Source organism: Rhizobium sp. BK661 (assembly GCF_024808825.1).
In the GTDB taxonomy this organism is placed as follows: Bacteria; Pseudomonadota; Alphaproteobacteria; order Rhizobiales; family Rhizobiaceae; genus Rhizobium.
The window spans coordinates 1-57,671 of record NZ_JANTYT010000026.1 but is presented as its reverse complement, the minus strand read 5'-3'; the positions used below and the strand labels follow the sequence as shown (position 1 = coordinate 57,671).

General features: G+C 58.8%; 51 protein-coding genes and 1 tRNA gene (1 of these 52 running past the window's edge). 27 read left to right on the top strand and 25 right to left on the bottom strand.

Features of this window, described 5'->3' with window-relative positions:
* A protein-coding gene (locus tag FHX16_RS28390; protein ID WP_183861342.1) for a VOC family protein crosses the window boundary here: on the top strand, positions 1-327 show its 3' portion. It extends 315 nt beyond the left edge of the window; 327 of the gene's 642 nt are visible here — the last part of the coding sequence; its start codon lies off the left edge, out of view; its stop codon occupies positions 325-327.
* Here the strand turns inward: FHX16_RS28390 and FHX16_RS28385 are convergent.
* The gene (locus FHX16_RS28385; protein ID WP_183861344.1) at positions 324-1,235 is read right to left on the bottom strand and encodes a DMT family transporter; all 912 of its coding nucleotides are present in this window, start codon (positions 1,233-1,235) and stop codon (positions 324-326) included. The two genes, FHX16_RS28390 and FHX16_RS28385, sit on opposite strands and share 4 nt — an antisense overlap.
* Positions 1,236-1,590: 355 nt before the next feature.
* Here FHX16_RS28385 and FHX16_RS28380 point away from each other — a divergent pair, with 355 nt between their 5' ends.
* The 3 genes from FHX16_RS28380 to FHX16_RS28370 are packed head-to-tail and all read left to right on the top strand — an operon-like array spanning position 1,591 to position 4,777.
* Positions 1,591-3,000 carry a circularly permuted type 2 ATP-grasp protein gene (locus FHX16_RS28380; RefSeq protein WP_183754000.1) on the top strand — a complete coding sequence of 470 codons (1,410 nt, stop codon included), beginning with the start codon at positions 1,591-1,593 and terminating at the stop codon, positions 2,998-3,000.
* Complete coding sequence (locus FHX16_RS28375; protein ID WP_183753997.1) at positions 3,000-3,941, top strand: alpha-E domain-containing protein; 942 nt, start codon at positions 3,000-3,002, stop codon at positions 3,939-3,941. Before FHX16_RS28380 ends, FHX16_RS28375 begins: the two co-directional genes overlap by 1 nt.
* Before the next feature lie 11 nt (positions 3,942-3,952).
* Positions 3,953-4,777: a transglutaminase family protein gene (locus FHX16_RS28370; RefSeq protein ID WP_183861346.1), complete on the top strand. Its 825-nt coding sequence runs from the start codon at positions 3,953-3,955 to the stop codon at positions 4,775-4,777.
* 66 nt (positions 4,778-4,843) lie between these two features.
* Here the strand turns inward: FHX16_RS28370 and FHX16_RS28365 are convergent, their stop codons facing one another.
* The 5 genes from FHX16_RS28365 to chvE form a co-directional block, all read right to left on the bottom strand.
* On the bottom strand, positions 4,844-6,277 hold the full coding sequence (locus tag FHX16_RS28365; protein ID WP_183753991.1) for an aldehyde dehydrogenase family protein: 1,434 nt from the start codon (positions 6,275-6,277) through the stop codon (positions 4,844-4,846).
* Between the two features lie 74 nt (positions 6,278-6,351).
* Positions 6,352-7,347, bottom strand: coding sequence for an AraD1 family protein (gene araD1, locus FHX16_RS28360; protein ID WP_183861436.1), 996 nt, complete (start codon positions 7,345-7,347; stop codon positions 6,352-6,354).
* Between the two features lie 112 nt (positions 7,348-7,459).
* Positions 7,460-8,668: a multiple monosaccharide ABC transporter permease gene (gene mmsB, locus FHX16_RS28355; protein ID WP_114713454.1), complete on the bottom strand. Its 1,209-nt coding sequence runs from the start codon at positions 8,666-8,668 to the stop codon at positions 7,460-7,462.
* Complete coding sequence (gene mmsA, locus FHX16_RS28350; RefSeq protein WP_183753989.1) at positions 8,665-10,203, bottom strand: multiple monosaccharide ABC transporter ATP-binding protein; 1,539 nt, start codon at positions 10,201-10,203, stop codon at positions 8,665-8,667. Before mmsA ends, mmsB begins: the two co-directional genes overlap by 4 nt.
* Positions 10,204-10,302: 99 nt before the next feature.
* Positions 10,303-11,367, bottom strand: a complete 1,065-nt coding sequence (gene chvE / locus FHX16_RS28345) for a multiple monosaccharide ABC transporter substrate-binding protein (protein WP_016554829.1) — start codon at positions 11,365-11,367, stop codon at positions 10,303-10,305.
* Positions 11,368-11,640: 273 nt separating this feature from the next.
* Between chvE and FHX16_RS28340 the strand changes: the two genes are divergently transcribed.
* Complete coding sequence (locus FHX16_RS28340; protein WP_183861348.1) at positions 11,641-12,648, top strand: LysR family transcriptional regulator; 1,008 nt, start codon at positions 11,641-11,643, stop codon at positions 12,646-12,648.
* Positions 12,649-12,702: 54 nt separating this feature from the next.
* On the top strand, positions 12,703-13,176 hold the full coding sequence (locus tag FHX16_RS28335) for a hypothetical protein (protein ID WP_183861350.1): 474 nt from the start codon (positions 12,703-12,705) through the stop codon (positions 13,174-13,176).
* Here FHX16_RS28335 and FHX16_RS28330 read toward each other — a convergent pair whose 3' ends face one another.
* Positions 13,177-13,440 carry a hypothetical protein gene (locus tag FHX16_RS28330; protein WP_183753983.1) on the bottom strand — a complete coding sequence of 88 codons (264 nt, stop codon included), beginning with the start codon at positions 13,438-13,440 and terminating at the stop codon, positions 13,177-13,179. It abuts the gene before it with no gap.
* Positions 13,441-13,594: 154 nt separating this feature from the next.
* Between FHX16_RS28330 and iolG the strand changes: the two genes are divergently transcribed.
* Positions 13,595-14,587, top strand: coding sequence for an inositol 2-dehydrogenase (iolG, locus tag FHX16_RS28325; protein WP_183753981.1), 993 nt, complete (start codon positions 13,595-13,597; stop codon positions 14,585-14,587).
* A gap of 92 nt (positions 14,588-14,679) precedes the next feature.
* On the opposite strand, the gene FHX16_RS28320 is transcribed toward iolG, so the two are convergent.
* Complete coding sequence (locus tag FHX16_RS28320) at positions 14,680-15,903, bottom strand: ROK family transcriptional regulator (protein ID WP_183861352.1); 1,224 nt, start codon at positions 15,901-15,903, stop codon at positions 14,680-14,682.
* 228 nt (positions 15,904-16,131) lie between these two features.
* On the opposite strand from FHX16_RS28320, the gene xylF reads away from it, so the two are divergent.
* The 7 genes from xylF to FHX16_RS28285 all read left to right on the top strand — a co-directional run bounded on the left by xylF (position 16,132) and on the right by FHX16_RS28285 (position 22,950).
* On the top strand, positions 16,132-17,172 hold the full coding sequence (xylF, locus tag FHX16_RS28315; protein ID WP_016554835.1) for a D-xylose ABC transporter substrate-binding protein: 1,041 nt from the start codon (positions 16,132-16,134) through the stop codon (positions 17,170-17,172).
* A 254-nt stretch (positions 17,173-17,426) separates the two neighbouring features.
* Complete coding sequence (locus tag FHX16_RS28310) at positions 17,427-18,737, top strand: sugar ABC transporter permease (protein ID WP_183861354.1); 1,311 nt, start codon at positions 17,427-17,429, stop codon at positions 18,735-18,737.
* A gap of 14 nt (positions 18,738-18,751) precedes the next feature.
* On the top strand, positions 18,752-19,534 hold the full coding sequence (locus FHX16_RS28305) for an ATP-binding cassette domain-containing protein (RefSeq protein ID WP_183861356.1): 783 nt from the start codon (positions 18,752-18,754) through the stop codon (positions 19,532-19,534).
* A gap of 118 nt (positions 19,535-19,652) precedes the next feature.
* A tRNA-Arg gene (locus tag FHX16_RS28300) sits at positions 19,653-19,729 on the top strand.
* A gap of 349 nt (positions 19,730-20,078) precedes the next feature.
* A complete protein-coding gene (locus tag FHX16_RS28295) occupies positions 20,079-21,428 on the top strand; it encodes a DUF6538 domain-containing protein (protein ID WP_259131644.1) in 1,350 nt (449 codons plus the stop codon).
* An 85-nt stretch (positions 21,429-21,513) separates the two neighbouring features.
* Positions 21,514-21,696 (top strand): hypothetical protein, encoded by a 183-nt coding sequence (locus tag FHX16_RS28290; protein WP_259131642.1) that lies wholly within the window; start codon positions 21,514-21,516, stop codon positions 21,694-21,696.
* Positions 21,697-22,161: 465 nt separating this feature from the next.
* Positions 22,162-22,950 carry a hypothetical protein gene (locus FHX16_RS28285; protein WP_259131640.1) on the top strand — a complete coding sequence of 263 codons (789 nt, stop codon included), beginning with the start codon at positions 22,162-22,164 and terminating at the stop codon, positions 22,948-22,950.
* 161 nt (positions 22,951-23,111) lie between these two features.
* Here the strand turns inward: FHX16_RS28285 and FHX16_RS28280 are convergent, their stop codons facing one another.
* The 4 genes from FHX16_RS28280 to FHX16_RS28265 form a co-directional block, all read right to left on the bottom strand.
* Positions 23,112-23,684, bottom strand: a complete 573-nt coding sequence (locus FHX16_RS28280) for a recombinase family protein (RefSeq protein ID WP_259131638.1) — start codon at positions 23,682-23,684, stop codon at positions 23,112-23,114.
* Positions 23,685-23,917: 233 nt separating this feature from the next.
* A complete protein-coding gene (locus tag FHX16_RS28275; RefSeq protein ID WP_259131637.1) occupies positions 23,918-24,916 on the bottom strand; it encodes a DUF3427 domain-containing protein in 999 nt (332 codons plus the stop codon).
* A 154-nt stretch (positions 24,917-25,070) separates the two neighbouring features.
* Positions 25,071-26,105 (bottom strand): SIR2 family protein, encoded by a 1,035-nt coding sequence (locus FHX16_RS28270; protein WP_259131635.1) that lies wholly within the window; start codon positions 26,103-26,105, stop codon positions 25,071-25,073.
* A gap of 517 nt (positions 26,106-26,622) precedes the next feature.
* A complete protein-coding gene (locus FHX16_RS28265; RefSeq protein ID WP_259131651.1) occupies positions 26,623-27,816 on the bottom strand; it encodes a succinylglutamate desuccinylase/aspartoacylase family protein in 1,194 nt (397 codons plus the stop codon).
* A gap of 328 nt (positions 27,817-28,144) precedes the next feature.
* Here FHX16_RS28265 and FHX16_RS28260 point away from each other — a divergent pair, with 328 nt between their 5' ends.
* Entirely contained in the window at positions 28,145-28,438 is a 294-nt protein-coding gene (locus FHX16_RS28260) for a hypothetical protein (protein ID WP_183753975.1), read from the top strand.
* Between the two features lie 57 nt (positions 28,439-28,495).
* Here the strand turns inward: FHX16_RS28260 and FHX16_RS28255 are convergent, their stop codons facing one another.
* From FHX16_RS28255 to FHX16_RS28230, 6 genes are all read right to left on the bottom strand, one after another.
* Complete coding sequence (locus tag FHX16_RS28255; RefSeq protein WP_259131633.1) at positions 28,496-29,815, bottom strand: glucoamylase family protein; 1,320 nt, start codon at positions 29,813-29,815, stop codon at positions 28,496-28,498.
* Positions 29,816-29,973: 158 nt separating this feature from the next.
* A complete protein-coding gene (locus FHX16_RS28250) occupies positions 29,974-32,421 on the bottom strand; it encodes a phosphoketolase (protein WP_259131631.1) in 2,448 nt (815 codons plus the stop codon).
* Between the two features lie 59 nt (positions 32,422-32,480).
* Positions 32,481-34,160 (bottom strand): ABC transporter ATP-binding protein/permease, encoded by a 1,680-nt coding sequence (locus FHX16_RS28245; protein ID WP_259131628.1) that lies wholly within the window; start codon positions 34,158-34,160, stop codon positions 32,481-32,483.
* Positions 34,161-34,191: 31 nt separating this feature from the next.
* Entirely contained in the window at positions 34,192-34,440 is a 249-nt protein-coding gene (locus FHX16_RS28240) for a DUF982 domain-containing protein (protein WP_259131626.1), read from the bottom strand.
* 94 nt (positions 34,441-34,534) lie between these two features.
* Positions 34,535-34,879 (bottom strand): hypothetical protein, encoded by a 345-nt coding sequence (locus FHX16_RS28235; RefSeq protein WP_183753967.1) that lies wholly within the window; start codon positions 34,877-34,879, stop codon positions 34,535-34,537.
* Positions 34,880-35,171: 292 nt separating this feature from the next.
* Positions 35,172-36,365 carry an MFS transporter gene (locus tag FHX16_RS28230; protein WP_259131623.1) on the bottom strand — a complete coding sequence of 398 codons (1,194 nt, stop codon included), beginning with the start codon at positions 36,363-36,365 and terminating at the stop codon, positions 35,172-35,174.
* 432 nt (positions 36,366-36,797) lie between these two features.
* Between FHX16_RS28230 and FHX16_RS28225 the strand changes: the two genes are divergently transcribed.
* The 12 genes from FHX16_RS28225 (at position 36,798) to FHX16_RS28170 (ending at position 49,935) form a co-directional block, all read left to right on the top strand.
* Positions 36,798-37,940, top strand: a complete 1,143-nt coding sequence (locus FHX16_RS28225) for an alpha/beta hydrolase (RefSeq protein ID WP_259131621.1) — start codon at positions 36,798-36,800, stop codon at positions 37,938-37,940.
* Between the two features lie 195 nt (positions 37,941-38,135).
* Positions 38,136-39,749, top strand: a complete 1,614-nt coding sequence (locus FHX16_RS28220; protein ID WP_183861368.1) for an arylsulfatase — start codon at positions 38,136-38,138, stop codon at positions 39,747-39,749.
* Positions 39,750-39,807: 58 nt separating this feature from the next.
* Positions 39,808-40,785: a MoxR family ATPase gene (locus FHX16_RS28215; RefSeq protein ID WP_183861371.1), complete on the top strand. Its 978-nt coding sequence runs from the start codon at positions 39,808-39,810 to the stop codon at positions 40,783-40,785.
* Positions 40,786-40,795: 10 nt separating this feature from the next.
* Positions 40,796-41,746 carry a DUF58 domain-containing protein gene (locus tag FHX16_RS28210; protein ID WP_183861373.1) on the top strand — a complete coding sequence of 317 codons (951 nt, stop codon included), beginning with the start codon at positions 40,796-40,798 and terminating at the stop codon, positions 41,744-41,746.
* Complete coding sequence (locus FHX16_RS28205; protein ID WP_183861375.1) at positions 41,743-42,273, top strand: DUF4381 domain-containing protein; 531 nt, start codon at positions 41,743-41,745, stop codon at positions 42,271-42,273. Before FHX16_RS28210 ends, FHX16_RS28205 begins: the two co-directional genes overlap by 4 nt.
* Positions 42,260-43,246, top strand: coding sequence for a VWA domain-containing protein (locus FHX16_RS28200; RefSeq protein ID WP_183861377.1), 987 nt, complete (start codon positions 42,260-42,262; stop codon positions 43,244-43,246). The genes FHX16_RS28205 and FHX16_RS28200 overlap by 14 nt, the downstream gene beginning before the upstream one ends.
* Positions 43,243-44,802, top strand: coding sequence for a VWA domain-containing protein (locus FHX16_RS28195; RefSeq protein WP_183861379.1), 1,560 nt, complete (start codon positions 43,243-43,245; stop codon positions 44,800-44,802). Before FHX16_RS28200 ends, FHX16_RS28195 begins: the two co-directional genes overlap by 4 nt.
* The gene (locus FHX16_RS28190) at positions 44,799-46,109 is read left to right on the top strand and encodes a BatD family protein (protein ID WP_183861381.1); all 1,311 of its coding nucleotides are present in this window, start codon (positions 44,799-44,801) and stop codon (positions 46,107-46,109) included. Before FHX16_RS28195 ends, FHX16_RS28190 begins: the two co-directional genes overlap by 4 nt.
* A 115-nt stretch (positions 46,110-46,224) precedes the next feature.
* Positions 46,225-47,199: a formylglycine-generating enzyme family protein gene (locus tag FHX16_RS28185; RefSeq protein WP_183861383.1), complete on the top strand. Its 975-nt coding sequence runs from the start codon at positions 46,225-46,227 to the stop codon at positions 47,197-47,199.
* A gap of 13 nt (positions 47,200-47,212) precedes the next feature.
* On the top strand, positions 47,213-48,190 hold the full coding sequence (locus FHX16_RS28180) for an HAD family phosphatase (protein WP_183861385.1): 978 nt from the start codon (positions 47,213-47,215) through the stop codon (positions 48,188-48,190).
* A gap of 69 nt (positions 48,191-48,259) precedes the next feature.
* Positions 48,260-48,790, top strand: a complete 531-nt coding sequence (locus tag FHX16_RS28175) for a DUF1269 domain-containing protein (RefSeq protein WP_183753944.1) — start codon at positions 48,260-48,262, stop codon at positions 48,788-48,790.
* 122 nt (positions 48,791-48,912) lie between these two features.
* On the top strand, positions 48,913-49,935 hold the full coding sequence (locus FHX16_RS28170) for a DUF4105 domain-containing protein (protein ID WP_183861387.1): 1,023 nt from the start codon (positions 48,913-48,915) through the stop codon (positions 49,933-49,935).
* Between the two features lie 115 nt (positions 49,936-50,050).
* On the opposite strand, the gene FHX16_RS28165 is transcribed toward FHX16_RS28170, so the two are convergent.
* The 7 genes from FHX16_RS28165 to FHX16_RS28135 all read right to left on the bottom strand — a co-directional run bounded on the left by FHX16_RS28165 (position 50,051) and on the right by FHX16_RS28135 (position 57,308).
* Entirely contained in the window at positions 50,051-51,784 is a 1,734-nt protein-coding gene (locus FHX16_RS28165) for a hypothetical protein (RefSeq protein WP_183861441.1), read from the bottom strand.
* A gap of 129 nt (positions 51,785-51,913) precedes the next feature.
* Positions 51,914-52,213 (bottom strand): hypothetical protein, encoded by a 300-nt coding sequence (locus tag FHX16_RS28160; protein ID WP_183753940.1) that lies wholly within the window; start codon positions 52,211-52,213, stop codon positions 51,914-51,916.
* A gap of 165 nt (positions 52,214-52,378) precedes the next feature.
* On the bottom strand, positions 52,379-53,587 hold the full coding sequence (locus tag FHX16_RS28155) for an adenylate/guanylate cyclase domain-containing protein (RefSeq protein WP_259131614.1): 1,209 nt from the start codon (positions 53,585-53,587) through the stop codon (positions 52,379-52,381).
* A 125-nt stretch (positions 53,588-53,712) separates the two neighbouring features.
* Positions 53,713-54,579, bottom strand: a complete 867-nt coding sequence (locus tag FHX16_RS28150; protein ID WP_259131612.1) for an HlyD family secretion protein — start codon at positions 54,577-54,579, stop codon at positions 53,713-53,715.
* A complete protein-coding gene (locus tag FHX16_RS28145; protein WP_183861392.1) occupies positions 54,576-54,785 on the bottom strand; it encodes a DUF1656 domain-containing protein in 210 nt (69 codons plus the stop codon). Before FHX16_RS28145 ends, FHX16_RS28150 begins: the two co-directional genes overlap by 4 nt.
* Positions 54,782-56,863 carry an FUSC family protein gene (locus FHX16_RS28140; protein WP_183861394.1) on the bottom strand — a complete coding sequence of 694 codons (2,082 nt, stop codon included), beginning with the start codon at positions 56,861-56,863 and terminating at the stop codon, positions 54,782-54,784. Before FHX16_RS28140 ends, FHX16_RS28145 begins: the two co-directional genes overlap by 4 nt.
* Positions 56,853-57,308, bottom strand: coding sequence for a MarR family winged helix-turn-helix transcriptional regulator (locus FHX16_RS28135; protein WP_183861443.1), 456 nt, complete (start codon positions 57,306-57,308; stop codon positions 56,853-56,855). The genes FHX16_RS28140 and FHX16_RS28135 overlap by 11 nt, the downstream gene beginning before the upstream one ends.
* Between the last annotated feature and the right edge of the window lie 363 nt (positions 57,309-57,671).

Genomic DNA, 57,671 nt, shown 5'->3' with positions numbered 1-57,671 from the left:
TGCCAGTTCTATGTTCGGAAACTGGGTTTTGAAGTGGCGTTCCAATACGGAGAGCCGCCATTTTATGCCCAGGTGTTTCGCGACGGCGCACGCCTGAACCTGCGAAAGGTCGGCGCGCCTGTCTTCGACACCGGCTTCAGAGCGCGAGAAGTCGACGCCCTCTCTGCAACGTTGACCGTCGATGATCCGAAGCAGTTGTTCTTGGAATATCAGGCTGCCGGCGCCCCATTCCATCAGCCTCTGCGGGCCGAGCCATGGGGCGCCCGCACCTTCATCGTGCAGGACCCCGATGGAAACCTTATCGCCTTTTCAGGCGAGGCTACCTAGGCCCGCTGCAGCTCGGTCGTATCTTGTGGAGCGACCTTCGCTGGTCGGTTAGTCAAATAGACGCCCGTCACGACGACGATGGTGCCGAGGATCAGCGGAAGCGTCAGCGGCTCACCGAAGGCAATGAAGGCCTCGAGCGCCACCGTCGGCGGCATCAGATAGATGAGCGATGCCGCCCGCGACACCTGACCGCGGCGGATGAGATAGAGTAGCAGCCCAACGCCGCCCATCGACAGCCCGAAGACCGACCAGGTGAGCGCCGCGATGGCCTGTGCCGATCCGTCGAAATGCATGCGCTCGAATGTAAGCATCAGCGGCAACGTGACGATCAGCGCACCGACATATTGCAGCGTGGCGATCGGCAGGAGGTTGCCGGTCTGCAAATGCTTCTTCTGATAAAGCGTCCCGTAGGTGACGGAGCCCATGGCCATAAGGTTGATTGCCAACGGCACGGCGGCATGCGCCAGATCGGCCGTCGCCGGATCGAGGAGCTTCGGCGATATCGCAATCGCGATGCCGAGGAAACCAAGCACTAGCCCTGCCTTCTGGATTCCCTGCAACCGCTCGCCGACGAGCAGCGGTGCAGCCATCGCCGTCAACAGCGGCTGCAGCGCCGCGATAATGCCCGATATGCCGGCCGGCACGCCGTTGGCAATCGCCCACCAGAGGCCAGCCAGATAGAAGCCGTGCAGGAAAAGGCCCGAGTAGACCGCCCTAAAGGCGACCGCCCTGCCCGGCCATGCAGCACGCATGACAAGGCAAAGCCCCAGGAATGCCAGCCCCGACAGCGCATAGCGTACGGCAAGAAAGGTGAAGGGCTCCGAATGGATAGCAGCATATTTCGCCACGACCCAGCCGGTCGACCAGAGCAGGACAAAGATGGCGGGAGCGAAGCGATCGAGCGACATGACGTGACCCTGGGGCAATGGATTGCGACGCTGATAGCCGGCCGATGGCCCTTCGTCAAAAGCGAAGCGTTGATGCTTACCTGAAGTTTCGTTGATCGTCGGGCAGTCAGCCGCTGAGCGGGCGCGGGCCGAAAATGAATCGAACGCCGATCTGAAAATAGCCAGATGCTTACATTTTGAGCGACTGCCGGGCACCAATGGCGGCGGGACCTAGGTGCGACTTCCGTAAATGCCCAGTTTTTCGACTCTTTTTATCGCTTCCGAGGATTTTACGAATCTCACCTTCAAACTGTGCATGGTTCTTGCATTGCCATTTGCGTTGTATTCAAATGAAGAAAAAAGGGGAGCCACACCTTTGGCATTTGATGAAATGATCACCGGGGGCGAAAGTCCGCGAGAGCCATATGAAAAATACTTTGAGTGGTACAGTAACCAAGATCGGGCGCATCTGATCGCCAAGAGCCGGGACGCGGAGAACATCTTCCGAAAGACCGGCATTACCTTCGCTGTCTACGGACACGCAGACTCCTCCGAAAAGCTCATTCCGTTCGACATCATCCCCCGTATCATTTCCGGTCGCGAATGGCGCAAACTCGCCCAGGGCATCGAGCAGCGCGTGATCGCCCTCAACGCCTTCCTCGATGACATCTACCACAAGCAGGAAATCATCCGCGCCGGCCGTATTCCGCGCGGACTGATCGAGAGGAACGATGCCTTCCTGCCCGAGATGATCGGCTTCCGGCCGCCGGGCGGCGTTTACACCCACATCGTCGGCACCGATATCGTGCGCACCGGCGAGGATGAATTCTATGTGCTGGAAGACAATGCCCGCACCCCGTCCGGCGTCAGCTACATGCTGGAAAACCGGGAAACGATGATGCAGATGTTTCCGGACCTGTTTCATGCCAACAAGGTCCGGCCGGTCGAGGACTATCCCTATCTGCTGCGCCAGAGCCTGGCATCGCTTGCGCCTCCTGGCTGCAAGGGCAAGCCGCGCGTCGCTGTCCTGACGCCCGGCATCTACAACTCCGCCTATTACGAGCACTCGTTCCTGGCTGACACAATGGGAGTCGAGCTTGTCGAAGGCTCGGATCTGCGTGTCATCGACGGGAAGGTCAAGATGCGCACGACGCGCGGCTACGAGGCGATCGACGTGCTCTACCGCCGGGTCGACGACGACTTCCTCGACCCCCTCACCTTCCGGCCGGATTCAGCGCTCGGCATTCCCGGCATCATGGACGTCTATCGTTCCGGCAACATCACCATCGCCAATGCGCCGGGCACCGGCATATCGGACGACAAGGCGATCTACTCCTATATGCCGGAGATCGTTGAGTTCTATACCGGACGCAAGCCGATCCTCGAAAACGTCCCGACCTGGCGCTGCTCCGAACCGCAAAGCCTTAAGTACGTGCTCGAGCACCTCGAGGAACTGGTGGTCAAGGAAGTCCATGGTTCCGGCGGCTACGGCATGCTGGTCGGCCCAACGGCGACCAAAAAGGAACGCGCCGATTTTGCCGAGAAGCTGAAGGCCAAGCCCGCCAACTATATCGCGCAGCCGACGCTTTCGCTCTCGACCGTGCCCATTCTCGTCAACAAGGGAATTGCGCCGCGCCACGTGGACCTGCGCCCCTATGTTCTCGTCTCCGACAAAGTGCAGATCATCCCCGGCGGATTGACACGCGTGGCCCTGAAAGAGGGTTCGCTGGTTGTCAATTCCAGCCAGGGCGGCGGCACGAAAGATACCTGGGTATTGGAGGACTGATGCTCGGAAGAACTGCAAACGGACTCTACTGGATGTTCCGTTACATCGAGCGCGCCGAAAACATCGCGCGCCTTATCGATGCCGGCCTGCGCATGTCGCTGACCAGAAGCGGAACCGGTGACGACGACTGGGACGGCGTCCTGCAAAGTGCTGGCGTCCGGGAAACCTTTGACGAGGGCCACAGCAAGCTGACGAGCGCCGATGCCATCGACTACTTGCTGCGCGACCGCACCAATCCGTCGAGCGTCATGTCCTGCGTCGACTACGGGCGAAACAACGCCCGCATGGTGCGCACGGCACTGACCAGGGAAACCTGGGAAGCGACGAACGAGTTCTGGATCGAACTCAAGTCCCTCCTTTCGAAGCGGCTGAAGCCGGCGGAGCTGCCGGAAGCGATCGATGCCATCAAGCATCGCGCCGGGTTAATCCGCGGCGCCTTCCATGGCTCCATGCTCAGAAACGAGCTTTACAATTTCGCCCGTATCGGCACCTTCATCGAGCGCGCCGACAATACCAGCCGCATTCTCGACGTGAAGTACTACGTACTCCTGCCGTCAGTCTCCGCTGTCGGCACGTCGATCGACAACATCCAGTGGGAGTCCATCCTGCGCTCGGTCTCCGCCCACCGCTCCTACAGCTGGGCTTATGACGGCGAATATCGCGCGATGAACATTGCCGACTTCCTGATCCTCAACGGCCAGATGCCCCGCTCACTCGCCTATTGCTACGAAAAGATCGTCAGCGAGCTCGGCTATCTCGCCAAGGACTACGGCGAACGGCTGCCGGCGCACGACACGGCCGATTCCATCCGCACGACGCTGCAGACGCGTGCCATCAAGGAGATCATGGATCAGGGCTTGCATGAGTTTCTGGAAGATTTCGTCACACGCAACAACCAGCTCGGCATGGAAATTTCCGACGGTTACCGGTTCTATGCATAGGCGGGCACGACATGAAGCTTAAGATCAGCCACGTCACGGAATACCATTATGAGGAACCGTCGGTCTTCTCGCTGCAGCGGCTGCGGCTAACACCGCCGACGGTGACAGGACAAACGATCCTCAACTGGTCGCTGCATGTCGAGGGTGCCAAGCCGGAGGTCGAGTATGACGATCAGTTCGGCAACCACATCAACCTTGTCTCGCTCGAAGGCGAGCAGCAGGCGACACGGATCGTCGCCGAGGGCGAGGTCGAAACGGAAGATCGAAACGGTGTCCTTGGCCCTCACAGCGGCTTCTGCCCGCTGTGGCTTTTCCTGCGCGAGACGCCAAGGACGAAGCCCGGGAAACTCATCAAGGATCTGACCAAGAGCGTGAGCGGCGACAACGAGCTGGCACGCATGCACGCGCTGATGTCCGGCATCCACGAAATGGTGGCATACCGACCCGGCACCAGCGATACCGAAACGACAGCGGAGCAAGCGCTGGAGAAAAAGAGTGGTGTCTGCCAGGATCACGCCCATATCTTCGTCGCAGCCGCGCGGAGCCTTGGGGTGCCGGCTCGCTACGTCTCCGGCTATCTGATGATGGAAGAGAAGGTGGAGCAGGCTGCAACCCACGCATGGGGCGAGGCGCATGTGGCCGGCCTCGGCTGGGTAGGCTTCGATCCCGCCAACAACATCTGCCCCGATGCACGCTATGTGCGCGTCGCCTCCGGTCTCTGCTACCGCGATGCCGCCCCCGTTTCGGGCATGCGCATCGGCACGCCGGGGGAGAAACTCTCGGTCGTCGTCAAGGTAGAGGATCGGGGACAGATGCAGAGCCAGAGCCAGAGCTGATCGGCTCACATCGGCAGGGTAAAGAATGCGAGCCGCCGATGGCGGCTCGCATCGTCCTTGCAATCACTAGGCCAGCGTATAAGCGGTCTTGACCGACGTATAGAATTCGGCCGCGTACTTGCCCTGCTCGCGCGGGCCATAGGACGATCCCTTGCGGCCGCCGAACGGGACGTGGAAATCCACACCCGCCGTCGGCAGGTTGACCATAACCATGCCGGCTTCGGAATTGCGCTTGAAATGCGTTGCATGCTTCAGGCTTGTCGTGGCGATACCGGCTGACAGGCCAAACGGCGTGTCGTTCGCCGTTGCCAGTGCCTCTTCGTAGTCCTTGACGCGGATCAACGAGACGACGGGTCCGAAGATCTCCTCACGGCTGATGCGCATCTGGTTGGTCGCTTCCGTAAATAGCGTCGGCTGCAGGTAGAAGCCAGGCGTCTCGCGGGTGATGAGCTCGCCGCCGAAGGCAAGCTTGGCGCCTTCCTTCCTGCCGATCTCGATATAATCGGTATCGGTCTTCAGCTGCTTTTCATCGACGACAGGGCCGATATGCGTGCCCGTCTTCATTGCGTTGTCGACGACCAGCGTCTTCAGCTTTTCCGTCAGCGCCGCGACGAACTTGTCGTGGATGCCTTCGGTGACGATCAGGCGCGAGGACGCCGTGCAGCGCTGGCCGGTGGAGAAGAAGCCCGAGTTGGCGGCAGCTTCGACGGCGACGGTGAGGTCCGCGTCATCGAGAACCACCATCGGGTTCTTGCCGCCCATTTCCAGCTGGAACTTGCGATTATGCTCGATCGAGGCGCTCGCGACGCGTCGGCCGGTGCCGGTGGAACCTGTAAAGGTAATGCCGGTGACGTCGGGGCTGTCGAGCATCGCCTGGCCGACCACCGAGCCCTTGCCCATGACGAGGTTCAAGACGCCCTTCGGCAGGCCGGCGCGATGCAGGATGTCGACGATCGCCCAGGAGCAGCCCGGAACAAGTTCGGCCGGCTTGAAGACGATGGTGTTGCCGTAGCACAGCGCCGGTGCGATCTTCCAGGCTGGGATCGCGATCGGGAAATTCCAGGGCGTGATGATACCGATGACGCCGAGCGGATCACGGGTGATCTCGACGCCGATGTTTGGCCGAACCGACGGGATAACCTCGCCTGCAAGCCGCAGCGCCTCGCCTGCAAAGAATTCAAAGATCTGTGAGGCGCGGATGGTCTCGCCGATCGCTTCCGGAAGCGTCTTGCCCTCTTCGCGCGCAAGCAACGCCCCAAGCTCGTCCTTGCGAGCCATGATCTCGTCGCCAGCCTTCTTCAGGATGACGTGGCGTTCCCAGATGCCGGAACGCGACCAGGCAGGAAAGGCTGCCTTGGCGGCCGCGATGGCATTTCTGGTGTCTTCAGCCGTGCCGTCGGCATAGAGGCCAACAACCTCGTTGGTGTCAGACGGATTGATGTTCTTGGTCGCGTCCGAGCCGACCCATTCGCCGGCGATGAGATTTTGATAGATGGTCATGGCCCGATGAGGCCTCCTTTACCGTTTTTTGAAAAACGGTCCGGCCGCCGAAGCGGCGGCCGGGCCTTGCGAAATCAGAGCTGCTTGACAGCAATCTCTTCTTCGGCAGCAATCTTCAGAGGGTTGCGCAGCGGCAGGCCGAACTCGGCGACTTCGATTTCGAAGACATCGCCCTCTTCCGCCTTGATGCCTTCAGCGAAGGACAGCGTCGCGGTGCCGAACATGTGGACGTGAACGTCGCCGGGCACACGGAACAGGCCGTACTTGAAGTGGTGGTATTCGAGGTTCGCGAAGGTGTGCGACATGTTCGCCTCGCCCGACAGGAAGGGCTTCTCGAAGATCACCTTGTCACCGCGCTTGATGCGCGAGGTGCCGCGGATGTCGTCCGGCGCGGCGCCGATGCGGATTTCCGGGCCGAAGCTTGCCGGGCGCAGTTTGGAGTGCGCGAGGTAGAGATAGTTGATCCGCTCGGTGACGTGGTCGGAGAACTCGTTCGACAGCGCAAAACCGATCCGGAAAGGCGTGCCGTCTTCAGCGATGACATAAATGCCGGCCATCTCAGGTTCTTCGCCACCGTCGAGCGCGAAGGACGGGGAAACGAGCGGAGTGCCAGGAGCAGCCGAACCGTAGCCGTTGCCCTTGTAGAACCACTCAGGCTGCACGCCCTTCTCGCCGGCTTTCGGCTTGCCGTTCTCAAGACCCATCTTGAACATCTTCATCGAGTCGGTGAGCGTTTCCTCAGCCGCCTCGGAGGTCTTCTTGTGCATGGAGTCGCGCGTTGCGGCCGAGCCCAGATGCGTCAGACCGGTGCCCGTCAGATGCAGATGCGCAGCGTCAGGATGCGTCATCGGCGGCAGGAACTTGCCTTCGGCATAAGCCTTTTCGAGATCGACGGCATCACCGAGACCATGCGCCTCGATCACCGCTGCGAGCGACTTGCCGCCGTTTGCGGCTTCCATGGCCAGCGCATAGACGCTGCCGGCGTTCTTGACGGCTTTCGCGGTACCGCCCGGCTCGCGCACGGCGACGATGATCTCTCCGTTCGAACCCTTGATCTGCGAAATGAGCACGGTCTTCATCCTTTTTTCGATTGCGCGGAAAATGCTCCGCCAATCCGGCTCCCTGAAGGCGCCGGATTGGTAAGTTCACATGACTGCGAATGCCTGGGCAGCGCCGAAGCGCTTAGCCCTTGTTCTTGTTGTAAACGTCGAAGAAGACGGCAGCGAGAAGCACCAATCCCTTGACCATCTGCTGGAAGTCGATGCCGAGGCCGACGATCGACATGCCGTTGTTCATGACGCCCATGATGAACGCGCCGATGACGGCACCGGTGATCTTGCCAACGCCGCCGGATGCCGAAGCACCGCCGATGAAGCAGGCTGCGATAACATCCAGCTCGAAGCCGACGCCCGCCTTCGGCGTTGCCGAGTTCAGGCGGGCCGCGATGATCATGCCGGCGAGACCGGCCAGAACGCCCATGTTGACGAAGGTGAAGAAGCTCAGGCGCTCGGTGTTGATACCCGAAAGCTTGGTGGCCTTTTCATTGCCGCCCATGGCGTAGATGCGGCGACCGATCGTGGTGCGGCGCGTCACGAAGGCGTAGGCCGCGATCAGCACGAGCATGACGACGAGAACGTTCGGCAGGCCCTTGTAGCTGGACAACTGATAGCCGAGGAACAGGATCGCCAGCGAAAGAATGAGGTTCTGACCGATGAAGAAGCTCATCGGCTCCACATCGATGCCATGGCTCTCGTTGACCTTGCGGCGACGCCAGGCGAGATAAAAGAGGACGACAGTTCCGAGAACGGTCAGGACTAGCGACGTCGAATGGAGCGGAATTCCGCCGATATCGATCATGTCGCCCGGCAGGAAGCCCGTCGAGATGACCTGGAAATCCTTCGGGAACGGGCCGATGTTCTTGCCGCCGAGAACGAACAGCGTGAGGCCGCGGAAGACGAGCATGCCGGCGAGCGTTACGATGAAGGCCGGAATCCGGTGATACGCAATCCAGTAGCCCTGCGCGGCGCCGATGGCGCCACCGATGATCAGGCAGAGAATGCCCGCAAGCACGAAGTTCATCTGCCAGTTGACGGTCATGATAGCCGCCACCGCGCCGACGAAGGCGACGATGGAGCCGACCGACAAATCGATATGCCCCGCCACGATGACAAGCAGCATGCCGAGCGCCATGATGACGATAAACGAGTTCTGCAGAACAAGGTTCGTCAGGTTGACCGGCTTGAACAGGATGCCGCCCGTATAGAACTGGAAGAACACCATGATCGCGACAAGCGCGATGAGCATGCCGTACTCACGGATGTTACCGCGGATGTAGTCCGCAACGGAAACGACGTTGCTCTCTTCGGTGGCGGAAGGGTTGACCGGGGTCATTGTTTCTTCTCCCCTGAGCGCATGATAGCGCGCATGATGGTTTCTTGGCTCGCCTCTCCCTTTGGCAGTTCCGCAACGATACGCCCTTCATTCATGACGTAGATGCGGTCGCACGTGCCAAGGAGCTCCGGCATTTCCGATGAGATCATCAGAACGCCTTTGCCATCGGCGGCGAGCTGGTTGATGATAGTATAGATTTCGTATTTTGCACCGACATCGATACCGCGAGTGGGCTCGTCGAGGATCAAAACGTCGGGATCGGAAAACAGCCACTTCGACAGCACGACCTTTTGCTGGTTGCCACCCGAAAGATTGACCGCCTCCTGGAAGATGCTGGAGCTGCGGATGCGAAGCTTCGAGCGATAATCCGACGCGATCTTGGATTCCTTGATGGTGTCGATGACCGTGCCGCTCGACACGCCAGCCAGATTGGCAAGCGTCGTGTTGTGCACGATGTTTTCGCCGAGCACGAGACCGAGATGCTTGCGATCCTCGGTTACGTAGGCGAGACCGGCATCGATCGCCCTGCGAACGGTGCTGACATCGACGGACTTGCCGTGCATGAAGACGTCGCCGTGGATCTTGTGACCGTAGGACTTGCCGAACAGGCTCATGGCGAATTCAGTGCGTCCGGCGCCCATCAATCCCGCGATGCCGACCACCTCGCCCTTGCGGACGGTGACGTTGATGTTGTGAAGGACCTGGCGGTCACGGTGGTGCTGGTGGTAAGCGTTCCAGTTCTTCACCTCGAGGATCGTCTCGCCGATCGGCACGGAGCGCGGCGGATAACGATCGGCGAGCTCGCGGCCCACCATGTTCTTGATGATGATGTCTTCGCTGATCTCTTCGGTCTGACAGTCGAGTGTCTTGACCGTCATGCCGTCGCGCAGAACCGTGATCTGGTCGGCGACCTTGCGCACTTCGTTGAGCTTGTGCGTGATGATGATCGACGTCAGGCCCTGGTTGCGGAATTCGATGAGGAGCTCGAGCAGCGCATCGGAATCCTTTTCGTTGAGCGACGCTGTCGGCTCATCAAGGATGAGCAGCTTCACGCTCTTCGAAAGCGCCTTGGCGATTTCGACAAGCTGCTGCTTGCCGACGCCGATGTCGGTAACAAGCGTTTCCGGCGACTCCTTGAGGCCGACCTTGCTCAGCAGCTCTTTCGTGCGCTTGAAGGCTTCCTGCCACTTGATGATGCCGTTCTGGGCGACTTCGTTGCCGAGGAAGATGTTTTCGGCGATCGACAGGAGCGGCACGAGCGCCAGCTCCTGGTGAATGATGACGATGCCGATTTCCTCGGAGTCCTTGAGCGCCTTGAAATGACGGACGTCGCCTTCATAAACGATGTCACCGTCGTAGGTTCCGGCCGGGTACACGCCGGAGAGAACTTTCATCAGGGTCGACTTTCCGGCCCCGTTTTCACCCACCAATGCGTGGATTTCACCTTGCCGAACCTTGAGGTTCACATTCTCAAGCGCCTTCACGCCCGGGAACGTCTTGGTGATGTTCCGCATTTCGAGGATTGTATTGTCCATGGTCAAAATCCAGCGCCAGCAGCCGAGAGGGGCGCGGCGATCATAAAATTGAAGACCGGAACCCGCAAGCAGCAGGTTCCGGCCAACGTGGTACAATTATTACTTCAGCTGGTCAGCCTTGTAGTAACCGCCTTCGACGAGGATCTTCTCGTAGTTGGTCTTGTCAACTGCGACCGGGGTCAGCAGGTAGGACGGAACGACCTTGACGCCGTTGTCGTAGGTCTTGGTGTCGTTGACTTCAGGCTCCTTGCCTTCCATCAGAGCGTTGACCATGCCGACGGTAACCTTTGCGAGGTCACGGGTGTCCTTGAAGATCGTGGAGTGCTGCTCGCCAGCGATGATCGACTTGACCGACGGAACTTCAGCGTCCTGGCCGGAAACGACCGGGAGCGGCTGATCGCCAGAGCCGTAGCCGACGCCCTTCAACGACGAGATGATGCCGATGGACAGACCGTCGTAAGGCGACAGAACTGCATTGACCTTCGCGTCGGTGTAGTTAGCCGAGAGCAGGTTGTCCATACGAGCCTGGGCCGTTGCCGGGTCCCAACGCAGCGTACCAACCTTGTCCATGCCGGTCTGGCCAGACTTTACGACGAGCTTGCCGCTGTCGATGTAAGGCTGCAGAACGGACATTGCGCCATCATAGAAGAAGAAGGCGTTGTTGTCGTCCGGCGAACCGCCGAAGAGTTCGATGTTGAACGGGCCCTTGCCATCCTTGAGGCCGAGGGCGTCAACGATAGAGGTTGCCTGCAGAACGCCGACCTTGAAGTTGTCGAACGTCGCGTAGTAGTCGACGTTGCCCGAGTCGCGGATCAGACGGTCATAAGCGATGACCTTGATGCCTGCGTCGTGAGCCTTCTGGAGAACGTCGGAAAGCGTCGTGCCGTCGATAGCGGCGATGACGAGAACCTTGACGCCCTTGGTGACCATGTTCTCAATCTGAGACAGCTGGTTCGGAATGTCGTCGTCAGCGTACTGCAGATCGGTGCTGTAGCCAGCGTCCTGGAGCTGCTTGACGATGTTGTTACCGTCATCGATCCAGCGAGCGGACGACTTCGTGGGCATTGCAATGCCGACAGTCCCCTTGTCGGCTGCCATAGCCGGCATTACGAACGAAGCGACGCCAAAGGCCGCCGCTGCCATCAACGAGATAATGGATTTCATATCTCTCTCTCCCTTAGTTAATAAACGCACGGACGAAAAATCGCCCGCCCCGAAACTGTGGCAGGTTCCGTCTTGGATAATACTTCAGATGGTGAGAAACGAAGTAGGTCTCCTCCACGCTCTCACACGTGTTGAGTGCCAACCAGCACACGGCGGCAAACTGGTATGGATTCCTATAACTGTCAAATAGAATAACTGGCAAAGTGCATAACAATTTTGGTATATCGTTAAAAAGTATTACTTTTGATGGAACACGGTTGGGAGGCCGCAACCATGACGATTATTTCGGACCCGCAGACGCATGCCCATGTGGACATTCACACGGATATTTTCGGTGATGACGCCCTTCTGAGATCGGGGCTTAAACTGAATCACCTGCGGATGATCGTCGCAATCGAAGATAGCGGTCAAATTTCAGCCGCGGCCGAAGCGCTGAACATTTCGCAGCCGGCCGCCTCGCGAATCCTGTCGGAAATGGAGTCGATCGTGAAGACGCCGCTCTATGAGCGCGTCGCGCGTGGTGTGGTTCTGACGACCTTCGGACAGGCGCTCGCACGGCGCGCGCGAAAGATCATGCTGGAACTGCGCGAAGCTGGCCGCGAAATTGCAGAATTGAAGACGGGCAAGGGCGGCGCGGTCTTCATCGGCGCGGTTACGGCGCCAGCCATGAGCCTTGTCGTGCCGGCGATCAAGCGTGTCAGAACGGCTCTCCCCGGCATCGAGGTGACTATCCAGGTCGAAACGAGCAACGTGCTGGCGCGGGAGCTGCTCGCCGCCCGGCACGACTTCATCATCAGCCGTATTCCTGACGACCTCAATCCGCGCTTGTTCCAGGTCCAAGAGATCGGCGTGGAGAAGGCCTGCCTGATCGTCCGGGGCGGTCATCCGCTGCTCAAGAAGAAGGTGGCGTCCCTCGATGACCTCCCGCGCTATGATTGGGTCTTCCAGCCTGCAGGTACTTTGCTGCGCCGGACGATCGAGGACCTGTTCCTGGCGCGCGGTGTGTCGCTGCCGGAAAATATCGTCAACACCTCGTCGCTGCTGCTTACCTGCGCGACAGTTTGCCAGACCGATGCAATCGCACCTATCGCGCTCGACGTGGCACAGTTCCTGGCGTCCCACAAATCAAAGGCTTCGGATGTCCGGGTGCTGCCGATCGACTTTGACATCAACGTCAGGCCGTACAGCCTGATCACAGTGAAGGAGCGCGCCCTGCCCCCGAGTGCACGGCTGCTTTATGATCTGGTGCTGGCCGAGAGCAAAAAAGTCGCCGCCGCGTGACAAGCTCGGCACCACCTTGCTCGGGTCTAATGCGCGCCTCCAAGGGAGGCAATCATGCTGTTTGGCCAATCCGTGTTCCAGTCCGTCCTCGACCGCCTGAAGGCGGAGGACGATGAGGCAGCCGAGCAGGATGCACCCACCGCCCGTGTGAGCGGTCTCAACACCGGTCTTGCCTTCGATGTCATGGAAGGGGTCTCGGCCCAGTCAAACAGGGCCGATCAGGCGTACGTGGAGACAATGGGATTTGCCCCGGAGACGGCGCCTGAGTCCTCACCGGTGCCCCCGACCTCGCCTGAGCCAGACCCTGTGATGCCAGATCACCTCACGCGCGTAGCGCCAGAGGATATCGCTGCAGAACTGGATATTTCCATGCGCGATACAGCCCAGGGCCTCAGCGAAAAGCGTCGTGCCTTTGCCAAGAAGAACCACCCCGATCGCGTTCATCCGCTATTCCGCGAGAACGCCACCAAGCGGATGACGACCGCGAATTTGCTGATCGACCAGGCGCTGCGGCGCCTCGGTCGCTGACTAGTCAGCGTCCTTCTTGTCTTCTCGATCTTCTTTTTCTTCCTCGTCATCGGAAGGTGCCGGCGTGACGCTCTCTGCCGCTTGCGGTTTGTAGCTCCAGAACAGCATATAGGCGGCATAGACGCCCGCACCGCCTGATAGAACCGCCCAGAACGGATCACCGGTGATGATCTCGACCAGTGCCCAGCCGAAGCAAACGGTCACGATCAGGACGCGAGCCCAGAGCGGGCGATAGGCCGGATGGTTCGGATCTATGAGCTGCATAATTGTCCCGCGCCGTATTTCGATCACATGTCTTTAGGATGGATTCTGAAAATGTGAAAGGGCGCCGGGCTTGACGCGGCAACCATTAAATGGAATGAAAATTCCACATGCATCACAATTCGGTTCATTTGTTCCGAATCCAAGGGAGGTTCTCATGACAGTCAGATTTGGTCTTCTCGGCGCCGGCCGCATCGGCAAGGTTCATGCGAAGGCCGTCAGCGGCGATGCCAATGCCAAACTCGTTGCTGTCGCCGACGCATTCCCGCAGGCGGCCGAAGCCATCGCCTCGGCGTATGGCTGCGAGGTCCGCACGATCGAGGCGATCGAAGCCGCCAAGGATATCGACGCCGTCGTCATCTGCACCCCGACCGATACTCACGCCGACCTGATCGAGCGTTTCGCCCGCGCCGGCAAGGCCATCTTCTGCGAAAAGCCGATCGATCTCGACGTTGCCCGCGTCAAGGCGTGCATCAAGGTCGTCGACGAGACCAAGGGCAAGCTGATGGTCGGTTTCAATCGCCGCTTCGACCCGCACTTCATGGCCGTTCGCAAGACGATCGACGACGGCCGAATCGGCGACGTTGAAATGGTCACGATCACCTCGCGCGATCCGGGCGCCCCACCGGTTGATTACATCAAGCGTTCGGGCGGCATCTTCCGCGACATGACGATCCACGATTTCGACATGGCCCGATTCCTGCTCGGCGAAGAGCCGGTTGCCGTCAGCGCCACCGCCGCTGTCCTTGTCGACAAGGCGATCGGCGAAGCCGGGGACTACGACAGCGTTTCGGTGATCCTGCAGACCAAGTCCGGCAAGCAGGCGATCATCTCCAACTCCCGCCGCGCCACGTATGGCTACGACCAGCGCATCGAAGTGCATGGCTCCAAAGGCATGGTATCCGCCGAAAATCAGCGCCCTGTTTCGATCGAAGTTGCCAACGGCGACGGCTACACCCGCCCGCCGCTGCATGACTTCTTTATGACCCGCTACACCGAAGCCTACGCCAACGAGATCGCTAGCTTCATCGCGGCGATCGAAAAGGGTGCGACGATCGCGCCGTCGGGTGCCGATGGTCTCGCTGCTCTGGCGCTGGCAGATGCTGCCGTGCAGTCCGTCAAGGAAGGCAAGCTCATCAAGATTGGCTGACGGCCCTCTCCCGACCGAAAGCCACCTGTGAAATGGCCGGGTCCCTGCCCGGCCATTTCTCGTTTTACGCCTATTTCGCCCTGGCCGCATGGCTAGTCGGCCCCCTGAATACCCGACAGAACCAACTCCTGATCGATCACCGACAATGCCCGGTCGAGATGCCCCTCGAAGACAAGGATCGATTCGTCAGGCGCAACGCGAATCTCGGGCATTCCTTCCATCCGCACGATATGCGCCTGGCCAAGTCCATCCTCGATGCCCTGACGCAACAGATCATAGTAACGCGTTCCTGGACCCGTGATTGCGATCGGCATGCGCTCCGTCAGGCTAAGCAGACGTGAAAGTCCGTTTCCGAGCGCGATGCCGGCCTGCCTGAACGCAAAGGCAGACATGCGATGCCCGTGGCGCGCTTGCGCTGCGATCTTGTCGAGCTCGGCGACAGGCACGAACTTCGCCGGAATGGTATCGAGCGGCACCTCGAAGGCCATACGCAGAATGGCGTAGAAGCCAGCATAGGCCTCGATGCATCCCCTGCTGCCGCAGCGACAGAGGCCACCATTCGCCATGTGTAGCATATGTCCGAAATTCGGCGCCGAGATTTCCCGCTCGCCCTGCCCCGTGCGCCGGACGATGCCAAGGCCGATGCTGTGTCCGAGCGACAATGCGGCAAGAGCACGAAAATCTGTCGGCCTCGTATTTTCCTCATGCGCACCGAGCGCCGCTGCAACAAGCTGCGTCTCATTGCCGAGAAGGATCCTGGCTTGCCAATCTGGCCGCAACGCTGATTCGAAGTCGATCTGATTGCTGCCGAAAATCGGCGACCAAACCAGCACCGGTTCTGTGGGATGCACGAGCCCCTTGCTACTAATCGATATCAGCAGCACTTTTTCCCGGGGAACCTTTGAGCGTGAAAGAATGCGCGCGAGCCCATCCCTAACGGAGGCGACAAACCGCTCGGCGCCTGCAGGATCATGCGACCTTTCCTCGCTGAATCGGTCGATGAGCTTGCCGGCGTAGTCGACCAACGAGTACTGCACGCCATCCGACGAAATGATCACAACGACAAGGTAGCCGCAGTCGCGTCGCTGCCGAAACATGACGCGCGGGCGCCCCCGTCCGCTCGCTGCCTGATGCTCGGATTTCTCGATGATCTGCGCCTTCTCCAGATCGGCAGTGATCGCCGAAACCGTGGCGGAGGACAGCTTCGTAGAGTCGGCGATTTCAGTGTGGGCGAGCGCTCCATGCCTTCGAAGCGCGGCGAGCACGAGGACGCTATTTCTCTGCCGGACCAACTCCGTGCTCGACTTGGTCAGCATATATGCCGGCCCTCTCCCCCTCGCATTCCGCCCTCGTTCACACTGTATCCCCGACAGGTTTTCCCTAACGAAAATTCCGTCGGTAGTGCAGTGTTGACAGTTGAAAAAATCTCTGACACTAAATTTCTCGACTGTCGAGAAAATAATTCGAAGCTTCTCGTCAGCGAACCGCGGCGGCCGGAGGAACCACTGGCTGGGGCTGGCCGCTATTCACTCGGGAGGATATTTATGAAGTCTGTTTTGAAGCTGATGGCCGGCGCGGCCATCCTGGTGTCGGTGCATACCGCCGCAATGGCTGCCGACCTCGTCGTCGGTGTTTCCTGGTCGAACTTCCAGGAAGAGCGTTGGAAGACCGACGAAGCCGCCATCAAGAAAGCCCTCGAAGCCAAGGGCGCGAAGTACATTTCTGCTGATGCACAGTCGTCTGCCGCAAAGCAGCTCACCGACGTTGAATCGCTGATATCGCAGGGCGCGAACGCACTCATCGTTCTCGCTCAGGATAGTGACGCGATCGGCCCTGCCATCGAAAAGGCTGCCGCTGAAGGCATTCCGGTCGTCGGCTACGACCGCCTGATCGAAAACCCTGCTGCCTTCTACATCACTTTCGACAACAAGGAAGTCGGCCGCCTGCAGGCTGAAGGCGTGTTCAAGGTCAAGCCTGAAGGCAACTACGTCTTCATCAAGGGCTCTTCGTCCGACCCGAACGCGGACTTCCTGTTCGCCGGCCAGATGGAAGTCCTGAAGGCCGCTGTTGACGCGGGCAAGATCAAGAACGTCGGCGAAGCCTACACCGACGGCTGGCTGCCGCAGAACGCTCAGCGCAACATGGAACAGTTCCTGACCGCCAACAACAACAAGGTCGACGCGGTTGTTGCTTCCAACGACGGCACCGCCGGCGGCGCAGTGGCTGCTCTCGACGCACAGGGCATGGCTGGCACCGTTCCGGTTTCCGGCCAGGACGCCGACAAGGCTGCTCTGAACCGCATTGCGCTCGGCACGCAGACGGTTTCCGTCTGGAAGGACAGCCGCGAACTCGGCAAGCGCGCTGCTGAAATCGCGCTCGACCTCGCTGGCGGCAAGACGATGGACAAGATCGAGGGCGTAACTTCCTTCGAAGGCGGTCCGAAGAAGGTGAAGATGCAGTCGATCTTCCTGAAGCCGGAAGCAATCACCAAAGACAACCTGAACGTCGTCATCGACGCCGGCTGGATCTCCAAGGCTGAAGCTTGCCAGGGCGTCAAGGCTGGCACCGTCAAGGCTTGCGACTAATCCTCGCCAGCTAAACCAACATGCCGGCGCCGCAGCGGTCACGCTGCGGCGCCGGACGCGGATGGAGCCGTCCACGAACGCTCCCCGCCTCGCAACGCACCGCGAACGCTTTGATTCCCTGCCGGAACAATGCCGCCCCTTGAGCGGCCGCTTCGGAAGTCTCTCGGTGGTCGATTAGAAGAACAGGGCACCTCGGCAAGGGCTTTCGGGCGCCCGCGCCAAAAAGCTCAAACAGTGGGGGAAACGGCAAACCCATGGCAAACATCACGCAATCCTCATCGGGCCATCCGCGCCCGGCGGAGGGTAACGCTTTCACGCGCTTCCTGCGCGCAACCGAGATCGACACGCGCCTGCTCGGCATGGTCGCGGCGCTGCTGGTCATCTGGATCGGCTTCCATCTCTACACCGGCGGGCTCTTCCTGACGCCGCGCAACCTCTGGAACCTCTCGGTCCAGACCACCGAGATCGCGGTTCTCGCGACCGGCATGGTGCTCGTCATCGTCACCCGCAACATCGACCTGTCGATCGGCTCGATGCTTGGCCTCGTCGCCATGATCATGGGCGTCGTCCAGGCGAAATTCCTGCCGCAATATCTCGGCTTCGACAATTCCTGGACCTGGCTGATCACGCTGGTCTGTGGCCTGATCGCCGGAACGCTGATCGGCCTCTTCCAGGGCGTCATCATCGCCTTCCTGGGCGTCCCCTCCTTCATCGTCACGCTCGGCGGCTTCCTCGCCTGGCGCGGTCTTGCCTGGTACGTCACATCGGGCCAGACGGTCGCTCCGCTCGATACCACATTCCGGATCATGGGCGGCGGTGCTGAAGGTGCCGTCGGCGCGACCTGGAGCTGGATCATCGGGCTTGTCGCCTGCGTGCTGATTATCGTCGGCATCATCGGCTCGCGCCACCAGCGCAAGCGCTTCAACTTCCCGCGCCGGCCGCTCTGGGCCGAATATTTCCTGGCCGTTCTAGGCTGTGTGCTGGTGCTCGGCGCCATCTGGGTCTCGACCATCTATTACTGGCCGGTGGCGATCGCCAAGAAATACGCCGAGGCCAACGGTATCGCCTGGCCGGAAGCCGGCCTGTTCATCTCCTACGGCATCGCTGTGCCGGTCCTGATCGCCGTCCTCGTCGGCATCGTCATGACCTTCATCGCCACCCGCCTGCGCTTCGGCCGCTATGTCTTCGCGATCGGCGGCAACCCTGAGGCAGCCGAGCTCGCCGGCATCAAGACCCGCTGGGTCGCGGTCCGCATCTTCGCGCTGATGGGCTTCCTGGCAGCTGTTGCCGCGGCGATCTCGACCGCTCGCCTCAATGCAGCCGCCAACTCGCAAGGCACGACCTACGAGCTCTACACCATCGCGGCGGCCGTCATCGGCGGCACGTCGCTTGCCGGCGGCACCGGCACGATCGCCGGCGCCATGCTTGGCGCGCTGGTCATGCAGTCGCTGCAGTCGGGCATGGGTCTCGCAAACGTCGATACCCCCATACAAAATGTCGTCGTGGGCGCCGTGCTGGTCGTTGCCGTCTGGCTCGACACCGTCTATCGCTCGCGGTCGAAGTAAGAGGAGTCCTAGATATGACTGATCAACGCACTCCCCTTGTGGAACTGAAGAACATCTCGATCTCCTTCGGCGGCATCCACGCCGTGGACAATGCCTCGGTCGATCTCTACCCCGGCGAAGTCGTCGCCCTTCTCGGCCACAACGGCGCGGGCAAGTCGACGCTCATCAAGATCCTCTCCGGCGCCTACAAGCGCGACAGCGGCGAGATCCTGATCAACGGCGAACCGGCCGACATCCGCAATCCGCGCGATGCCAAGAAGTACGGCATCGAGACGATCTACCAGACGCTTGCCGTCGCCGATAACGTCGACGCCGCCGCCAACCTCTATCTCGGCCGCGAAATCCGCACGAAATGGGGCACGCTCGACGACGTCGCCATGGAAGCCTCGACTCGCGAAGTGATGGGTCGTCTCAACCCCAACTTCCGCCGCTTCAAGGAGCCGGTGAAGGCACTCTCAGGCGGCCAACGGCAATCGGTGGCGATCGCCCGCGCGATCCTCTTCAATGCCCGCATCCTGATCATGGACGAGCCGACGGCTGCCCTTGGCCCACAGGAAACGGCGCAGGTTGGCGAGCTGATCAAGCAGCTGAAGAAGGAAGGCATCGGCATCTTCCTGATCAGCCACGACATCCACGACGTCTTCGACCTCGCCGACCGCGTCTCGGTGATGAAGAACGGCCAGGTCGTCGGCCATGCACGCACCGAGGACGTGACCAAGGACGAAGTCCTCGGCATGATCATCCTCGGCAAGGTCCCGCCAAAGGCCATCCCCGGCCCCGGCGCCATGCAGGTCTGACAACAATCGGCGCGCCGTTTGCAAGAACGGCGCACTTTTCAATTTTGGAGATTGATGCTGGCGAGAAGCTAGGCTAAGAACCACCCATCGGACAGGCGATTCAAACCGCCTCAGGCATGCACCCGTAGCTCAGCTGGATAGAGTGTTGGATTCCGATTCCAAAGGTCACAGGTTCGAATCCTGTCGGGTGCGCCAAAATGCTCATAAATTTCAATAACTTAAACCGTCAGCGCTACGGAATGCTACGATTCCGCGCTACGCTTCCCAAGAGAGCGAAGTATATCGCGCGACTTAGATGCGGCTTATGCTTGACGTTTAAAGCAACGCAAAACTTGAAATTAAATCAAAAAATACAAATTTGCCAAACCACGCAAATATACATTGACTCTGAAAGTAACAATAGATACAAAGCGCTCGTCAGGTCTTCTGCTCGCCTCGAGCACCTTTCCATCAGACCGACAATTTTCAAAACAAAGCGAAATTGCGTTCAGTGATGCTTTTGGCACGCGATCGCATCTCTCATTGATTTTTTCAAGGATACATCATGACGAAGAACTATGTCGTTCGCCGTCCGAACGGGAACTATAGCTTCCGTATCTCTGTACCGAAGGATCAACATGACCACATCGGAAAGAAAGAGATATGGGAATCTCTCAACACATCTAATCGTACGCTTGCGAACGCGCTTGCGGCGACGCGCGTGCTGTACTGGAAGGGCGTGTTCCTGTCGTACGAGATCAAAATTGACTCGCTAAGCAGCAACGCCCAGAGGGAGCGAGCCGCCATTCAAGGCTTCGAATTCCGCACGGCTCAGGAAATTCACGACGCGACCACCAAAGAGAAGGTCGCGATGCTTGCACAGGCTAACGATTTCCTTAAGCGCATCGAAATTCCCACGCGGGAACAAATTGCCGCAAACGGCGGCGTTGTCGAAGATACACTTTCTCTTGATGAGATGTTCAGTCGCTATCAAGAGCTTGCGGCGGGCAAATGGAATGACCTTGACCGTCGTGCGCTCCAGAAGAAGTGGAATCGCTACCTCGAGCCGATCAGAGATTTCAAACGGGCAATTGGCGATCTCGATGTGCTGAAAATCACTCCGAAGGATGCCGCGAACTACGCCGTTGATCTTGGTAAGCGAATAAAATCCGGAGAGATCAAGTCGGAGACCGCTCGGAAAAAGCTTCTGTTCCTCAATGCCATGGTCGCTAAGGTCCTGAAGAGCGATTTCCCCAAGCACGAGAATCCTTTTCAGAATGCGGAAGTCGAACATAGCGGAAATGACAAAACGAGCCGACGCCCGTTTTCTGAGCCCGAGCTTTTAGCTCTTCACGAAAAGCTCGCGAACTCGAAAGCCAACGACGAACTAAAGGCAATCCTCAACCTGATGGAATACACAGGAGCAATCGCCAGCGAGATTGTATTCCTGCACGAGACTGACTTTCATCTGAATGAAGAAATTCCCTACATCCACATCGGTCCCAATCCAAACCGCAAAGGCTTGAAAACAGAAAATAGACCCCGCGACATTCCATTGATCGGTCCGGCGCTTGAAGCTGCCAAGAAGTTCCCCAAAGGGTTCATGCGATATTGCCGCTCAGGCGGTTCCGAAGCTCTCTCCGCGTCCGCCAATAAACTCATCCAACAAGTTTCCGATGACACAACCACCTATTCATATCGGCACCGATTTATCGATTGGCTCAGGGAAGTCGATGGCATGGAAGATAGTTGGATCAAGTCCATTATCGGTCACGATTCATCCATGACCGGCAAGTATGGCAAGGGGTATTCGTTGCGCAGGAAGCAAGACGCGATACAAAAAGCAATGGCATTGGCTGAAAGAGAGCAAAAACAAATTCAGCAAAAAGCCAAGACACACAGCCACATCACGTAAACATCGACAACCATGATATGCCCGACGCGAGGCAAACGCCACTATACATTATGAAAGACGGCATATTCTGTAAAAGGAATATGCAATGCAAAACCACCCGTACGAGATCATCGCATTAAATGAAAAAGCACGGAACGAATTCTACCAACTTTGCGAGAAGCGGATAACGCTCTTGAAGCAACATGGCTTCATCGCGGAAGCCATCCTTCACGCTAAATCGCTTCGAAGCATCCAAGCTGATTTGAATGAACTCGCACAATTTGGCTGACCAATAACGGGAAGAAGGCAATGATCATCGGTATCGGACTAAGAAGCTTGGCAAGGCTTGTCCTTGGTGACGTTCATTGTCCGCTACAGGATGATGGGGCACCAAGATGGCGATTCAGCCTCCCCTGCCTTGCTGAATGGCGCGCCGCTGATGGTCATGATCGGTGTGCCGATGGGGGCGCGCGGCTCTGGATATAAAGCGGAAATATTCATATATTTCATTGACTTATACGACTAAATCGGATAGAATAAGCACATTCAAGAATGTATTGCGAGCTCAACCCGCCCCGGGTGAGATTGCACTCCTGCTATCTTAATACCGTCCCCAAGCTAAATAGACAGCCGACCAAGTTGGCGCTCAAGAACCCGTTCACTAGAGCGAGCTTGAGGTTTCCTCGTTCATTTCACTGCGCAACTTCACTGGAGATGCGCAATTAGATTTATATTACCAATTATCAGAGTTAAAATGACATCAAAACACATCCATGCATGGGCATTACATACGATAATCGATAAAGCAGAATACGATATCAAAGGATCAACAAATCCAGACATCCACAGACTAGACGATTACATTATCGACAATGCTTTCATTGCAACTGTTCAACTTCGAAACTACGGCGCATCTTATCATATTTGGGATGCGCAGCGACGATTTGACATAGAGTTCGGAAAATATCACGCGTCAGAATTGAGGAAGCAGTGCCTTGCAAAATGCAAGGTGACCCGCAGAAACAAGAAGCTTCAACCTCTAGCCTTTATGGCGTTCGACATTGAAGGCAGTCGGCAAAACGGTTTCAGCACCGTTACCACAAATCCTCATGGTCACGGCATCGTCCTATTCCACGAACGCGCCCTCACCAACTTCAAGAATGCGAATAGTGCATTTCGTACGCTGGAAGGTGGCTACATCATTCCCAATCCGACACCCGGCATTTCGTTGATCGACCTCAAACCAGTCGACAGTCTCGGCGACGTTTCAAGTTATCTTGCATACTCGCTGAAGTTGGAAGGCAAACTTCAAAACGGCGACACGAACTATGCGCCGTATAACTTTTACCCGACATCCTCAGTGGATTTTCCCTTCTGGCAGTCCCTGCCCCTGTCGCGCCGTCATCATCACACCCATTCATCACCGCACAAGGAAGCAACCAATGAAGGCAAACGGTTACGGACGCTTCATTCAGAAGATCGTCATCAAAGTCGCCGTCACCGATCTCGACGCGATCTCTCAGAAGCTCGGCATATCTGCTGAAGAGGATACGGACGACCCCCTAACTAGGAAATTGATCTGGCCCCGCCTCACTCGTCAACGCGGGAACGACGAGGATGTCGTTTTCGATCTTCGTATCGAATTGGGCGATCTCGCCGATAAAACCGAATGGCACATTGATTGGGCGGCGTCCGAATATTGATTTAGGCCCTGGCAGCCGGTTCTATGGCAAGCGCCCGATAAACCGTCGCTTTGCTCAAACCGGTTTTGGTCATGATATCGCGAATTAGCAAACCACTGTCTCGCATGTCGCGGATCTGCTGCGAAACGTCCAGCGTTGCCTTAGCCTTCCTTCCGAACCTAGTGCCGCTCGCTTTCGCTTTCGCAATGCCATCCATCTGACGTTCAGTTCGGATTGAGGCTTCAAATTCAGCAAACACCGCGAGCATTTGAAGCAGGGCGACCCCTGCCGGATTGGAAGTATCGATGCTCTGATCAAGCACACGAAGCTCGACACCCTTCGCTCGTAGTTCCTTGACGATATTGAGAAGGTCCGTTGCGGACCTCGCAAGACGGTCGATACGCGAAATGCAAAAGTGATCGCCTTTGCGGGCAAAGCGAATAGCTTCTTTGAGAGCGGGACGGTTGGCATCCAGTCCCGATCTCTTTTCCTCGAAAATATGATCCGGCTGCACACCGTTGTTGATCATCTTTTCGCGCTGAACTTCAAGCGACTGACCGACAGAGGAAACTCGAATGTATGCGACAAGCGCCATGTCTCAAAACCTCTAAACATTTCAAGTCACATTTATGAGACATAAATTGCGATACGTCAACAGGCATCCATGAGACGGTCTCGCCGACTATACTTTTCGAGACATTGAGTGGACCTGGCATATACAGGCAATGCGAAACTTTGCTTGCACGCGCAAAGCCGATGATCGATTTATGTGGGGTGAGGTAGGAATTGGAGGCGACATTGTCCGCCTCCAAGGCGCGGCTGAAAGGGCTATCTTCGGGCTCGATAGCTCAACGGCTCCAACGACAGATTGGAAATGTCCTCCCCGCGCAGGATAAAGACCTTCCCGGATCCAGTGGCTGGGTCGAATTCACAGACACGATAAATTGCGAACTGTGCCTGATGTGCCTGGAAAAAGGCGAGTTCATTTGCCGAAAGAAAAAAATCTGACTGCGCATTTCCCCTCGTCGTCTTAACCTCGATGTACAATTCTGTGCCATCAGGGTCGAAAGACAGAATATCGTAACCCGCACCATCTCCTTCGATCTCCGCCACGTGGCGTATCTCGTCGACCTTGTGGGCGGCTTCAGTGTTGAGAAGGCGACTGCGCTCGAAGACCATCACCGACCTTTCGCCCCCAAATCCAAGCGCTTTATTGCGAGCGTCAGCCGCCGAAAAATCCGCCTTCCTTGCGCGAAATGTCCGCGTTGCCTCCCCAGTCCCTTCTCGATTTGCTGGAGGGTCGACTTCTGTCAATCCTTCGCCAGGGCTCGTCGCAAACGAAAATTCGGGCGACTGCTTAAGTTCAAGTCCGATCCGCTCCCTTGTGGATTTGTCCATTTGCCAGTCAAGAATTTGCCACTGGAAGTGAACCGGCTTTTGGCGGTCTTTATCATGCGACAGGTATTTTAGCATTCCAAGATATGTGTACGGGACACCGGCACCTTCCTTAGTTCGCAGGAACAGATAGATGCTATGCTTGAGCTCGTCGTGCTTGATCCATTCCTTTATTCTTTTTTCATCGAGCTCTTGCGATGGCTGCGATTGCCAAGTGAGCACTCCGTCAGAACTCACGCCCTCGTCGAAGGTGTGAGTACCCGCTGTTTGTCCGTACGTAACGAAGAAAACCCAGTCACCGGGGCGCCCTGGAACTCGGATCACGCCGTGATTACCCCATGTTCCCGCCCGCTCCGTGAAAGGAGTTCCAGGAGCGAAAATGTCATGAACCTCGCGACGATCATAATCGGCGTAGAGCGAAAGCTGCTTCAATTGTAGTTCTCCAGTTAATGCAACCTGGCACATTCACGAGAGCAGGTAAAAACACTGTGAAATGTGCGAATTGATCACCGGAAATCTGACGCTAGCGCAGGTAGGGCGTGGTGGGCCTGTGCTCGCGCAGATGTCTTGCAGTTCTCCGCGATCTTTAAACGGCGAAGTTCATCAATTGCCTCTCCATAAATTCCTTGCACGTCATGCCGTACTTAATGCTGACGTATCGATGATGATCGCTAGACGTCGGGCAGTACAGAGAGACAATCTTTCGCTTTAACTTCCCTTCGATATCGTCGGTAAGTCCATATCCAGTCGAATACACATTTGTGAAAATTGGCTTATTGTCTGGCAGTTCTGCGTCAAGGAGTTTCATATTTTGGTTGGCGAACGCGAAACCCAGGAAGACGATATTTCGCGACTCCCGAATGGCTTTCTTCATTCTCGCTATCAAAGACGCGTCTTGCACCGTCTCTGACCAAGTAATCAGATTGTTTGTAATGTGATACAAGTCTGCATGTTCTGACGGCGTTCCAAAGGAGAATCGGCTCAAACTTCCCAATGATCCGTAGGGATGAATTATGTTCATCCCATCGACGATGTTTCTTGCCGTCTTCCGATCAACATCCCGGTATGCTCTCTGAATTGCGAATTCCAAATAGTGCTCGATGCAACGATCATAGTTGAAGCAGATGATCGTTATATCGCTTCCAATTGATTCAACTTCACTTGCTCTCACATCATCAAATAAAGCGCGGGTAAAAGTGGATATCCAAGTGTCCTGAACGGAGCTCCAATTAATTCCGTCCCCTTCTTTTCCCTTCGGCGGGACTATTTTTGATTTTCCCTCGGCTTCCAAGATCGCGTGAGCAATTTGGATTTTTCCGAGTTCCGCGATGAGTGAATTATCGCTATAGCGGTTTATGTATTCGTCAATTGACCCTGCTGTTTCGACACCGCGATTGATATCCCTGAAGGCAGCGAATGCTTTTTCGAGCATTTCCTGGTTCTCCTGGTACTTCCCCCACACAGTGTTGAATATCTTGCGATTTCCCTTGGTTAGTGCACCATGGTCAAAATAGAAGTAGCTATTGTCGCGTATGTTCTCCAGCAGTTTCCAACCCACCGGAAGACCAAACTCTGCGCTGGCTCCCGCACCAACTACAAAAACCGTATTCGGTTCAAACATGCCTGATAGATGTCCTCATTCGAAGCCGTAGTATTTAAGAAGCGCCTTTTCGAGGCTTCCGCCGCTCGCTTGCAACCCAACGCCCCAACCCCGGGGGCTTCCACCATAACGGACCAAATCTAGGATTGCACACTGCCAATTACCAGAGATTGTAGCTAGTTATCCCCGGCGCGGCGCAAGGTGGGCTGTCCTCGCGCAAGCCTCCTGATGGACTGACGATCCATCTCCTGAGATAAACATTCCTTGTCGTCAATCGCGCTACGCTACGTGCTACGTTTTGCTTTGACTCTACCCGCCTTATATGTTGTATTTATTGAATAATTTTCAGATCTCGAATCCTGTCGGGTGCGCCAATCAGCCCTAAATCGCCAGTCTCCTCATCATTCCAGATCAAAGTCCACTCAGGCCACGTTTTTGAGCGGACACAACACTGCCGCTCTCGCCCCTTTAACCGCTGGACATCCGGCGGCAACGGCATGATCCGCTAAGGCATTGAAAGAATAGGCCTTACGGTGGTTTACTCGGGATAAGACTCAACGCCCTCCAGCGCCGCTTTGTGGAAGAGGATGAACACCAGCGGATTGCCCGGCTCGGACATGGCGTCGCTGCGCTGGCCCGTTACCTCTCCAGCTACGCCGCTTGTATACTCCGCGACCACTTCGCCGAAGCTGTTGCGCTGAATGGCGACCTTCTGTCCGGGTTCGACCTTGTCGTTGAGCTTGACCAAATGCTCGACGATACCGCCCTGGGTTGCCAGAATCGGGAACGCACTGTTGCCGATGAAGACATTCACGTCCTTGGCCGTCCGGCCCATAGCCCCGCCAACGATGCCATAATGCTTGAGAACATTCATCGTGCCTTCCACGAACAGCGAGATCATCTCGAGGTCCAGAATGCGAGCCGCGCCAATCTCCGGCGTGAAGGACGGGATGCCCACGTCCATGAATGCGTTGTGCAGAACACCGGGATAGACATGGTTGTCGAAGATCTGGCCGACGGGATAGAGCTCCAGCATTGCCTTGACCTCGGGCACATCCATGCCGCCAATATTGAATGCGGTGACTTCGAAACCGGTTGTTCCGGTGTGAAAGTCGATCGCGAAGTCGGCGTTCGGCCGCAGCAACCGGTTGAACAGCAGCCCCGCGTGTCGGCTGGGCGCCGTGGCGCCGTTCTCATTCCCGGGCCATTCCCGGTTCATATCGATCAAATCTATGCCTCTGCCCTGATTGGGCCATCTGCGCTGCATGCTTTCAATGGCCGGGCGCGCCACGTCGGTGACTGCCATCACTGTGCCCGACATCTGCGCGGGATCGAGCTGGTTCATCACCGTCTGGACAGTATGAATGTTACTCATTTCGTCGCCATGCACACCGCTGGTCAGAACGCCGCGCTTGCCGGGCTTTGCCCCCTTTGCGACCGTCACGGATACGTTCCAGTGCTGCCCCGTTGGCATCTGCGCCCCCTGAAAATACAAGAGGTGCTTTTGCCCCGGCTCCAAGTCATCGACGTCGAGCGCACTGACGACCTTTTTTCCATCGATAACATCGCCGGTATAGACAGTCCCCGACGCGGCACGGGCAGCAGGCGCCGCTGCCTCCTGGGCACTCGCGGTACGTGCGCTCACAGCTAGGGCAGCCGACGCGCCAACCGTGGCAATAGATGCGATTAGGAGATCACGGCGATCAATGCCTGTGTTCGATTTGTCCGACATGATGGGGGCCCTTTGTGATTTGAAAAATTGCAATAGAACAACGGCATGCACATCGGTCGCGAGAATCCCGCGCGATTTCAACTAGGGTACGCTGCTGCACTGGCAAGGTTGCACAATTTCCGCAAAACTCTGACGACCTCGCAAACCTGCGTGTCGCTCGACAATTCCGGAGGTAGTACACAAAGCCGGCCTCCCGACAGCCGCCAGAACGGCCTCTTTCCTGTCTCCCGCATAGGCGTTCTTTCGGCGCAACACCAAAATATCGAGTCGACTGCGAGTTTGACTTCCGACATTGTAGTATTGCTGCAGTTCAAGCGGGATGCATGTCATGTCGTACTCGCAAACGTTCCCAGTCTATGCCTCCGTGCTCATGACGGGCATTGTCGCGCCGCTATTCGCATTGTCTGCGGCCGAAACGGCCGCGATAAAATCGTCTCGGGCCCCGTCGATATCGATCCTCGTGACGGCGAGCCTGGACCAGAGGGAGTTGTCGGCACCCGGCAGGTCAATCGACTGGTGGCTGCGGGACGATATCGTGCATACGTCGGAGGCCACGGACGCTGCAAAGAGCGTGTTCAACCGAAATTGGCTGAAGGACGATCAGCTCCGCGGCTCCCATTGAACTGATCCACTGACGATCCGTTCGAGATCGAACTGCAGAGTTCGCCGTGCGCCCCTCCTAGAGCCAGCCACCGTCGAAGCCCGCCCGGCGCAATCCGCGGACGATCGGCTCGCAATCGCGCATCAGCTTCCACAGGAAGCCGGTGCGGTAATTTTCGATCATCAGGGCCACCGGCCCCTGATCGATGCCGAAATGGTAGGGGCTGATCCACCACCCTGTGGGACTGCTCGTGTCCTTGAAGCTCTGATTGAAGGATGGCTTGAATCCGTAAAGCCGCCTCATCCCCAGCTGCATGCCCTTGAAATTGCGAACGGTTGGAATGACGATCTCGGGTGCGAAAGGCAGAGACGCCACGACGACCCAGGGGGCTACCGTCCCGTCATCAGGCCCGAACGGTGCGCCGCGCGCTATGTAATCGAAGAACTCCCGGCGATATCCGCCAGTTTCCAGCGTTCGCCAGCCGGGACCATCACAGGCGGTAAAGCCCCAGCAGTGCTCGCCATAGCCCTCGAATTGCATCGGATTTCGGATCGCATATTCCTGCTGCACAAAGGTAGCCTGGCGGCTGTTCTGGAAATAGTCACTGCCGTGCTCGCGCATGAATTCGTCGCGGATGTCGCGGAAATCGATCCACATTTGTGAAAGCTGATGCGTAAAGAGTGGGCCCGAATAGAGCAGTTCACGCCCAAAGATGTTCCGCCACTCGTAACTCTCTGTGTAGGCCGCGTAGCTCTCCGGGGGCAGCGGGTGCGTTGGTGACCCGAGCCCCAGTATGTAGAGAAGCAGCCCCTCGTCGTAGCCACGCCAGCGATAGGGAATGAAGCCGTTTTCCGGTCGCCAGCCATGGGTCAGCGTCGGGCCATGGTCACGCGCCCAGTTCCAGTCCGCCCGCTCGTAGAGCGCCGCCGCAAGCTCCCTGATCTTCGCCTCGTCAGCCGTGTCCCGATCGAAATAGGTTGCGGCCGTTAGAGCACCGGCGAACAGAAACGCCGAGTCGATGGTCGACAATTCGCACTGCCAGACCCGCCGCCCCGTCTCGATGTCAAGGAAATGATAGAAGAAGCCCTTGTAGCCCGACGCATCCGGTTCAGGGCCTTGATGGCATCGCATCAAGAAATGCAGCCGTCGTCGGGCGATCTTGGCGGCAAACTCCCGGATGATGATGTCGCACTCCACCAGGACCGGAATGGTAGCAAGCGCCATGCCAATGGCGGCAATACTTGCTGGTGCGCCGTCTTGGGTCTTGTCGCGCACCAACCCGTTGTCCGGGTTGGTGCAATGCAGGTAGTAGAGCAACGTCGTGAACTGCAATCGCTCGAAGTCCTCGTCGCTCGGAGGGGCATCCGGATTTGGCGCGGTCAAAGGCACCTCGACCATGGCTTCACCTATTAAAAAGCTTCGCGCTCCATTTTCTGGCAGTGCCGCATGCTGCCAAATCCAAGTCACTGCCTGAGCGTCGCCCGCAGTGACCTGGATATCTTGGGCTTATCGCAGCCTGCCCGTCCGAGCTCCCCCAGATATGCAGGCTGGACGGCTCATGTATTGTCGCCTTCCGTCGACGTCCTTCGCGCTCCGGTGGACTGGCCCCGCCCCCCCCATTTCCAGCCGCTGATTTCGGGCATGTCATCGCCATGCTTCTGGATGTATTGCCGGTGTTCGATCAGCTTTTCGCGGATTGCCTGCTTGAAGTAGGCGGCACTGGCGCCAAGCTGCGGCAGTCGATCGATGACGTCCTCAACCAGATGGAAGCGGTCGAGCTCGTTCAGGACGACCATGTCGAAGGGCGTCGTGGTGGTCCCCTCCTCCTTGTACCCCCGCACATGCAGATTGTCGTGGTTGGTGCGCCGGTAGGTCAGGCGATGAATCAGCCAGGGATATCCATGGAACGCGAAGATGACCGGCTTGTCCTTGGTGAAGAACGCATCGAAATCACGATCGGACAGGCCATGCGGATGCTCGCTCGACGGCTGCAGCTTCATGAGATTGACGACATTGATGACGCGGACCTTCAGATCCGGCAAATGTTCGCGGAGCAACTGCACCGCAGCCAGCGTTTCCAGCGTCGGAACGTCGCCGCAGCATGCCATGACGACATCGGGCTCGCTGCCCTTGTCGGAGCTGGCCCATTCCCAGATACCAAGGCCTTCCGCGCAATGCTTGATCGCCTCATCCATCGTCAGCCACTGCGGTGAGGGCTGCTTGCCGGCAACGACGACATTCACGTAGTTGCGGCTGCGCAGGCAGTGGTCAGTGACGGAAAGCAACGTGTTGGCGTCCGCCGGCAGATAAACGCGGATCACCTCGGCTTTCTTGTTGACCACATGGTCGATGAAACCGGGATCCTGGTGGCTGAAGCCATTGTGATCCTGGCGCCAGACATGCGAGCTCAGAAAGTAGTTGAGCGACGCGATCGGCCGCCGCCACGGAATCTCGTTACAGACCTTCAACCACTTGGCGTGCTGGTTGAACATCGAGTCGATGATGTGGATGAACGCTTCGTAGCAGGAGAAGAAGCCGTGCCGTCCGGTCAGGAGGTAGCCTTCCAGCCAGCCCTGGCACTGATGCTCGCTCAACACCTCCATGACGCGCCCGTCGGGCGACAGATGATCGTCCTCAGGGTAGATCTCCGCCATGTAGCAGCGGTCCGTAACCTCAAGCACGTCCTGCCAGCGGTTGGAGTTGTTCTCGTCGGGGCTGAATAGCCGGAAGTTCTTGCTGTTCAGGTTCAGCTTCATGACGTCGCGCAGGAATTTGCCCATGACTCGCGCGGATTCGGTCGTGGTCGCGCCGGGGCTCGGCACCGAGACGGCGTAGTCGCGGAAGTCGGGCATCTTCAGATCACGCAGCAGCAGCCCACCGTTTGCGTGCAGGTTGTCGCTCATCCGGCGATGACCCGTCGGCGCCAACGCAGCGAATTCTGCCCGCAGCTTGCCGCCCTCGTCGAAGAGTTCCTCTGGCTTGTAGGTATTCATCCAGTGCTGCAGGATCTCGATGTGCTCGGGCTTGTCCATTTCGCCCATCGGGACCTGGTGGGCCCTCCAGTAACCCTCGCACTTCTTGCCATCGATTTCGCTCGGGCAGGTCCAGCCTTTCGGCGTCCGGAAAACGATCATCGGCCATGCCGGACGTGTCAGATTGCCTTTCTCGCGCGCCTCCGCCCAGATCCGTTTTATCTCTGCGACGGCTGTATCCATGGCGGCAGCCAATTGCTGCTGCACCTTGTCGGGCTCATGTCCTTCGACGAACAGCGGCGCATAGCCCATCCCTTCGAAGAACTTCCTCAGTTCGGGTTCGGGAATGCGCGCCAGGAAGCACGGGTTGGCGATCTTGTAGCCGTTGAGGTGCAGGATCGGCAGCACACATCCATCGCGGGCCGGATTGAGAAACTTGTTGCCGTGCCATCCCGTGGCGAGCGGGCCGGTTTCCGCCTCGCCGTCGCCGACGACACAAGCCACAATCAGGTCGGGATTGTCGAAGGCCGCGCCGTAGGCGTGGCTCAGAGCATAGCCCAGTTCGCCACCCTCATGGATGCTTCCAGGCGTTTCGGGAGCGACATGGCTCGGAATTCCGCCAGGGAAGCTGAACTGCTTGAACAGAGCCTTCATCCCTTCGGCGTCCTCGCCGATATTCGGGTAGACCTTGCTGTAGGTCCCTTCGAGGTAGGCGTGTGCAACAAGTGACGGTCCACCGTGGCCGGGACCGATCACGTAGATCATGTTGAGGTCGTCGCGCTTGATCACGCGGTTCAAATGCACGTAGAGCATGTTCAAGCCCGGCGTCGTGCCCCAGTGGCCCAGCAGCCGTGGCTTGATGTGCTCACGCTTGAGCGGCTCTTTCAGGAGCGGATTGTCGAGCAGATAAATCTGTCCGACCGAAAGATAGTTCGATGCGCGCCAGTAGGCGTCCATCAAGCGCAGTTCGTCGGCTCCCAGCGGAGTGGCTTTTGCCTGATAATCGTCGGTTGAAAGAGCGGCATTCGTCATCGTCAGCCTCCTATCGACTTTCTCGTCGTCTCGGTTTTCGTGCCGCCACCGTTGGACGGCTATGCGGCTTTCCTCCACTGCCATGCGCCATTATCGCCGAGGTCCAGGATGGCATCATAGGCCGATATGCTGGCAGCGCTCCCGATGTGGACGCAGGCAATGCCGTCATTCGTGAAGCGCGTGATAATCTGGAAAAGCGTATCCCAGCCCACCACAACCTCAGTCCTCTCAAGCAGGACGACACGCGGTTTCGCTGCGCATACGCTCGCCAGCATCAGCAGGTGCTGCTCCCTTTGCGTCAGAAACGTGTGCCACTCCACTTCTTGTTGAAATCCCTCTGCCCTAGAAATGCGCTCGAGTCCGAATTCGGCAAGTAGCATTGAAATTCGTTCGTCCAGTATTTCTTCGCTCGCCGTCGGCGGAACAATCACTTGTCGAAGCGTACTCGGGGGAAGATAAGACTGCTGCGGAAGGAACCGTATTCCATCACCCGCGGGCCGTAAAATTCCGCCGGAACCTGAATAGGTAACGCCCGCGGTCGCCCTGAAAAGCGCGCTGCCTTGTTCCTCCCGTAAGCAGGTCACGAGGACACGGGCCCGAGGCGGAATGGTAACCGTCAGCTCACGCAACAACGGCGAACCGCCCGGCTCCGGTCGTATCGTAAGCTTCTCGTAGGATAGTCCCTCCCCGCTTTGATCGATCCGAATTTCGGATCCGGCCTGCTGCTGCGAGTTCTCTATTGCTTCCGAGAGCGTGCTCAAACGTGCCACGACGGCGGCAAAATTTGAAATCGACGTGAATTGATTGATGATAAGCGAAAATGCACCGACCAGCATCGCGAAGGCAGCCGCCGATTGCGTAATCACGCCAAACTCTATGTCCCCCCGGAAGAACGCCGGCGCAACGATGAGGGCGGGGATTATCTGGATCAACCAATTGTAACCCGTCGTGGAGAAGCCGACATTGCGGTTCACTGAGGTTATGACGCGGAAGTTCGCAATCAGATCATCAAGTCGGCTTGCGAGGAAGGATTTCAGCTGCGGCCCATTGCCGGTGAGCATTATCTGCTCGGCATTTTCTCTGACTTGAAGAAGGCCCGCGCGAAAGCTCGCTTCCTTATCGAGCTGGTCGTAGTTCAGTTTGATGAGCCGCCGCCCCAGCCCGATCGTAAGAAAGGAGCCACCGGCGGCATAAAAGACGGCAACGGCGAAGAGCACGGGATTGATGGAGAGAAGCACGCCGGAAAATGAAACGATCGTCAGACCGCTGTTGAGGATCATCAGCAGGAAAGACAGGGTCGTCACGGTAAAGGCGCGAATATCTTCCGAGATGCGCTGGTCGGGATGCGAAAGCTTGCCCGAAACATCGAGACGATAGAACGCTCCATCCGTCAGATAGAGATTGACGACCCGGCGTGTCAGGAATCCCCTCCAAAGCAACGCGAGGCGCTCCTCGGTAAAGCGCGCGAACACCGATACAGCGGTGGAGCCGGCAAACACCAGGACGTAGAAGACGGCCTGGCGAGCGAACTCGCTAACCTGGCGGTCGGCAATTGCCGTCATGAAGTTTCGGCCGACGAAACTGTTAAGCACGTTGAGCCCATTGATCGCGAAGAACAATATCACAAGGCCTGCCATCAGCAGCTTTGCCGCGCCTCCAACCTCGGAAGAACTGAAAATCCTCACTGAGCGAAGAAAGCGGCCCGCCGTTACCCTAAAGGGAGTTCGCAGCTCTTCCATGCTTCTCCTCTTTGCGTCACGCCAGCCCCACCTACAGATGAAGCCCCGCCTCCCGAACAGCCTCCTCAAAGGCTATGCGTGCGAGATAGCTTGGAGCCCAACTCCGCACGACATCCTGGCAGCTTTCCACCGCCAGCGCGAAAGCCGGCCCAGGTCGAGGCCAATTGCTCTTTAGCTTCCCCAATGCCTCCTCGGCGGTACCGATGAACTCAAGGGCGCCGTTCTTACCCGTGTGCGCGAGCACACAGACGTTCCAAGGGCCAGGACATATGTCGTCCATGAATTCCCCCGTTGGATTGACGGAACCCATCAGCAGTCAGCCGATTCATCGGTCTATTGAACAAAAATCGCCCAGAAATCTCAACGTTGAGGGGCTAAGACTTGAGGTCGTGCGCCTGCCCTGACGCTCGCAGTTCGTCGAGGGTCTTACCTCCGCAGGTTCCTCCCTCCAATCCGCCAATGGCCTTCGCTTTGCCGTCCAGCGTAATCGTACCCGCAATCCGGTCCGAAGCTGTGTAAGTCGCGGTACCGTCCTTCGTTACCCTAGACAAATAGAAGGCATGATAAGTGCCCTTCACTTCACAGCTGATAACCACCGGAAAATCGGCAAAAGGATCTTTTGCGTAGGCGGCTCGGTTGGGCAAAAACGAGGCCCAACAAGAGACGGCAATCAATAACTTTAAGAACGAAGTAGTTGCCCCAGGCGGCAGATACACCATTGATCGAACCTCAGCTCCGAGAAAACGGGAAATCGCAAGGTATTTCGATGCGTGCTTTCAGGTGGTGTCAGCTGCATAAGTATGTCGCAGTATGTCGCCGCTAGGCAAGGGAATTGTGATCCCTCACGAGAAAATTCTACTGCGAGAAGAAGTATTTGGCAGCCTCGCGAAAAGCACCTGACTGCACTTCCCGCTAGCCCTGATGCTTCCTAGGAAAACATCGATGGACGACGCGATTGGGACTCGCGTCGTCCGCCGCTCTCCAAGGAAATTTGCGGGGCCACCGCCGCGGTCAGGCGGCCTGCGTTACAGTGCCGGCGTCGGATGCGGAGCGGCTGTCCAGGACGCTGCTCCAGAGTGTCAGAATAAGGGCACCGGCAACCAGTATTGCACCGACCCATGGTGTTGCCCCAAGGCCGAGGGGAGACTCGACCACCAGGCCGCCGATCCATGCGCCCGCGGCAATGCCGAGGTTGAATGCCGCGATATTGAGGGCCGAGGCGACATCAACGGCCGCCGGGCGAACCTGCTTTGCCAATTGAACCACATAGATTTGCAGGCCTGGCACATTGGCAAAGGAAAGGAAACCCAAAGCGGCAAGTGTCGGAACGACCAGCCAAGGCGATGCAGCTGTGAAGCTGAACAGCACCAGCACAATCGCCTGGGCGATGAACAGTCCGGTCAAAGCGCGGACTGGGCTGCGGTTGGCAAGCCTGCCGCCGGCGATATTGCCGATGGCGATCGCGATGCCGTAGACCACGAGGATGAGGCTGACCGTACCGGCCGCAAAGCCGGTGATATCCTGCAGGATCGACGCAAGGAACGTAAAGGCGACGAAGGTGCCCCCATAACCGAGCGCGGTCATGGCAAAGACGATGAGCAGGCGTCCGCTCCCGAGCACCCGGATCTGGTCACCAATGGTAGCAGCCGGCGCCTTTTTCAGGTTCGACGGCAGAAGCACGGCAATGCCAAGAAAAGCGATCGCACCGAGACCAGCAACGGCGGCGAAGGTTGCGCGCCAACCGAAGTTTTGGCCGATCAGCGTGCCGAGCGGAACGCCGGTGACGATGGCGACTGTCAATCCCATGAACATCATCGCAATCGCCGAGGCCCGGCGGTTTTCGGGAACGAGATCGGCTGCAATCGTCGAGCCGACCGAGAAGAAGACACCGTGAGCAAACGCCGATAGCACGCGTGCCACCAGCAAGGGCGCATAACTTGGGCTGAGTGCTGCCATGCCGTTGCCGACGATGAACAGCGCCATCAGGCCGAGAAGCAGCGGCTTTCTTTCGATGCGCCCGGTCAAGGCCGTCAGCACCGGCGCCCCGAACGTGACGCCGAGCGCGTAAACACTGACGATCAATCCCGCCAGTGGCAGGCTGATATGGAGATCTGAAGCGACAGTCGGCAACAGGCCGACGATGACGAATTCCGTGGTTCCGATCGCATAGGCCGCGATCGTCAAAGCGAAAAGAGCAATTGGCATGATGTGCCTCGAATGACTGCCGGTCCGCCGGCATGGTTGACTGGCGAACATATGGAGGCATCGGACTTCAGTGATAAGCAGTCACTTGCTCCATGCATCTGTGAACTGAATTCACAAACGCGCCAAAGGACGGCAACGGAAGAGAGGCGCAAGGACGGCGGGTGGCGCTGAGAAATCGATCGATCCTAAAAGGCTCGTTGCCGTTCGGTAACACCAGCTCAAAACTCTTAGTGTGGTCTGTGCATCTCGCGCGAATTGCACGTAACATCTGTGTGGTTACTGTAAAGTACTTTCACTTTAACCCGGCCACCGTAAGGTGCTTGCGTTTTCAATGAGGGAACCGGAAACGTGATTGCTGCCCGCACTGTTCGGACACTTGTACCGTTGCTCGTCGCCGCACTTCTTGCAGGCTGTGGTCATCCAAGCGGGGTCATGACGCCTGTTGCACTGACAGCGGCAACACCCAACACCACCAAGGTCAGCATGCTGGTCGCGACCACTCGCGAGCCGTCCGGCGATCCCGCAACACTGTTTAACGGCGAACGCAGTCCAAAGCCCTACTTGACGGCGGTCGATGTCTCGATACCACCGAAACGCGCGTCCGGCACCGTGCAATGGCCGAAGCGCCTGCCGCCGAATCCGGCGACCGACTTTGCCGTGACCAGCGTCAAGGAGATCGATACCGTTCCGCAGGGGCGTGCATGGTTCCGCCAGAATATCCAAGGCGGTCACGCGCTGGTCTTCATCCATGGCTTCAACAACAAATACGAGGATTCCGTTTTCCGCCTCGCGCAGATCGTCCACGATTCCGATATGCACGCGACTCCCATCCTCTTCACGTGGCCCTCACGCGCTCAGCTCACAGCCTACGAATACGACAAGGAAAGCACCAACTATTCGCGCACGGCGCTCGAGCAAGCGTTGCGAACACTGGCCGCCGACCCAGACGTCAAGGACATCACCATCCTCGCTCACTCGATGGGCACCTGGCTGACCATGGAATCGCTGCGGCAGATGGGCATCCGCGACGGACACGTGAACAGCAAGATCCACAACGTCATTCTCGCCTCGCCTGATATCGACATCCAGGTCTTCGCCAAGCAGTTTGCCGAGATGGGCGAGCCGAGGCCGAAATTCACGATCTTCGTATCGCAGGATGACAAGGCCCTTGCCGTCTCGAGCTTCATCACCGGTAAAGTTTCACGCCTCGGCGCGATCGACCCGACCGTAGAGCCCTATCGCTCGAAGCTCGAAGCCGCGGGCATTACCGCGATCGATCTTACCAAGGTGAAAGGCGAGGGTCTGAACCACGGTAAGTTTGCCGAGAGTCCTGAGATCGTTCAGCTGATCGGCCAACGCATCATCACCGGGCAAACGCTGACGGATTCCAATGTCTCGCTCGGCCAGGGTCTGACCGCAGTGGTCGGCGGCACTGTGACGACGATCGGCAACGTCGCGGCCACAGCGGTCGCAGCACCAGTGACGGTCCTCGAGCAGCCAATACAGAACGCAAAGAAGCGCCCGGCTGACGAAACGCTGCAGGGAGACCTAAAACCTCAGCCGTTTACCCAATAGGCCCGACACATTCCGCTCGCTGTTACGTTTTGGCGCCCGCTTGTTACCGTAACGTACTTACCGAGTGATGCTCTTCAGTGGGAACGTAAGCTTGTCGAAAAGTCTGACGAGCTTTCTACAGCGCCGAGTCCCGGCCTGCCCCACGATCAGGAGCGCGTAAATGTTGAACGACCTGAAAAGACAAGGGAGATCACGATGAGTGCGTCTCTCTCCAAGCGACTTCGGCACGCCGGCGCGGCACTCGCCTTGGCCCTCGCCTCCACCTCGCTCAGCTATGGAGCCGCGCATGCGCAGCAGGCGGCGCCAACCCAGAATACGGCAAAGCCGAACATCCTCGTCATTTTCGGCGACGACATTGGTCAGACGAACATCAGCGCTTATTCGATGGGCGTCATGGGCTACAAGACGCCCAACATCGACCGCATCGCCAAGGAAGGCATGCTGTTTACCGACTACTACGCCGAAAACAGCTGCACTGCCGGTCGCTCCACATTCATCACCGGCCAGGTCTGCCTTCGTACCGGTCTTTGCAAAGTCGGCATCCCGGGGGCGACAGTCGGCCTGCAGGCGCGCGACATCACCATCGCTCAGGCCTTGAAGCCGCTCGGCTATGCCACGGGCCAGTTCGGTAAGAACCATCTCGGCGACCGTGACGAATTCCTCCCGACGCAACACGGGTTCGACGAGTTCTTCGGCAACCTCTATCACCTGAACGCCGAGGAAGAACCCGAGCGTCCCTATTATCCGAAGAACGATCAGGCATTCGTGAAGGCGAACGCGCCGCGCGGAGTCCTGCATTCGTTCGCCGACGGCAGGGTCGACGACACCGGCGCCCTCAACCGCAAGCGCATGGAAACGATCGACGATGAAACGACGGCGGCTGCGATCGATTTCATGCAGCGGCAGGCCAAGGAGGGTAAGCCGTTCTTCACATGGATGAACACGACCCGCATGCACGCGTTCACACACGTTCGCGAATCCATGCAGGGCCAAAGCGGTATGCCCGGCAATGAATACGCCGATGGCATGGTCGAGCATGATGGTGACGTCGGCAAGCTCCTCAAGGCGCTGGACGACCTCAAGATCGCCGACAATACGATCGTCGTCTACACAACCGACAATGGCCCGAACCAGTGGTCTTGGCCAGATGCGGCGACGACCGCCTTCAGAAGCGAGAAGGATACCAACTGGGAAGGCGCCTTCCGCGTTCCGGCAATGGTTCGTTGGCCAGGCCACGTCAAAGCGGGCGAAGTGTCCAACGAGATGATGTCTGGACTTGACTGGTTCCCGACCCTGGTTGCCGCAGCCGGCGACCCCGACGTCAAGGAGCAACTCCTCAATGGCGCAAGCATCAACGGCAACCAGTTTAAGGTCCATCTCGACGGCTACAATCAGCTGCCGTACCTGACAGGACAGCAGCCGAAATCGGCGCGCGAGGACTTCTACTATTTCAATGATGACGGCGAAGTCGTCGCCTATCGCTACAACAACTGGAAGATCGTCTTCTGCGAACAGAGAGAGCCGGGAGGCTTCGTGGTCTGGGCAAATCCCTTCACCTGCCTCCGCGCGCCCAAGGTCTTCAACCTGCGCATGGATCCCTATGAACGGGCCGATGTCGTCTCCGATCAGTACTACGACTGGCTGGCGAAGAACGCCTACCTCATTCAGTACGGCGTATACCGGGTCGCTCCCTTCCTACAGACTTTCAAGGACTACCCTCCGAGCCAACGATCGGCGAGCTTCAGCATCGACCAGATGGTCGATGCGTTGATGCGCTCGATGGAGCAAGGTCCCTCGACTGGAAAGTAGCAACCACCAAGAGCGGGTCGATCTCTGACGACCCGCTCGATTTGCCCAAGGGGGAGCCATGACGGCACGCGACGATATTCTCGACCTCGGCAAACGGGTCGGCCAATCGATCATCGGGCAGGATACAATGGTCGAGCGCTTGCTGCTCGGCCTCCTTGCCAACGGCCACCTTCTCGTCGAGGGACTGCCGGGACTCGCAAAGACGCGTGCCATCAAGAGCCTGGCAAAGAACCTTGATGCAGAGCTTTCGCGTATCCAGTTCACCCCTGACCTGCTGCCCGCCGACATTACCGGCTCGGAGATCTATTTCAGTGAAGGCGGCAAGGGGGAATTCAAGTTCCAGCAAGGGCCGATCTTCGCCAGCCTGATCCTCGCCGACGAAGTCAATCGCGCACCGGCCAAGGTGCAGTCAGCGCTTCTCGAGGCGATGGAGGAACGGCAGGTGACGGTCGGCGGACAGAGCTATCCCTTGCCCGACCTCTTCATGGTCATGGCAACGCAGAATCCGATCGAGCAAGAGGGCACCTACCCCCTTCCCGAAGCGCAACTCGATCGCTTCCTCATGCATGTCGAGGTTGGCTACCCCGATGGCAAGTCAGAGGCGGCGATCATGCGTTTGAACCGGGACGAGGAGAATGCTGCCCATGGCGGAACAAAGCCTGCCGAGCAGCAGAAACTTAACCCGCAATCTGTCTTCGATGCCCGCAAGGAAATTGGCGCAGTCACCGTCTCCGATCCGGTCGAGGCTTACATCGTCGCGCTGGTGCTCGCCACGCGCTATCCCGACAAATACGACAAGGACCTGGCGAAGCTTCTGCAGGTCGGCATCAGTCCGCGCGGCGTCATCAGTCTCGACAAGGTCTCGCGGTCTTACGCCTGGTTCAAGGGCCGGGATTACGTGACGCCCGATGACGTCAAGGCGATCGTCAAAGACGTCTTTCGCCACCGCCTCATTCTATCCTACGAAGCGCATGCGTCGAACACGACGCCTGACCAGGTGATCAATCGCATCGTCGAGCTCGTGGCCGTCTCGTGAGGATCGCGCAATGCCGGCAAATCCTGATGCAGAAGGCGTCCATGTCTCTACTAGCCAGTTGGTGGCCCTGGAAGGCCGCGCCCGTGATCTGAGCTTCGTCCACAAGGCAAAGAGCCACCGCCTGCTCGCCGGTCGCATGCAATCCTCGATGCGTGGCCGTGGGCTGACCTTCGAGGAATTGCGGGACTATCTGCCGGGTGACGACATCCGCACGATCGATTGGCGCGTCACCGCACGCACGACCAAACCAGCCGTCCGAGTCTATTCCGAAGAAAAGGAGCGGCCGGCACTGGTCGTCGTGGATCAGCGCATCAACATGTTCTTCGGCAGTCGGCGGTCGATGAAGTCGGTGACGGCGGCGGAGGCGGCCATGCTCTGCTCCTGGCGCATTCTCGGCTCGGGCGACCGTGTTGGAGGCTTCGTCTTTAATGACGAGCGGATCGACGAAATCCGCCCGCATCGCAGCCGGGAGGCAGTGATTGGCTTTGCCGACCGGATTGCGACCCAGAATGCCGAGTTGAATGCAGATTTTGCCGGAACATCATCTCCGACTGCGCTCGACGCTGTTGTCGAACGCGTCACCAGCATCGCACATCACGATCATCTCATCATTGTCATCAGCGACTTCGACGGCCACACCGCGGCAACCCGCGACAGACTGCTTCGCCTTTCCGCGCACAACGATGTCATCTGCCTTCTCGTATACGATCCCTTCATGCTGGAACTGCCGCAATCCGGCGACATCGTCGTTAGCGGCGGCAACCTTCAGGCGGAACTCGCACTGCGGAAGGGCAGCGTACGCCAGGCGATCGATCGCTTCGCACGCGAACGCGGTGAGGAACTGCGCGCATGGCAGCGCGAACTTGGGCTTCCCATGCTGCCGGTCTCGACGGCGGAGGAGACAGCCCCGCAACTTCGTAAGCTGCTGGAGCAGGCGGCCTGGCGCCAGAGGAGGCGATGACCATGGAACCCGCCGGCACCCCGTTGGACCCAATGACCGAAACCGCGCTGCGCTCGCTCAAGGACATATCCTTGCCGCCAGCAGTCTCCTGGATGCCTCAGACATGGGGCTGGGCCGTCCTCGCGGCGATCCTGATGCTGATCCTTGTCACAGTGTTTCTACTATGGCTTCGCCGCTATCGCGCCAACGCCTACCGGCGCGACGCGCTGGCACTACTTGCCGGCGTGGAGGCGAAGATCCGTGATCCCGAGACACAGCAGTCAGGCGTTCAAGACCTCGCAGTGCTCTTGAAGCGTGTTGCCCTGGCCGGCTGGCCGCGCAACGACGTTGCATCCCTCGCCGGGGCCGCCTGGGTGAAGTTTCTCGAAGTCCATGGTGATCGTACCAGCAGCCAGGCACTGCAAGCCGTGCTTGACGATCTCGAATATCACGCCAGCAAAGGGATCGGCGCGACGCAACCGAATACCGGGGCCGAATTGATTGCCGGTGCGCGCAACTGGATCGAGCGGCATCATGTATCAGCTTGATCATCCATGGCTGCTGGCGTTGCTGCCACTGCCCCTGATCGTCTGGTGGTTGTTGCCCGCCCACCATGAAACGTCGGCATCCGTTCGCTTGCCTTTCTTTGACCAGGTCGCAAGCGCAGTCGGCATCACGCCGACCTCCGGCTCGGTGATCGCCCGGCGCGGTTGGCCGCAACTGATTGCCGAAGCCCTCGCCTGGTGCCTTATCGTCCTCGCCCTCACCCGCCCACAATTCGTCGAGCCGCCGATCGAGAAGGTCGAACCCCAGCGTGACCTGATGCTCGCTCTCGACCTTTCGCAATCGATGGATACCCGCGATTTCCGTGCCCCCGATGGGACGACGCATCCACGCGTCGATGCAGTCCGGAGCGTCGTCGCCGATTTCGTTACAAAGAGGCCGGGCGATCGCATCGGTTTGATCGCCTTTGGTGACGCTCCCTACCCGCTGGTCCCCTTCACGATGGACCATCGTACGGTTCAGGCCATGATTGCCGAAACCCTGCCCGGGATGGCCGGTCCACGCACCGCGCTTGGTGATACGATCGGTCTTGCCATCAAGATGTTTGAGAACACCACGGTGCCTGAAAAGGTGTTGATCGTGCTGACCGACGGCAACGACACAGCCAGCAAGATGCCGCCCGCAAAAGCCGCCGACATAGCCAAGCAGAAGGGCGTGGTTATCCATGCGGTCGGCATAGGCGATCCGGCCGCAACCGGCGAAGAAAAGCTGGACACCACGGCCCTGCAAAAGATCGCCAGCGACACCGGCGGCCGCTACTTCTTCGGTGGCGACCAGAGCCAGCTTGCAGCGATCTATGACGAGCTCGACAAGATCACCCCGGAGGATCAGAAGAACCTCTCGTGGCGGCCGCGCATCGAACTCTTCCACTGGCCGCTCGGCGCGGCGATTGCGGTGCTCGCGCTCTATTACTGCGCAGCCGCAGCGGGCGGGCTTCTTCGGAGGTCCACTGCATGATCGAAGATTTCCATTTCCTTCGCCCTTGGTGGCTCCTTGCCATTCTCCTGCCGATCGGGATCGTGTGGTTCGCCTCGCGCTCGAGCAACGCCCGCAATCGCTGGAAGGATATGATTGCCCCTCATCTTCTGGAGAAGCTGATCGTCGATGCTTCTGGGCGCACTCGCGTGCGCCCGTCCTGGCTGCTTGCAGCAGTACTCGGCTTGGCCGTCCTCGGCGCCGCCGGCCCGACCTGGGAACGCGAGGCGCCACCCTTTGTGGAAGATACCGCACCGCTGGTGCTCGCCGTCGACCTGTCGCCGACGATGGACGCGATCGATCTCACGCCTTCCCGGCTTGAACGCGCCAAGTTGAAAATCAAAGACATCATTGCGCAGAGGCAGGGCGCCAGGACCGCGGTCATCGCCTATGCCGGATCGGCCCACCTCGTGCTGCCGCTGACCGACGATTCCTCACTGATCGAAACCTACACCGACGCGCTGGCTACCCGCATCATGCCGGTCGACGGCAAGGACACCGCGGCAGCGCTTACCACGGCGGAACAGGCACTCTCCGAAGGCGGCGTGGCCGGTACCGTTGTCTTCATCACCGATGGCGTCGAGCAGAACGCTTTCGACGCATTCAAGCGGAAAACAGACAACGGCATCCTGATCCTCGGCGTCGGCACGGCCGAAGGCGGTCCTGTCAAGACAGCGGACGGAGGCTTTCTCACCGGCACCGGAGGCAGCCGCGTTTTTGCCAAGCTCGATATCGACGCGCTTAAAAATTTGCACGCGCTGACCGGCGTTGATGTCGCCACAATCACCGATGACGACACGGACGTCCGCTGGATAACGCAGCGCGTGGCAACCAATTTCGCGCAGAAGAAATCGGCGCAAGGCGACCGTTGGAAGGATGCCGGCTGGCTGCTGCTTGCACCGGCGGCGGTGCTCTTCGCGTTAACCTTCCGGAGGGGATGGGTCGTCCGGCTCGGAACGGCGTTTATCTTGGCAAGACTTGTATTTATGCCGACTTCTTCACACGCCGCAGGCTTCGCTGACATGTGGTTGACGCCTGATCAACAAGGGAGGATCGCGTTCGAGCGTGGCAACTACGATGATGCGGCAACTCGCTTTCACGATCCGATGTGGCGCGGCGTAGCGCTCTATCGCGCCGGTAAATTCGCACAGGCCGTCGATGCGTTCGCCGCGGTCGACAGCGCCGAAAGCTGGTACAATCAGGGAAACTCCCTGTTGTTTCTTTCGAAGTTTGAAGAGGCGGTCACGGCCTACAAGAAGGCGCTAGACAAACGAAAGGAGTGGCCGGAGGCGAAGGCCAATCTGGCGATTGCCGAGAACCTGCTGGCGACCCAAAAGGACGAAGAGCAAGAGCAGCAGCAAGATCCGAACCAGAAGCCGGACGAGGTCAAGTTCGACGACAAGGGAAAAAAGGGCAAGGCTGGACAAGTCGATGTTGCCGAGCAGACCTCCGAGATGTGGATGAAAAATCTCCAGGTGAGCCCCGCCGATTTGATGGCGCGAAAGTTCGCGATCGAAGTGCAGGAGAAGAAGCCGTGAGGATCATCTGGGCTGCATTGATCTTTGCTTCGACGGCATGCACCGCCTTCGCCGCCGAGCCCTTTGCACGTGTGACGATCAACGACAGCGACAGCATCGTGCCGGGGCAGCAGGTGCGGGTCACGGTCGACGTCTTTGCACCGAATTTCTTCACCTCACCGCCGCAGTTTCCGTTGTTTGACGTTCCGAACGCGCTCGTGACGCTGCCTGACGAGCGTGCTCAGAACATCACGGAAACGATTGATGGCGTGCAATATTCCGGCATCCGCCGCGATTATGCGATCGTGCCCGAGGTGGCCGGCACCTTCGCCCTCCCTCCGGCAACGATCGAATTCAGCTATTCCGATGACGGCAAGTTCGTGCACGGCACAGCGCAACTGCCGCCGACGCAATTTACAGCTGCGTCTCCGACCGGCAGCGACGGCACGACGCTACCTTTTGCCGCCCGCGGTGTGACCATCACCCAATCGTTCGATCGCGATCCTGCCAAGCTGAAGGCAGGCGAGGCCATCGTGCGAACCGTGGTCATCTTTGCCGAGAACACCCAAGCCATGATGATCCCGCCGCTGGAGATCGCGCAGGCACCGGGTCTGCAAACCTATACGCAGTCGCCGCAGCTGGCTGATGGCGTCACCCGTGACCGGGCTGTGGGAAGCTCGCGAACGGAGAGCGTCACCTACGTTGCCGAAGCGCCGGGATCCTTTCAGATCCCGCCAATCAGCCTCGGTTGGTTCGACACCGAGGCCAAGTCGAGCAAAACTGCTTCGCTGCCTGCCGTTGCCCTGACCGTGGCCGACGCACCCCCGACGACCGAGGGCATTGCACCGCAAGTTCAATCAAGCGATCCCGCAGCGCCCGTGCAGCAGCGTTCGATGCGCGCGATCGCCGTCACCGTCTTGTCACTCATCGCACTAGGCGCCGTCTTCATCTGTGTCCGCCATTGGTTCCCACCGGTGCAGCAGTGGTTCGCGCGGCAGCAGCGGATACGGGCCAGTTCCGAACCGCAGCTTTTCCGCCGGCTCATTCATGCCGTCAAGAACGGAGCCCCACAGGACATCTACGCCTCTTTTGACGGTTGGTGCCGAGCTATCGGCTATCGAACAGGTTCTGCATGGACAGCAGCCCGCGGGGACGACGATCTCTCGCGGCAGCTCCAACAACTCGACCGGCTGTTATACGCGCCTGGTTCGCATAACGAGACGCTTGATCGGGCCGCGCTTGCAGCGGCGATTACTCGAAACAGGCTGCCGCGGCAGCAACCACAGCGCCCTGCGCGTGGCCATCCCCTGCCCGAGTTGAACCCATAGGCTGAAGGATCAGATTTCCGGAAAATGTAACGTTTCACGGAAGGCGTGTTACCGTAACGTACTTACCGGGAAAGCAAAGCGCGGCGATACTCAAGACAAGCGCTCGGAGGCGAAGATGGCATTGGCATTTGACACGGGGCATCGGGCGCAACGTCAGGGCGACGACCAGGGCGACCTCGTATGGATACCCGGCCGGACTTTCGTCATGGGTTCTAACGATCACTATCCGGAAGAGGCGCCGGCCCATCCTGTTACTGTGGACGGCTTTTGGATCGAGGCGACGCCGGTCACAAACCGCAAGTTCCAGGAATTTGTGAAAGCGACTGGCCACATTACGGTGGCCGAGAAAGCGCCCGACCCCAAGGACTACCCAGGTGCCCTACCGAACATGCTGCGAGCCGGGTCACTGGTCTTCACACAGCCCAAATCCGTGACCGGCAGCGACATCTCGCAATGGTGGAAGTTCAAGTTCGGAGCCAACTGGCGGCGGCCCTATGGCGGCTTAAGCGATCTTCGCGGCAAGCTCGACCATCCAGTCGTCCATGTCGCCTATGCCGATGCGAAAGCTTATTCGGAATGGGCCGGCATGGATCTGCCGACGGAAGCGGAGTGGGAACTGGCGGCGCGTGGCGGGCTTGAAGACACAGAGTTTGCCTGGGGAGACGAGCTGATGCCTGATGGCGTTGCCATGGCCAACACTTGGCAAGGCACGTTCCCGACACATAGCACGAAGCCCGCCGGCAAGGACCGAACGACAGCCGTACGCACCTTTCCGCCAAATGGCTACGGAGCCTATGACATGATCGGCAATGTCTGGGAGTGGACGACGGACTACTGGTCAACACGTCATCCGGAGCCGGCTGCGAAAGCCTGCTGCATTCCTGAGAACCCTCGCGGCGGCGCAAGAGAGGCCAGCTACGATCCCAACCAGCCGAATATTCTTATTCCGAGGCGCGTACTGAAGGGCGGCTCACATCTTTGCGCCCCGAATTATTGCCGCCGCTATCGACCGGCGGCACGTCACGCCGAGCCGGAAGATACCTCGACCAGCCATGTCGGCTTTCGCTGCATCAAGCGCGTAGCAACCTGATCAGGAGCATCTCATGTCTCGGTCTGTGCGCTTCCTCTTGCTTTTCCTGTTGCTCCCTGTCAGCGCACTCGCACAGGAACTCCCGTCCTGGAACGATGGCAAATCGAAGCAGGAAATTGTCGACTTCGTCAAGAAAGTGACGACGGAGGGCAACGCCGATTACGTGGCGCCCGAGGACCGCATCGCCGTCTTCGACAACGACGGAACGCTCTGGACGGAGCAGCCATTCTATTTCCAGCTGGGCTTCATTTTGGATCGGGTCAAGGCACTTGCTCCCGAGCATCCCGAATGGAAAGAGAAGGAACCCTTCAAGTCGATCCTTTCCGGCGACCTCAAGGGCATGGCCAAGAGCGGTGAACGGGGCATCGTCGAACTTGCGATGGACACCCATGCCGGCATGACGACTGACGAATTCCGCAAAATCGTCGTCGACTGGTTCGCTACGGCGAGACACCCGAAGACGGGCAAACCCTATAACGAGATGACATTCCTGCCGATGCGCGAGCTTCTGGACTACCTGCGCGCCAATGGCTTCAAGACCTTCATCGTCTCCGGCGGCGGTGTTGAATTCATGCGCCCCATTACCGAGAAGGCGTATGGAATCCCGCCCGAACAGGTCGTCGGCAGCACGATTACGACGCAATATGCGCTGGTCGGCGATACGCCTGTTCTGAACCGGCTCCCAAAGGTCGATTTCGTCGACGATGGCCCCGGCAAGCCGGTGGGCATCAACAAGTTCATCGGTAGACTCCCGATCTTTGCAGCCGGCAATTCCGATGGCGACTACGAGATGCTGCGTTGGGTCACGGCCGGCAAGGGACCGCACTTCGCGATGATCGTTCATCATACCGATGCAGATCGGGAATACGCCTATGATCGCAAATCGGAGTTCGGGAAGCTAGACAAGGCGCTAGATGAGGCGGCCGCCCGCAACTGGCTGCTCGTCGACATGAAAGCCGACTGGAAGAAGATCTACGCATTCGATCAATAGCCCGGGCGGCATACGTCCGCCAGCCGTCATGCTCCATATCCTCGCTGTTAAAAACGAAAGGAACGGACAATGTCAGAACTCATCGTTATCGGCTTTGATGCCATGGATGAAGCAGACAAGGTGCTGCTGAAATTGAACAACCTGAAGAAGGAATACCTCGTCGACCTCGAGGATGCAGTCGTGGTGGTTCGCGACGAGGCCGGCAAGGTCCATCTCAAGCAGAGCCTCAACCTGACGGCAGTCGGCGCCACTTCCGGCCTGCTGTCCGGCTCCCTTTGGGGCGGCCTGGTCGGCTTGCTATTCCTCAACCCGCTCGCCGGCTTTGCCATCGGCGGACTTGTTGGAGCCGGCACCGGCGCGATTTCCGGCTCGCTCGCCGACTATGGCATCGATGACGAGTTCATCAAGTCTCTTGCCGCAACCATACCGAACTCCTCTTCCGCTCTTTTTGTCCTCGTCCGCAAGGCGCAGCCGGAGAAGGTTCTCGCCGAACTCCACGGGCTGCGCGGCCGCGTCCTGAAAACGTCGCTGGCGCCGGAACAGGAGGAGCGGTTGCGCAAGGCCCTCTCGGACACCTCGGGCGCAGCTGCATCCACATGATCTAAATGCCCAGCGCGCCGATCGCAAAACGCGCCGGGTTCCTCCGATCGTTTGCGGTTGCTGCGAGCCTGAGCGATATTGCCCGCTTCCATGGTGAGCTGACGCATCGCGAGGGGCGAAAAATGGCAATCACCTCCACCGAGGCTCCCTCCTCGAAATGGCAGGTTCTGGCGCTCACCACCCGCCTCGTTTTTCGGCTGGTGGTCATCGCCTTTATCGGGTGGTTTGCTCTCGCCGCCCACTATCAGGCGCCATCCGGATGGAAATGGCCGATCATTGCCGCCGGCTCCCTCGTTGGCCTGATCGCCATCCTGGCTGTCAGGCGGCGGCCGATGCTCGCCAGCGTGCTGCTGCTGGCCACGATGCTCGCCGTTTCCTTTTGGTGGAAAAGCATCGAGCCTAGCAACGACAGGGGTTGGGCCGCCGATGTCGCCCATGGCATCACCGCAACCGTCTCAGGCGATCAGATCACGCTGCACAACGTGCGGAACTTTCAATGGAGGACGGCAGAAGACTTCGATCCGGTTTGGCAGACCGAGCAGTACGACCTCTCCTCGCTCCAATCGGTAGACCTCCTGAATTCCGTCTGGAGCAACCCCGCGATCGCCCATACCCTCGTCAGCTTTGGTTTTGCGGACGGTCGCCACGTCGTATTTTCGGCCGAAATCCGAAAGGAACGCGGTGAAGCATTCTCGGAGATCGGCGGCTTCTTCAAGGAGTTCGAACTGGTTCTGATTGCGGCTGAAGAGAGCGACATCGTTCGCCTGCGAACCAACGTCCGCCGGGAAACGGTGTCGCTTTATCCACTCCGGCTCTCTCCGCAGGTCGCCCGCGCCCTGTTTCTGTCCTTTCTCGATAAGGGTAATGCGTTGGCGGCACAGCCCGAATTTTATCAGACGATCACGGCAAACTGCACGACGATCGTCTTCAAGCTCGCCCGGCTGATCGATCCCGGCATCCCTCTCGACTGGCGCATCATAGTATCCGGTTACCTGCCGGACTATCTCTACGACCACCACCTGATCCCAAACGGCCTGCCGCTCGACGAAGTCAGGAAGCAAGCCGAGATCAGCAGCCGGGCGCAGGCGGCGCCAACGTCGAGCGACTATTCTAAGGTGATCAGGTCAGCATTGAATGGCGGCTGACAGCGCAAACGGCCTCGACCTTGGTAGCCGCGTCCAACGGCGCAGGGACGCTGACCGGATAGAATATCGCAATCGCACCTACGTCGTGGTTAGTGAGGCCGACTAAACCCGACTACTAAAAGGCAGTCGCCAAGCCCTCGGTCTTGAAGCGAGCGCCTGCCTTGACGAGTCCATCTTCGATGGAGGCGGATAGTGCGGGCTGGTAGCGCTGCTGTGTCGTTTGTTCGCGGAAGGTCGTTTCAAACTCTGGCGCGAGCTTCCTCAGTTCCGCAAGGCCTGGCCCCGCTTCATCCGATCCCATTTGGCCAAGTGCCGCCACCCGCAAGGCTTTGATCAAGAATGTGGTATCGCTTACCTGGTCTGCAAGCAGCGTGGCCTCCGACCAATCCTTTTGCCGGTAAGCGTCGAGGGCGAGCACCAGAACCGCGTCGCGCGGAACGACATCGACAGACCTTTCGGCGTCTCGCGCAAGGGAAACACCCGCATCGAAATAGCCTGACGAAAACAGGACGAGGCCAAGCTTTGCCGCCACATCGGGATTGTTGGGGCTGAGCGCCAGCGCGCGATTGCCCGCAGCGAGCGCAGCGTCAATCCTGCCGCCGTAGAATTGCGCCAGCATCAGAGCGATATATGCCCGGTCGGAGAGCGGCGCCAAGTGGACGGCCCGATTGGCAAGCTCGAGCGCTCGTGCCGTCGTGCTCTCCTCCACCTGACCCGCCAGCCGCGTCGCAAGCGCTGCCGTGGCGTCCGCATCATAGCGGTTTGCGGCGATTGTTCGCTCCAGGCAGTTGATCGTCCGTGTACCCGATGCTCGGCCGTCGTCCGGCTCATACTCTGCTCGCAGGACGCATGCGTTGCCAAGCGAATCCTCGGCAGCATCGTGTGCTTCGATGTTGTTGATGACCCCTCGCGTCGCCGCAAAGCGGCGTGCGAGTTGTGCAACCAGTTCGTCCCGAACCGCCGCGGGGGTCCTTCCGCTCGTATCAACCCTTTCAAGCCCGGATTTGAGGAGGTCGCCAGTCGCGGTGTCTACAATCTGCCACCAGATGGTGCGGTCGTCGCCATCACCATAATATTTCATGTCGATTGCGTAAGCGTTCGACTTCGCCGGACGGAGCACTGAGGCCAGCGGCCTTTCATTTTGCTGGGCCTGCGAAACCGTCAACGTCTGGAATTGCGTCAGGGCAGTCAGCAGCATGTCGCGGGTCACGGAAGCCTCTTCGCGCAAACCTTCATCGACTGCGGTTAGCGTGACTGCGACCGTAGGCTTGGCTGTCGTGATTGGGCGGGATGCATAGACAGCAACACCAGCGGCCATGGCCGCGACAATCAGCAGGGCTGAAGTGGCTACAAGCAGCCAGGTCGGAACGGACCTCGCTGGGACATCCGGCACTACCTTCAACGGATTCTGGTCAGCGACGGAAGCCAGGGACTCTCCGCCGGTGGGGACGGAATGTTCTCCGTCATCGACCGGTGGAAGGCCACTCGAAGACCGCGTAAAAATCGCAATATAGCGCCCTCGCGGGAGTTGAACCGCAACCCGGCCTTCTTCCGCAAAAGCTTCGTAGTACTGGCTAAGCGACGACCGCAATCGGCTAAGCTCAATGCGGACAATGGGGTCGAGCGATGGATCGAAATTGCTTTGCCGACCTAAGACATCAATGGCGATGGAATAGGCTTTCACACCATCGGCACAACCGGCGAATTGCTGGTCCGTGATATATCTGAGAATGCTCCGGCTTCTTTCGGTGGCTCTGAACCGCTCGTCGGCGAGCAGACGCTCGAGCTCTGCACGGGCCTCTGGGCGCGAAACTTCGTGAGCCCAGCCTTCCTGTTCTTCAGCCTTCATCATTGCCGCCCCTGCTACGCAACGCTCAATGCCAAGTAGAACAAATGGGGTTATTGAGCAGAAAACAAGGGGTTGCAATATGAAATGCTAACAAAACCGAAACGGGATCAGTGCAGGCGCGTGTCAATCCTATTCCGGGACGCCGCCTCCGCGCTCGAGACAGTACTTGATTACGTCGGCTTCGATCTCGGCACAGACGATCTCATATTCATGGACCATCGCGCTGTCTGCGCCTCCCGCAACGCTTCTCAACCGGTCGAGCGTGGAACTTGCGTCCTCATATGCTTCGCAGAGGCTGCGAAGCGGCTCGGATTTCTCTCCGATCGTTTGAAGTCGTCCGCGGACAGCGGGCAGCTTCAGCATCAAGCGACGTAGCCCTCGCCGCTCGGCATCGGAAGGTGTTCTTACCTCGTCGTTTTCCTTGCCCATGAAGACCACCCCGGCCTCAGTCGGCTTTGTTTGAGCGATCTTAGCGAGCTGGCGGCACGGCGGAAGTACGTAACGGTAACAGACTGCGCTAACGGCTGCCGTTGGGCTTTGTTACCTTGGCATTTACGTTGCGAATTGGGCCTGCTTGGGCGGCGGCAAGCGCGTTCAAGCAGCCGGTATCATCGTAAACAGCTCCTGGGCACGGTTGACGCCCCGAAGCACATGCAGACCGATCGAATGCAGATTGTCGATCTGCGACGGGGGAACGATCGCGGCAAAACTCGCCGACATCAGAAGCCGCCGCTGCAGTGCCCGACAGAGGGAAACGATGCGGCTGACCTCGTTTACCGCAGGTCCGATAACTGTGAAGTCGAGTCGATCCTCGCTGCCGATGTTGCCGTAAAAGACCTCGCCAAGATGAAGTCCGAGATAGACGTCGGTCACCGGCCTGCCCTCGATGCGACGTTGCGCATTGAGATCGAGCAGGCGCCTGTCGAGCAGCGACCGGGCGGTCAGCGCCGCGGAACAGGCCTCGCTCGGTCGCCTGCCCTTGAAGATCGCCAGCGTGCCGTCGCCCATCAGCTTGAGCACCTCGCCTCCAGCCTCTTGGACCGACGAGATCACAGCATCGGCGTAGTCGTTGAGCATCGGAATGATTTCTTCCGGATCTACGGTGTCCGAGATGTGCGTGAAATTGGCGAGGTCCGAAAACCAGAGGGCCGCCGAGATGCGGTCACTTTGACCGCGGGTGATCTTGCCGTGAAGGACGTGGTTTGCGGCATCCTGTCCGAGATAGACCTTGGCGATCGTGCCGGCCACGCCGCTGACCGTCACGCATTTGACGGCCAACGCCAAACAGGGAAGTAGATCCCGCAACACGGCAATGTCACCATCCGCGAAACCTTCCTTTGATCGGGTGGCGAAGTGCGAGAAAAAGCAGTCGATGTCACCGATTGCCCCGCCATCGCCGAACCGATGCGCCATGGCGATAAAGTCGGTGAAGCCCGCCGCCTTCAGATCGTCAAGCAGATAGAAGTCGGCCGGATCTTCCTTGGTCAGCCTGCTGCGGATCTCTCCCGACCCCGTCGTTTCCAAGTGATGGAAGGCCGAGCGAAGCCAATTGTCAGCCACCGCGCCGGGACCGGAAAAACCATACTCCGACACGCGTTCGACCGGCTCCCTGCTGTCCCAGCGGAACGCTCTCCGCTCATAGATAGGATGAAGCGCGTCCATGACGGCGACGGAACGCTCGATCGGGAGCCCATTCGCGCGACACCGTTCGCAAAAGCCGGCGAGCAGGTCTGCTTCCGGCATGCCTTTAAGTCCGCTCTGCATCAGCCAGGTGGTGATTTCTATGACGTGGCGATCGTCCACGGCTGTCTCCTGGAACCGGGCGACCATTTGTTTTTCTCGAGCCGAACGGCTTCGTTCCCGGCATCGTTGGGGCGCCCAGACCGGTGAACTTGCGGTATTCGAAGGCGGCTCTTCAGCCGCCCCAATCAATTGACGATGGTGACGCTTGCCGTGCGGCCGGCAACCAGGGCTGTGTCATCAGGCAGGGTATCGAGCGCCACGCGAACGGGAACGCGCTGCGCAAGCCGAACCCATGTGAAAGTCGGAGTGACGTTGGCGAGCTGGGCGCTGGTATCGCTTCGCTCCCGATCCTCGATGCCGCCCGCCACCCCATCGACGTGTCCCTTGAGAGGTGTCTTGCTGCCCATCAGATAAACAAGTGCGGCGTCGCCAACCTGGATGCGGTCCAGCTTGTTCTCCTCGAAATAGCCGGCAACGTAATAGGAATCACTGTCGATCAGCGCCGTAACCGCAGTGCCCGCCGTCACATAATTCCCAGGTTTCATCGAGAAGTTGGTCAGCACGCCATTGACGGGCGCCCTCACCACGGAGCGGTCGAGATTGAGCTGTGCAGTGTCGCGGCTGATCACCGCCTGGCTGTAGGCGGCCTCGTCCTGCTGGACGGTTGTCTCGGCTTGCTGGATCTTCTGCCGCGTTACCCAACTCTCACCCAATTTGCGATAGAGCTCGAGATCGCTTCTTGCCATATCGAGTGCAGCCTTGCTGCTTTCCATCTGCGCTTCGGCCTGACGCAGCGCGAGCGCAAAACGCGCCTGGTCGATGCGGAAGATCACGTCACCTTTCCGAACGGCCTGATTGTCCTTTGCGTCCACTTCGCTGACGATCCCGGAAACATCGGCGGCAAGCCGCACGACGTCCGCACGAATTTTACCGTCCCGAGTCCAGGGCTCGTCCATATAGTAGTCCCAGAGATGCCAGCCGAGCACTCCCGCCAGGGCAACCATGACGCCGGTGAGCAGGAAGCGACCGGAATGAGCGAGAAGCGATTTCATAATGACACCTTGTTCAGAGACAGCGCGATGGCGCCAAGCAGGCAGAAATACATGGCCGTGTCGAAAAGCGGCCGATGCCAAACCAACCGGTAGAAACCGACGGAGGCCAGCACCCGCCGCAGGACGGAATTGAGGAGGTAGGCTGCGAAAGCGATCGCGCCCAACGTCGGGAAGAAGACCCCGTAAATATCGATATCAGGCCTCATGCGGCATGTTCCTTTGCAGTTCCCGCGCCCGCGACGACAGGGAGGGAGGCTGCGTCAGGGTAAAGGGTGTATCTGAGCGCCGTCATAGATCGGCGTGCGCCCTCAATCGCCGAAGACTTGCCGGCCTCGACCAGTGCCGCCAGCGCCTGATCCAGGATCGTGAGCAGATTTTCGTCTGGCTGCGCATCCCGGCTCTTCTGCTTCTGCTGGTAGTAGGCCGCGATACCGGAGAGCACCTTCTCGATCGGCTCGCGTTTGTCCCGCGATACCAATTGCTTGTGGCGCTGGAGATCCAGCGTGTTGAGACCGTTGCGCAGGTCACGCATGATATCGGTCTGTGCGACTGCGGACTCGGCCGGAATCATCGCCAGACGTGGCGCAACCAGACCAAGCCGGTCTACCATGCGGTAGAGCAACTTCGTGAAGTCGATCTCTTCGGGTCGGCGCGCTGCAGCAACGATATCCGTCCAGCCCGACCTCAGCACACGGTAAGCGGTCCACTCAGCACCGACCGAGCGAACGAGGACTGTCGTTCCGCAGGCAATCACCATGCCGATGATCATCGCCGCATTCGAATTTACGAATGACGCGAGATCGAGGTTCAGGCGGTCCTGCAGCGTCAGCATGTTCGGCAGGTTCACGCAGAAACCCATGCCATAGAGCGCAAGTGATGGCTTCGTCATCAGCAACCCGGCCGGCACAAGCATCAACCCGAGCGCGGCGGCGAGTTCGACGTAGCTGTGAATCAGTGGCATCAGGCCATACTCGAAGACGAAAGCTGCAATGACGGTCACAATGGCGACATTCACGAACTTGATCATCATCGGCGCCGGATCGTCCATCGACGAGAAGATGCAGCAGAGCACGCCGGCCATCATCGCAGCCGCGCTACCCTGAGGCCAACCTGTATAGATCCAGAAGGCTGTCGCGATGAACGTCGCCAGCATAACCGAAAGGCCGGAATGAATGGCCATGCCATAATCCTTGTGGATCGGAGCCCGGTCGAAGGACGTGCCGAACCGGCGCCAACGAAGGTCATGATGCGATCCGGATTCAATGTCTTGCCGGAGGCTGAGACAGTCGCCCCATATCTGCACGAGATCCCGGATGCGTGCGGTGAAGTTATGGGCAAGCAGCCCGTTCCACTCCTGTTGCGCGCGTCCCTCCTCCTCCGCCCTGGTCATCAGCACAAGGAGTTGCTGTCGTTTGTCCTCGGCAAGCGGTTTGCCACTCTCGAGCAATGCCGTGACTTCGCCTATCAACGTCGTGATGGCCGGCGTGAATTTACCCGCTGTTGCCCTCTCGAGCGCATGCAGCACGTCTGCCAGACCCGAAACGATCGGCAGCATCGCAACCATGCGCTGCTGCAATATCCGGGTGCGACCGACGATGTCACGCAGCGCCGAGGTGTCATAGGCGACATGGGTGGTGAAGCTATGGAGATCGACCGCATCGGCAGCGAGCCGACGGGCTGCGGCCAGCAGCGCGGGATCGCGGCCCCTGCCCTTCAGCGTGCCGATGGCCAGGTCAGCGCCGTCGCGCAGCCAGGCATTGATACGTCCAGCCAGAACCGGCCCGGCGTGTCGCGGAAAGAGGATGCGATTCACAACCGCCGCGCAGATGATGCCGAGCGCGATTTCCACGACACGGGCAGTTGCGTAGGTAAAGGCCGTATCCGGGTTTGCGACGATCGGGAAGCCGGTCAGAGCGGTCGTATATCCCGCCAGCATGAAACTGTAGCTGCGTGGTGTTCGGTGGAGCAGACTGACGCCAAGGCAAAAAGCCATCCACAGGGCGATCGCAAGCGTCAGCATCTCCGGCGAATTGACGAGGTTGGGGATCAGGATCACCGTAACCCCGCCGCCAAGCGCCGTGCCGATCAGGCGGTAGAGCGCCTTCGATGTGCTCGCACCCGATAGCGGATGAGCCACGATGTAAACCGTACCGACCGCCCAATAGGGATTCTGCAGGTCGAAGCAAAGCGCAATACCAAGCGCCAGCATCGCGGCTGTGAAGGTCTTGAGGGAAAAGACGACGTCTCCCAGGCTGGGATCGGTCGCGTTCTTGCTACTCGTCATTTTCCTGTGTTCCGGATAGGACCGCGGTTTTCGCCGCGATGGCGCGCAGGACCTCCAAGGCGGCCTCGACCTGTTGAGGATCAAGGTCGCCTAGGATCTGTGCTCGCAGCTCCGCCGCACAGCTTTCGGCGCGCTCGGCGACCGCTGTGCCTCCTCCGGTGAGTTGCACCAGCTTGATACGGCGGTCCGCCTCATCGGGAACCCTGCAGATCAAGCCGTCATTTTCCAAACTGTCGAGAACCCGCACGAGGGTCGGCCCTTCCACACCGACCCGTTCAGCCAGAACACCCTGCGGTATCCGGTCGCCATGCCGAAGCAGCGCGATCAACGGCGCAGCGCTGGCGTCGGACAGGTTGTGATCGGTCAGGACGGCGTTCAAAGCCCGACGCCACCCGCGCCCGCAGATCATAAGCAAGGGTGCGAATTCGGCCCAGGTTCGCTTCAGATTCGTTGTCATGGAATTAGATAACATCCTATCGATTAGAATACAATGATATTATTTGGGGGCAATGATGTGACTAGCAGACCCTTTTGGGTATCGATCGCCTCCTTCCCCCGTCATGACGCTCTCCCGTTGGACAGCCGTGAAAAAGCCTATTGAGGAAGTGAAAAATTAACCATACGACGTAATAGTTTGTTAGAGAATCGCCGAGCATCCCATTGGAGACCCTATGCGCCGATATGCAATCCTTGCCGCACTGTCTGTTCTGTCAGGCTGTGTGAGCGGCCCGGACCATGTTCCTCCGGAGATGCCGCTTCCGGCGAAGTTCAGCGAGGGTGGCGCCAAGGACATTGGCGACGTGTCGAC

What these genes read in the sequence shown, in the direction of transcription:
- FHX16_RS28385 (WP_183861344.1), bottom strand. Translation starts at nt 1,235, where the DNA reads ATGTCGCTCGATCGCTTCGCTCCCGCCATCTTTGTCCTGCTCTGGTCG.
- FHX16_RS28375 (WP_183753997.1), top strand. Translation starts at nt 3,000, where the DNA reads ATGCTCGGAAGAACTGCAAACGGACTCTACTGGATGTTCCGTTACATC.
- FHX16_RS28370 (WP_183861346.1), top strand. Translation starts at nt 3,953, where the DNA reads ATGAAGCTTAAGATCAGCCACGTCACGGAATACCATTATGAGGAACCG.
- FHX16_RS28365 (WP_183753991.1), bottom strand. Translation starts at nt 6,277, where the DNA reads ATGACCATCTATCAAAATCTCATCGCCGGCGAATGGGTCGGCTCGGAC.
- mmsB (WP_114713454.1), bottom strand. Translation starts at nt 8,668, where the DNA reads ATGACCCCGGTCAACCCTTCCGCCACCGAAGAGAGCAACGTCGTTTCC.
- mmsA (WP_183753989.1), bottom strand. Translation starts at nt 10,203, where the DNA reads ATGGACAATACAATCCTCGAAATGCGGAACATCACCAAGACGTTCCCG.
- chvE (WP_016554829.1), bottom strand. Translation starts at nt 11,367, where the DNA reads ATGAAATCCATTATCTCGTTGATGGCAGCGGCGGCCTTTGGCGTCGCT.
- FHX16_RS28340 (WP_183861348.1), top strand. Translation starts at nt 11,641, where the DNA reads ATGACGATTATTTCGGACCCGCAGACGCATGCCCATGTGGACATTCAC.
- FHX16_RS28335 (WP_183861350.1), top strand. Translation starts at nt 12,703, where the DNA reads ATGCTGTTTGGCCAATCCGTGTTCCAGTCCGTCCTCGACCGCCTGAAG.
- FHX16_RS28330 (WP_183753983.1), bottom strand. Translation starts at nt 13,440, where the DNA reads ATGCAGCTCATAGATCCGAACCATCCGGCCTATCGCCCGCTCTGGGCT.
- iolG (WP_183753981.1), top strand. Translation starts at nt 13,595, where the DNA reads ATGACAGTCAGATTTGGTCTTCTCGGCGCCGGCCGCATCGGCAAGGTT.
- FHX16_RS28320 (WP_183861352.1), bottom strand. Translation starts at nt 15,903, where the DNA reads ATGCTGACCAAGTCGAGCACGGAGTTGGTCCGGCAGAGAAATAGCGTC.
- xylF (WP_016554835.1), top strand. Translation starts at nt 16,132, where the DNA reads ATGAAGTCTGTTTTGAAGCTGATGGCCGGCGCGGCCATCCTGGTGTCG.
- FHX16_RS28310 (WP_183861354.1), top strand. Translation starts at nt 17,427, where the DNA reads ATGGCAAACATCACGCAATCCTCATCGGGCCATCCGCGCCCGGCGGAG.
- FHX16_RS28305 (WP_183861356.1), top strand. Translation starts at nt 18,752, where the DNA reads ATGACTGATCAACGCACTCCCCTTGTGGAACTGAAGAACATCTCGATC.
- FHX16_RS28295 (WP_259131644.1), top strand. Translation starts at nt 20,079, where the DNA reads ATGACGAAGAACTATGTCGTTCGCCGTCCGAACGGGAACTATAGCTTC.
- FHX16_RS28290 (WP_259131642.1), top strand. Translation starts at nt 21,514, where the DNA reads ATGCAAAACCACCCGTACGAGATCATCGCATTAAATGAAAAAGCACGG.
- FHX16_RS28285 (WP_259131640.1), top strand. Translation starts at nt 22,162, where the DNA reads ATGACATCAAAACACATCCATGCATGGGCATTACATACGATAATCGAT.
- FHX16_RS28280 (WP_259131638.1), bottom strand. Translation starts at nt 23,684, where the DNA reads ATGGCGCTTGTCGCATACATTCGAGTTTCCTCTGTCGGTCAGTCGCTT.
- FHX16_RS28270 (WP_259131635.1), bottom strand. Translation starts at nt 26,105, where the DNA reads ATGTTTGAACCGAATACGGTTTTTGTAGTTGGTGCGGGAGCCAGCGCA.
- FHX16_RS28265 (WP_259131651.1), bottom strand. Translation starts at nt 27,816, where the DNA reads ATGTCGGACAAATCGAACACAGGCATTGATCGCCGTGATCTCCTAATC.
- FHX16_RS28260 (WP_183753975.1), top strand. Translation starts at nt 28,145, where the DNA reads ATGTCGTACTCGCAAACGTTCCCAGTCTATGCCTCCGTGCTCATGACG.
- FHX16_RS28255 (WP_259131633.1), bottom strand. Translation starts at nt 29,815, where the DNA reads ATGGTCGAGGTGCCTTTGACCGCGCCAAATCCGGATGCCCCTCCGAGC.
- FHX16_RS28250 (WP_259131631.1), bottom strand. Translation starts at nt 32,421, where the DNA reads ATGACGAATGCCGCTCTTTCAACCGACGATTATCAGGCAAAAGCCACT.
- FHX16_RS28245 (WP_259131628.1), bottom strand. Translation starts at nt 34,160, where the DNA reads ATGGAAGAGCTGCGAACTCCCTTTAGGGTAACGGCGGGCCGCTTTCTT.
- FHX16_RS28240 (WP_259131626.1), bottom strand. Translation starts at nt 34,440, where the DNA reads ATGGACGACATATGTCCTGGCCCTTGGAACGTCTGTGTGCTCGCGCAC.
- FHX16_RS28235 (WP_183753967.1), bottom strand. Translation starts at nt 34,879, where the DNA reads ATGGTGTATCTGCCGCCTGGGGCAACTACTTCGTTCTTAAAGTTATTG.
- FHX16_RS28230 (WP_259131623.1), bottom strand. Translation starts at nt 36,365, where the DNA reads ATGCCAATTGCTCTTTTCGCTTTGACGATCGCGGCCTATGCGATCGGA.
- FHX16_RS28225 (WP_259131621.1), top strand. Translation starts at nt 36,798, where the DNA reads ATGACGCCTGTTGCACTGACAGCGGCAACACCCAACACCACCAAGGTC.
- FHX16_RS28220 (WP_183861368.1), top strand. Translation starts at nt 38,136, where the DNA reads ATGAGTGCGTCTCTCTCCAAGCGACTTCGGCACGCCGGCGCGGCACTC.
- FHX16_RS28215 (WP_183861371.1), top strand. Translation starts at nt 39,808, where the DNA reads ATGACGGCACGCGACGATATTCTCGACCTCGGCAAACGGGTCGGCCAA.
- FHX16_RS28210 (WP_183861373.1), top strand. Translation starts at nt 40,796, where the DNA reads ATGCCGGCAAATCCTGATGCAGAAGGCGTCCATGTCTCTACTAGCCAG.
- FHX16_RS28205 (WP_183861375.1), top strand. Translation starts at nt 41,743, where the DNA reads ATGACCATGGAACCCGCCGGCACCCCGTTGGACCCAATGACCGAAACC.
- FHX16_RS28200 (WP_183861377.1), top strand. Translation starts at nt 42,260, where the DNA reads ATGTATCAGCTTGATCATCCATGGCTGCTGGCGTTGCTGCCACTGCCC.
- FHX16_RS28195 (WP_183861379.1), top strand. Translation starts at nt 43,243, where the DNA reads ATGATCGAAGATTTCCATTTCCTTCGCCCTTGGTGGCTCCTTGCCATT.
- FHX16_RS28185 (WP_183861383.1), top strand. Translation starts at nt 46,225, where the DNA reads ATGGCATTGGCATTTGACACGGGGCATCGGGCGCAACGTCAGGGCGAC.
- FHX16_RS28180 (WP_183861385.1), top strand. Translation starts at nt 47,213, where the DNA reads ATGTCTCGGTCTGTGCGCTTCCTCTTGCTTTTCCTGTTGCTCCCTGTC.
- FHX16_RS28175 (WP_183753944.1), top strand. Translation starts at nt 48,260, where the DNA reads ATGTCAGAACTCATCGTTATCGGCTTTGATGCCATGGATGAAGCAGAC.
- FHX16_RS28170 (WP_183861387.1), top strand. Translation starts at nt 48,913, where the DNA reads ATGGCAATCACCTCCACCGAGGCTCCCTCCTCGAAATGGCAGGTTCTG.
- FHX16_RS28165 (WP_183861441.1), bottom strand. Translation starts at nt 51,784, where the DNA reads ATGAAGGCTGAAGAACAGGAAGGCTGGGCTCACGAAGTTTCGCGCCCA.
- FHX16_RS28160 (WP_183753940.1), bottom strand. Translation starts at nt 52,213, where the DNA reads ATGGGCAAGGAAAACGACGAGGTAAGAACACCTTCCGATGCCGAGCGG.
- FHX16_RS28150 (WP_259131612.1), bottom strand. Translation starts at nt 54,579, where the DNA reads ATGAAATCGCTTCTCGCTCATTCCGGTCGCTTCCTGCTCACCGGCGTC.
- FHX16_RS28145 (WP_183861392.1), bottom strand. Translation starts at nt 54,785, where the DNA reads ATGAGGCCTGATATCGATATTTACGGGGTCTTCTTCCCGACGTTGGGC.
- FHX16_RS28140 (WP_183861394.1), bottom strand. Translation starts at nt 56,863, where the DNA reads ATGACGAGTAGCAAGAACGCGACCGATCCCAGCCTGGGAGACGTCGTC.